The organism is Bradyrhizobium sp. 132, from assembly GCF_023074185.1.
GTDB lineage: Bacteria > Pseudomonadota > Alphaproteobacteria > Rhizobiales > Xanthobacteraceae > Bradyrhizobium.
This window is the reverse complement of sequence record NZ_JADPKY010000109.1, coordinates 1-42,309: the sequence shown is the minus strand read 5'-3', so window position 1 is coordinate 42,309 and position 42,309 is coordinate 1. Positions and strand designations below refer to the sequence as shown.

At 63.7% G+C, this 42,309-nt stretch carries 37 protein-coding genes and 4 pseudogenes; 17 read left to right on the top strand and 24 right to left on the bottom strand.

Annotated elements, in window-relative coordinates:
* Positions 1-620: 620 nt before the first annotated feature.
* The 4 genes from IVA74_RS23000 (at position 621) to uraD (ending at position 3,247) form a co-directional block, all read left to right on the top strand.
* Positions 621-899 carry a hypothetical protein gene (locus IVA74_RS23000; RefSeq protein WP_247348371.1) on the top strand — a complete coding sequence of 93 codons (279 nt, stop codon included), beginning with the start codon at positions 621-623 and terminating at the stop codon, positions 897-899.
* Between the two features lie 102 nt (positions 900-1,001).
* On the top strand, positions 1,002-1,415 hold the full coding sequence (locus IVA74_RS22995; protein ID WP_247348369.1) for a DUF3830 family protein: 414 nt from the start codon (positions 1,002-1,004) through the stop codon (positions 1,413-1,415).
* Positions 1,416-2,351, top strand: a complete 936-nt coding sequence (gene puuE / locus IVA74_RS22990) for an allantoinase PuuE (protein WP_247348367.1) — start codon at positions 1,416-1,418, stop codon at positions 2,349-2,351. It begins immediately after the preceding gene.
* Between the two features lie 8 nt (positions 2,352-2,359).
* A complete protein-coding gene (gene uraD, locus IVA74_RS22985) occupies positions 2,360-3,247 on the top strand; it encodes a 2-oxo-4-hydroxy-4-carboxy-5-ureidoimidazoline decarboxylase (protein WP_247348365.1) in 888 nt (295 codons plus the stop codon).
* On the opposite strand, the gene IVA74_RS22980 is transcribed toward uraD, so the two are convergent.
* Positions 3,244-5,970 (bottom strand): molybdopterin-dependent oxidoreductase, encoded by a 2,727-nt coding sequence (locus tag IVA74_RS22980; RefSeq protein WP_247348364.1) that lies wholly within the window; start codon positions 5,968-5,970, stop codon positions 3,244-3,246. The two genes, uraD and IVA74_RS22980, sit on opposite strands and share 4 nt — an antisense overlap.
* Entirely contained in the window at positions 5,967-6,794 is an 828-nt protein-coding gene (locus tag IVA74_RS22975; RefSeq protein WP_247348362.1) for an FAD binding domain-containing protein, read from the bottom strand. The genes IVA74_RS22980 and IVA74_RS22975 overlap by 4 nt, the downstream gene beginning before the upstream one ends.
* A 150-nt stretch (positions 6,795-6,944) precedes the next feature.
* Here IVA74_RS22975 and IVA74_RS22970 point away from each other — a divergent pair, with 150 nt between their 5' ends.
* Positions 6,945-8,294, top strand: coding sequence for an 8-oxoguanine deaminase (locus IVA74_RS22970; protein WP_247348361.1), 1,350 nt, complete (start codon positions 6,945-6,947; stop codon positions 8,292-8,294).
* 112 nt (positions 8,295-8,406) lie between these two features.
* On the opposite strand, the gene IVA74_RS22965 is transcribed toward IVA74_RS22970, so the two are convergent.
* From IVA74_RS22965 to IVA74_RS22950, 4 genes are all read right to left on the bottom strand, one after another.
* Positions 8,407-9,483, bottom strand: a complete 1,077-nt coding sequence (locus IVA74_RS22965; RefSeq protein WP_247348359.1) for a BMP family ABC transporter substrate-binding protein — start codon at positions 9,481-9,483, stop codon at positions 8,407-8,409.
* 78 nt (positions 9,484-9,561) lie between these two features.
* Positions 9,562-10,479: an ABC transporter permease gene (locus tag IVA74_RS22960; protein ID WP_247348357.1), complete on the bottom strand. Its 918-nt coding sequence runs from the start codon at positions 10,477-10,479 to the stop codon at positions 9,562-9,564.
* Positions 10,466-11,557 carry an ABC transporter permease gene (locus IVA74_RS22955; RefSeq protein WP_247348354.1) on the bottom strand — a complete coding sequence of 364 codons (1,092 nt, stop codon included), beginning with the start codon at positions 11,555-11,557 and terminating at the stop codon, positions 10,466-10,468. The genes IVA74_RS22960 and IVA74_RS22955 overlap by 14 nt, the downstream gene beginning before the upstream one ends.
* Entirely contained in the window at positions 11,541-13,112 is a 1,572-nt protein-coding gene (locus tag IVA74_RS22950; RefSeq protein WP_247348352.1) for an ABC transporter ATP-binding protein, read from the bottom strand. Before IVA74_RS22950 ends, IVA74_RS22955 begins: the two co-directional genes overlap by 17 nt.
* A 572-nt stretch (positions 13,113-13,684) precedes the next feature.
* Here IVA74_RS22950 and IVA74_RS22945 point away from each other — a divergent pair.
* A pseudogene (locus IVA74_RS22945) lies at positions 13,685-14,795 on the top strand (hypothetical protein).
* Between the two features lie 135 nt (positions 14,796-14,930).
* Here the strand turns inward: IVA74_RS22945 and IVA74_RS22940 are convergent.
* Genes IVA74_RS22940 through IVA74_RS22915 form a run of 6 tightly spaced genes read right to left on the bottom strand, consistent with a single transcriptional unit; the run spans position 14,931 to position 20,803 of the window.
* Complete coding sequence (locus IVA74_RS22940) at positions 14,931-15,416, bottom strand: nucleoside deaminase (RefSeq protein ID WP_247348349.1); 486 nt, start codon at positions 15,414-15,416, stop codon at positions 14,931-14,933.
* A gap of 13 nt (positions 15,417-15,429) precedes the next feature.
* The gene (locus tag IVA74_RS22935; protein ID WP_247348347.1) at positions 15,430-16,962 is read right to left on the bottom strand and encodes an ABC transporter ATP-binding protein; all 1,533 of its coding nucleotides are present in this window, start codon (positions 16,960-16,962) and stop codon (positions 15,430-15,432) included.
* Positions 16,959-17,642, bottom strand: coding sequence for an isochorismatase family cysteine hydrolase (locus IVA74_RS22930; protein WP_247348345.1), 684 nt, complete (start codon positions 17,640-17,642; stop codon positions 16,959-16,961). Before IVA74_RS22930 ends, IVA74_RS22935 begins: the two co-directional genes overlap by 4 nt.
* A gap of 11 nt (positions 17,643-17,653) precedes the next feature.
* Positions 17,654-18,580, bottom strand: coding sequence for an ABC transporter permease (locus IVA74_RS22925; RefSeq protein ID WP_247348342.1), 927 nt, complete (start codon positions 18,578-18,580; stop codon positions 17,654-17,656).
* 1 nt (position 18,581) lies between these two features.
* Complete coding sequence (locus IVA74_RS22920; protein ID WP_247348339.1) at positions 18,582-19,694, bottom strand: ABC transporter permease; 1,113 nt, start codon at positions 19,692-19,694, stop codon at positions 18,582-18,584.
* Positions 19,691-20,803 carry a BMP family ABC transporter substrate-binding protein gene (locus tag IVA74_RS22915; RefSeq protein ID WP_247348336.1) on the bottom strand — a complete coding sequence of 371 codons (1,113 nt, stop codon included), beginning with the start codon at positions 20,801-20,803 and terminating at the stop codon, positions 19,691-19,693. The genes IVA74_RS22920 and IVA74_RS22915 overlap by 4 nt, the downstream gene beginning before the upstream one ends.
* A gap of 401 nt (positions 20,804-21,204) precedes the next feature.
* On the opposite strand from IVA74_RS22915, the gene IVA74_RS22910 reads away from it, so the two are divergent.
* Both IVA74_RS22910 and IVA74_RS22905 read left to right on the top strand, forming a co-directional pair.
* Positions 21,205-22,464, top strand: a complete 1,260-nt coding sequence (locus IVA74_RS22910) for an allantoate amidohydrolase (protein WP_247348334.1) — start codon at positions 21,205-21,207, stop codon at positions 22,462-22,464.
* A gap of 98 nt (positions 22,465-22,562) precedes the next feature.
* Positions 22,563-23,935, top strand: a pseudogene (locus IVA74_RS22905) (hypothetical protein).
* 6 nt (positions 23,936-23,941) lie between these two features.
* Here the strand turns inward: IVA74_RS22905 and IVA74_RS22900 are convergent.
* From IVA74_RS22900 to IVA74_RS22890, 3 genes are all read right to left on the bottom strand, one after another.
* A complete protein-coding gene (locus IVA74_RS22900; RefSeq protein WP_247348330.1) occupies positions 23,942-25,261 on the bottom strand; it encodes a dicarboxylate/amino acid:cation symporter in 1,320 nt (439 codons plus the stop codon).
* Between the two features lie 86 nt (positions 25,262-25,347).
* Positions 25,348-25,512, bottom strand: coding sequence for a hypothetical protein (locus IVA74_RS22895; RefSeq protein ID WP_247348328.1), 165 nt, complete (start codon positions 25,510-25,512; stop codon positions 25,348-25,350).
* 8 nt (positions 25,513-25,520) lie between these two features.
* Positions 25,521-25,742: a hypothetical protein gene (locus tag IVA74_RS22890; RefSeq protein WP_247348325.1), complete on the bottom strand. Its 222-nt coding sequence runs from the start codon at positions 25,740-25,742 to the stop codon at positions 25,521-25,523.
* A 349-nt stretch (positions 25,743-26,091) separates the two neighbouring features.
* Between IVA74_RS22890 and IVA74_RS22885 the strand changes: the two genes are divergently transcribed.
* On the top strand, positions 26,092-26,274 hold the full coding sequence (locus tag IVA74_RS22885) for a hypothetical protein (RefSeq protein WP_247348323.1): 183 nt from the start codon (positions 26,092-26,094) through the stop codon (positions 26,272-26,274).
* A 20-nt stretch (positions 26,275-26,294) separates the two neighbouring features.
* Here IVA74_RS22885 and IVA74_RS22880 read toward each other — a convergent pair whose 3' ends face one another.
* The 3 genes from IVA74_RS22880 to IVA74_RS22870 all read right to left on the bottom strand — a co-directional run bounded on the left by IVA74_RS22880 (position 26,295) and on the right by IVA74_RS22870 (position 28,972).
* Positions 26,295-27,671 carry a VWA domain-containing protein gene (locus tag IVA74_RS22880; protein ID WP_247348321.1) on the bottom strand — a complete coding sequence of 459 codons (1,377 nt, stop codon included), beginning with the start codon at positions 27,669-27,671 and terminating at the stop codon, positions 26,295-26,297.
* A 5-nt stretch (positions 27,672-27,676) separates the two neighbouring features.
* The gene (locus IVA74_RS22875; protein WP_247348318.1) at positions 27,677-28,624 is read right to left on the bottom strand and encodes a MoxR family ATPase; all 948 of its coding nucleotides are present in this window, start codon (positions 28,622-28,624) and stop codon (positions 27,677-27,679) included.
* 147 nt (positions 28,625-28,771) lie between these two features.
* Complete coding sequence (locus IVA74_RS22870) at positions 28,772-28,972, bottom strand: hypothetical protein (protein ID WP_247348317.1); 201 nt, start codon at positions 28,970-28,972, stop codon at positions 28,772-28,774.
* A gap of 222 nt (positions 28,973-29,194) precedes the next feature.
* On the opposite strand from IVA74_RS22870, the gene IVA74_RS22865 reads away from it, so the two are divergent.
* A complete protein-coding gene (locus IVA74_RS22865) occupies positions 29,195-30,169 on the top strand; it encodes a quinone oxidoreductase (protein ID WP_247348316.1) in 975 nt (324 codons plus the stop codon).
* 138 nt (positions 30,170-30,307) lie between these two features.
* On the opposite strand, the gene IVA74_RS22860 is transcribed toward IVA74_RS22865, so the two are convergent.
* Together IVA74_RS22860 and IVA74_RS22855 are read right to left on the bottom strand one after the other, a co-directional pair.
* A complete protein-coding gene (locus IVA74_RS22860; RefSeq protein ID WP_247348315.1) occupies positions 30,308-30,583 on the bottom strand; it encodes a hypothetical protein in 276 nt (91 codons plus the stop codon).
* 99 nt (positions 30,584-30,682) lie between these two features.
* A complete protein-coding gene (locus IVA74_RS22855) occupies positions 30,683-31,291 on the bottom strand; it encodes a S24 family peptidase (protein WP_247348314.1) in 609 nt (202 codons plus the stop codon).
* Positions 31,292-31,457: 166 nt separating this feature from the next.
* Between IVA74_RS22855 and IVA74_RS22850 the strand changes: the two genes are divergently transcribed.
* The gene (locus IVA74_RS22850) at positions 31,458-31,985 is read left to right on the top strand and encodes a GcrA family cell cycle regulator (RefSeq protein WP_247348313.1); all 528 of its coding nucleotides are present in this window, start codon (positions 31,458-31,460) and stop codon (positions 31,983-31,985) included.
* Between the two features lie 47 nt (positions 31,986-32,032).
* Positions 32,033-32,608, top strand: a complete 576-nt coding sequence (locus tag IVA74_RS22845; RefSeq protein ID WP_247348312.1) for a hypothetical protein — start codon at positions 32,033-32,035, stop codon at positions 32,606-32,608.
* A gap of 46 nt (positions 32,609-32,654) precedes the next feature.
* On the opposite strand, the gene IVA74_RS22840 is transcribed toward IVA74_RS22845, so the two are convergent.
* Complete coding sequence (locus tag IVA74_RS22840) at positions 32,655-33,011, bottom strand: hypothetical protein (protein WP_247348311.1); 357 nt, start codon at positions 33,009-33,011, stop codon at positions 32,655-32,657.
* Between the two features lie 187 nt (positions 33,012-33,198).
* Between IVA74_RS22840 and IVA74_RS22835 the strand changes: the two genes are divergently transcribed.
* From IVA74_RS22835 to IVA74_RS22825, 3 genes are all read left to right on the top strand, one after another.
* Positions 33,199-33,495 carry a hypothetical protein gene (locus IVA74_RS22835; protein ID WP_247348310.1) on the top strand — a complete coding sequence of 99 codons (297 nt, stop codon included), beginning with the start codon at positions 33,199-33,201 and terminating at the stop codon, positions 33,493-33,495.
* A 290-nt stretch (positions 33,496-33,785) separates the two neighbouring features.
* Positions 33,786-33,971 (top strand): hypothetical protein, encoded by a 186-nt coding sequence (locus IVA74_RS22830; protein WP_247348309.1) that lies wholly within the window; start codon positions 33,786-33,788, stop codon positions 33,969-33,971.
* A 141-nt stretch (positions 33,972-34,112) separates the two neighbouring features.
* Positions 34,113-34,454, top strand: a complete 342-nt coding sequence (locus IVA74_RS22825; RefSeq protein WP_247348308.1) for a phasin — start codon at positions 34,113-34,115, stop codon at positions 34,452-34,454.
* 348 nt (positions 34,455-34,802) lie between these two features.
* On the opposite strand, the gene IVA74_RS22820 is transcribed toward IVA74_RS22825, so the two are convergent.
* Together IVA74_RS22820 and IVA74_RS22815 are read right to left on the bottom strand one after the other, a co-directional pair.
* On the bottom strand, positions 34,803-35,633 hold the full coding sequence (locus IVA74_RS22820) for an alpha/beta hydrolase (protein ID WP_247348306.1): 831 nt from the start codon (positions 35,631-35,633) through the stop codon (positions 34,803-34,805).
* A 152-nt stretch (positions 35,634-35,785) separates the two neighbouring features.
* Positions 35,786-37,581 (bottom strand): annotated as a pseudogene (locus tag IVA74_RS22815) (POTRA domain-containing protein).
* A gap of 130 nt (positions 37,582-37,711) precedes the next feature.
* Here IVA74_RS22815 and IVA74_RS22810 point away from each other — a divergent pair.
* Positions 37,712-38,891, top strand: a pseudogene (locus IVA74_RS22810) (FecR family protein).
* 58 nt (positions 38,892-38,949) lie between these two features.
* Positions 38,950-41,691: an EAL domain-containing protein gene (locus IVA74_RS22805; protein ID WP_247348304.1), complete on the top strand. Its 2,742-nt coding sequence runs from the start codon at positions 38,950-38,952 to the stop codon at positions 41,689-41,691.
* A gap of 137 nt (positions 41,692-41,828) precedes the next feature.
* On the opposite strand, the gene IVA74_RS22800 is transcribed toward IVA74_RS22805, so the two are convergent.
* Positions 41,829-42,309: transposase (locus tag IVA74_RS22800; protein ID WP_247340803.1), on the bottom strand; the 481-nt coding region annotated here is incomplete at its 5' end.

The window sequence follows — 42,309 nt, the reverse complement described above, 5'->3', positions numbered from 1 at the left end:
TCCCGGGAGAGCACGGCATAAGCCGTAAAGCCACTGCGCAGGGAAGGCCGAGTGATTTGGCTACACCTGTATGCTGCTGTGCGGTTTCCTTGCGCTACACTTTCGCGCAGCGGACCGCGGGTGCCAGCCGGCACCCGGCCTTCCCTGCGCCCTCCTGGACAAGAGGGTGGAGCGACGAAGCAAAGCTCGGGCGAAATGCGCCGCGAGGATGCGAAGGTGTGTCTGCAATTGAAATGGATGTTGGAGAATTGCGGCGCGGCCCCTTGCTCCGTCATTCCGAGCGCAGCGAAGCGACGCAATCTTTCCGCCGAGGGATTCTGGATTGCTTCGCTGCGCTCGGAATGACGAGAGAGAGCTGGCGGCACCCTTCGCTCTCGTGCCCCGGACGCCGCGCAGCGCCTTGCGGTGCGCTGCAGAGCCGGGGCCCATGCTGCAGAGAATTCGCGGCTTCTGGGTCCCGGCTCCGCGCCGCAACGCAACGCTAAGAGGCGTTGCAGCTTGTCCGGGACATGAGAGTGAGCACCGGGTCCCGACTAAATATTCGGCAATCGTGCTCGCGGCGCCGATGGACTTGCCCGCAGCAATCCGGTTCAATGCGGCCAATTGGTTTTTAGGCGACAATGATGTCGAGATATCTGCTGGTCCTTCTCCTGATCGCCTCGCCGGCCGTGGCGCAGGTCAAGCTGACCCCAAAAACCTCAGCGGCGCATCCGGACCCCTGCGCGCCGATCGGGCGTACCGCGGACGGCAAACTGGTCTACTCGATGAAATGCGAGAATCTGCCGGTGCCGCCCCCGCCACCGCAGGCGGAACTGAGGGAGGCGCCGCAGCCTGCCGCCGAGCCGGAGCCGGAGACGCGGCGGAGCGGCGTTTTCGGCTGGTCCTACGACCGCAGGTGATGCGTCCTCGCCCCTTGCGCGAAGCGCGATGGAATGCTTTTTGCCCAAGAGTTCCCCGTGAGAGTATCCCGGGGGGCCACCGCCCCGATCCAGAGAGATGAGATGAGCAAACTCGTTATCCGCGCCGGCGACTTCACCTTCGATGCCCGTTTCGAGGAGCAGCTGGCGCCCAAAACTGTCGCCGCGTTCCGCAAGGCGCTGCCGTTCGAAAGCCACATCATCCATGTGCGCTGGAGCGGCGAGGGCGTGTGGATGCCGCTCGGCGACCTCGATTTCGGGGTCGGCTACGAGAACCACACCAGCTATCCCGCGCCCGGCCAGATCATCCTCTATCCCGGCGGCATCAGCGAGACCGAGATCCTGATGGCCTATGGCGGCGTGAGCTTCGCAAGCAAGATGGGCCAGCTCGCCGGCAATCATTTCATCACGCTGACCTCTGGCCTGGAGAATCTGGCAACGCTTGGCAAGAGCGTGCTGTGGAAGGGCGCTCTGCCGATCCGCTTCGAGGAAGTCTGAGTGACTGACGCCCGCTACCCGCGCGATCTCCGCGGTTACGGCCGCAACCCGCCGCACCCGCAATGGCCTGGCAATGCGCGGGTCGCGGTGCAGTTCGTCGTCAATTTCGAAGAGGGCGGCGAGAACAGCATCCTGCACGGCGACCGCGCTTCGGAAGCCTTTTTGTCCGACGTGCTCGGCGCGCAGCCTTGGCCCGGCCAGCGCCACGCCAATATCGAATCGATGTTCGAATATGGCTCGCGCGCCGGCTTCTGGCGGCTGTGGCGGATGTTCAGTGAGCGCAAATGGCCGACCACCGTGTTCGGAGTCGCTACCGCGCTGAAGCGTAATCCGGAAATCGTAGCTGCCATGAAGGAGGCGGGCTGGGACATCGCCAGCCACAGCCTGAAGTGGATCGAGCACAAGGACATGACCGAGGCGCAGGAGCGCGCGGAGATTGCGGAAGCGATCCGCGTCCACACCGAGGCGACTGGATCGCGGCCGCTCGGCTGGTACACCGGGCGCTCCTCGAACAACACCAACCGTCTGTTGATGGAGGAGGGCGGCTTCCTCTATCTCTGCGACTCCTACGCCGACGATCTGCCCTATTGGGTCAAGGGCGCGAGCGGCAAGCAACTCGTCATTCCCTATACGCTTGACGCCAACGATATGCGGTTCATCAACCCGCAGGGCTTTGCCGAAGGCGTGCAGTTCTTCACCTATCTGAAGGATGCCTTCGACGTACTCTATGCCGAAGGCGAGAGCGCGCCGAAGATGATGTCGGTCGGCCTGCACTGTCGACTCGCCGGCCGACCCGGCCGTGCCGCGGGGCTGATCCGCTTCCTCGACTACATCGGCAAGCACGAGCGCGTCTGGGTGCCGACGCGGTTGCAGATCGCACAGCATTGGCACGACAAGCACGCGCATCTTGCGGCCGACGCATTTGAGATCGGGTGAGGGGGGCGATGTCGCAGATCTCGCTGTCTGATCTCAATGCGGCCGATGAAGCCAGTTTCGTTGCCGCACTTGCCAACGTCGTCGAATATTCGCCGTGGATCGCCGGGCAACTCGCCGCGAAGCGGCCGTTCGCCGGCATCAACCAGCTGCACGCCACGCTGATGGCGGCGATCCAGAGTGCCGAGCCCGACGTGCAATTGGCGCTGATCCGGGCGCATCCGGACCTCGCCAACAAGACCCAGCGCGCGGCGGGGCTCACGGAGGAATCGACCGACGAGCAGAACAGCGCCGGGCTCGACCGGCTGTCAGAGGCCGAATACGCAGCGTTCGAGCGTGTCAACAACGCCTATCGTGACAAGTTCGGCATTCCCTATATCGTCTGCGTGCGTCGTCACACCAAAGATTCCGTGCTGGCCGACTTCGAGACGCGGTTGCGCAATATCGCCAAGACCGAGACGCGACGTGCGATCGAGGAGATTGGCCGTATCTCGGCGTTGCGGCTCGATCAACTCGTCGCAGCCAATGACAAGCTTAGGGTCCATGGCCGGCTGTCGACCCATGTATTGGACAATCACGTCGGCAAGCCCGCGCCGGGCATCCCGGTGGAGCTCGTTGAACTCTCCGCGCTCGGCGAGAGCCGCGTGATCGCGCGCACCGTCACCAATGCGGACGGCCGCACCGACCAGCCGCTGATCGGCGGTCGTCCGTTGCCGATCGGCCGCTATGAACTCCGATTCAGCGTGGCCAAATATTACGCCGAGCGCAACGTGCAGCTCGCCGATCCGCCGTTCCTCGACGAGATTCCGCTGCGCTTCGCGATCAGCGAGCCGGAGGGGCACTACCACGTGCCGCTATTGGTCACGCCGTGGAGCTATTCGACCTATCGCGGCAGCTAATTACCGAACTTGTCGCGCAGCGCCGGAAACAGCCGGTCCGGCTTGAAGGGCGGCGCGGTGAAGCGGATGCCGGTGGCATCGGCAATCGCGTTGCCGAGCGCGGCGGCGACCGGATTGTACGGGCTCTCGCTCATCGACTTCGCCCCCAACGGTCCGACCGTGTCGGATGTCTCGGCGAAGAAAACCTCGGTGCGCGGCACGTCGGCAAAGGAGGGCAGGTGGTAGTCGCGGAATTTCGGGTTGGTGACGCGGCCGTCCGCGTCGATCACCATCTCCTCGTAGAGCGCGGCACCGAGCGCCTGCGCGACCCCGCCCTCGACCTGACCGCGGCACTGCATGGGATTGGCGACGACACCGGCATCCGCCGCATGCACGCTCCTGAGAATTTTGAGCTCGCCGGTGCCCTTGTTCACGGCGACGCGAAACCCCTGCACGTTGAAGCCGACCGAACGCGGCGTGCCGCTGGAATTGCCGGTGCCGGCGAAAGGCTGGCCGCGTTCGCGCGCGAGCTTTGCCAATTCCACAAAGGCCATGCGCCGCACGCCCCTGACAACGGCCTCGCTTTCGAGCGTACAGCTCCCGACGTCGCAGAGCCATGCGCCGGCGGCGGCCGTCTTCAGCTCGGTCGCAAGCTGCATGGCTGCCGCATGCGTCGCCTTGCCGGCGACGAACATGCCGGCGCTGCCATAGGCGCCGGTATCGTGGCCACCGTGGGCGGTGTCGGACTGGCGCAGGCGAATCCGGTCGACGGTGGTCGCAAGCGTTGTCGCCGCGATCTGCCGGTGCACGGTGCTGGTGCCGTTGCCGAACTCGGCGGTGCCGACCGTGAGGTCGAAGCCGGCCTCGTCGTTGAGCGCGACCATGGCATCCGCGAGATGGCCGGCCGGGGGCGCCGTGTCGATCATGGTCAGCGCGAGGCCGTCGCCGATCAGCCACTCCGGCGACAGGTCCGGTTGGGGACCATCGGCCCGCATCGCACGCTCGACGAGATCGAGGCACTGGTCGAGCCCGTAGGAGCCATAGAGCACGTCGTGAAATTCCGACGGTGGCGGCGACAGCATGGGATCGCCGGACCTGACGACGTTGCGTCGGCGCATCTCGTAGGGGCTGATGCCGAGCTGCCTTGCCAGTTCGTCGATCGCGGCTTCGGTCGCGATCAGTGTTTGCGGCAAGCCATAACCGCGGAACGCGCCTGCCGGCACCGTATTGGTGTAGACCGCGTAGCCGTCGACCTTCTTGTTCGGGCAATTGTAGACGGCGATGGACTCGGACAGCGAGTGGAACATCACGGGGCCGGCGTGATTGCCGTAGGCGCCGGTGTTGGAGAGCACGTTGAGCTGGAGCGCGGTGAGCCTGCCGTCCGCGTCCGCACCGGCCTTGATGTGGACCCGCATCGGATGTCGCGTCGAGGTCGCGATGAACTGCTCCTCGCGGGTGAGCTCCAGCTTCACCGGCCGCTCGGTCTTGAGCACGGCGAGCGCCAGAATGTCCTCGACGAACATCTCCTGCTTGCCGCCAAAGCCGCCGCCGACGCGCTCGCAGAACACGCGGACCTTGTCGATGGGAAGCTCGAAGATATCGGACAGCGCGCGCCGGGTCAGGAACGGCACCTGCGTCGAGGTGCGAACATTGAGCACGCCCGAAGCATCGAGCCAGGCCAGGCCGCCATGGGTCTCCAATGCGGCATGCTGCACACGGTGACTGTGGAAGGTAGCCTCGTAAGTGACGGCGGACGTCGCGAGCGCAGCTGCGACATCGCCGAATTCGCCATGCGTCTCCGCGGCGAGGTTGCGCCGGGCGTCGGCGACCCGGTTCGCGGTGGTGCGGTCAGGATGAATGACAGGTGCACCCGGCGCCATCGCCTTTTCAGGATCGATCAGCGCAGGCAGAAGCTCGTAATCGACCTTCAGTCGGCGGCAAGCATCCTCGGCGGCGGCTTCGCTGTCTGCGACGACGGCGGCGACCTTCTGGCCGATGAAGCGGACAACATCGTCGAGGATCCGGGTGTCCTCGGGATCCATCCAGTCCCTCTCGTGCCGCGCGGTCGAGATCAGCACCGTAGGCGCATCCTCATGCGTCAGCACCGCGTGCACCCCGGGAATGCTCAGCGCCGCAGACTTGTCGATCGCGACGATCTTCGCGTGGGCGTGCGGTGAACGGAGCAGCTTGATATGCAGCAGGCCGTCAATCTGCGTGTCGAACGTGTAGCGCGCCTTGCCGCGCACGACGTCAGGCCCAGCTGGCGCCGGCAGGCTGCGGCCGAATGCGGCGCCGGGGTCGATGTTCTCATCGACATTGGACTTGCCGAGCAGCGCATCCTCAATCGAACGATAGCCGGTGCAGCGGCAGATATTGCCCTTCAGCGCCACGCCGAGATCGGTGCGCTGCGCCTGGTTGAGCGAGACACAGGTCAGGATCATGCCGGCGGTGCAGAAGCCGCATTGAAAGCCTTGCGCATCGAGGAAGGCCTGCTGCATCGGATGTGCGCCGCTGTCCCCGCCGAGACCTTCGATCGTGGTGACGGCGCGCCCCTCGGCGCGGAAGGCCGGGATCAGGCAGCTATGCACCGGCTCGCCGTCGAGCAGCACGGTGCAGGCGCCGCAATCGCCGGCGTCGCAGCCCTTCTTCACGCCGAAATGGCCGAGCTCGCGCAGGAACGTGCGCAGGCACTGGCCGGCGCGCGGTGCTTGCGAGAACGGTTTGCCGTTGACGTCCAAGCTCATGATGGTGCCGCTCCCAGGAGTTCGTCACGGATCTCTTCGGCAAGCCGTAGTGTCATGTGCTTGCGCCAGAGCGGCTTGCCGTGGATGTCGGTGTGGTAAAGCTCGTCGGCGATGTGTTGCTCGATCGCATCGCGGAGCGCGCTCGCGTTGGGCAGCTTGGGAAAGGACAGCTGGATCGGTCGGACCGTCGATGCGGTGACCGTGAGCTTCAGCGTGCCGTCGGTATCCAGGCTGCCGATCAGAAGCGCCGCCGAGCGGCCGACCGGCGCCAGCGAGATCTGGCGAAAGGCCGCGCGACGCTTCAACGCGGCAATCGGGATATCGATCTGCCGGAGCAGGTCCCCTGTCGCGAGACGATTGCGCTGGTTGCCGGTGACGAATTCGATGACTTGTATCTTCTGTTCGCCTCCGTCTGCCTTCCAGATGGTGCAGACCCCGTCGAGCGCGGCGGTGAGCGAGATCATCGGTCCCGCCGGAAGCGACATGCAGAGATTTCCGCCGACGGTTGCAGTCTTCCAGATTTTGAACGATGCAAGGAAGGCGCGGCAGCACTGGTTGATCAGCGGCGCCGCGAACCAGCCGGGTGGGCAGACGAGTCCATCGAGCTGCGCAACGGTGCACGTGGCGGCGATGCCGAGATGGCTCTCGGTGACGGTCAGTGCCGGCCATTTCAGGTCGGCCAGATCGATGAGCCGAGTGAGGTGGACCTGCGGCTCGGAGAACAGCCAGGTGCCGCCTGCGAGCCAAGCATCACCTGCCGTCCAAATCGGCAGCTGGGCGCGCGTTTGCGGATGGGCCACTGTCGTGATGGTATTCAAATCCATGGCTGCGCCAACGCTTCCGCCCCGTGAATCATGCAACAGAGTCTTGCAAGACCGGAGCCAAGTCGCAACAACAAGTAGCTAGCTGGAAGGCGTTCGGGCGGCTTCCGCATGGGGCGGCCGCCGTCTACGGATGTGAGGAGGAGCGGGATCATGAGCGATGCAAAGCCGATCTGGATCAGGGATCCCCTGGCTATCCTGGCCGACGGGGCCGAGCGCGGGGTCGTGGTGAAGGACGGTCGGATCGTCGAACTCGTGCCGGCCGGCGGTGTACCCGCAACCGCGGATGTTGCGGCGTTCGATGCTGGCGACCACGTCGTGCTGCCGGGACTCATCAACGCCCATCACCATTTTTACCAGACGCTGACACGGGCGCTGCCGGCGGCGATGGACCGCGAGCTGTTTCCCTGGCTCCAGGCGCTCTATCCGGTATGGGCGAAGCTGACGCCGGATGCGCTCGAGCTCGCTGTCACGGTGGCGATGTCGGAGCTTCTGCTCTCCGGCTGCACCACCACGACGGATCATCACTACGTGTTTCCGGCGGGACTCGAAGACGCCGTCGATATCGAAGTCGGAGTCGCAAGACGGCTCGGCGTGCGGGTGCTGCTCACGCGCGGCTCGATGAACCTGTCGCAGCGCGACGGCGGCCTGCCGCCCGATAGCGTCGTGCAGGATGAGGACACCATCCTCGCGGACAGCGCGCGCGTGGTCGCCAGGCACCATCAGCGCGGCGCGGATGCGATGGTGCAGATCGCGCTCGCACCTTGCTCGCCCTTCTCGGTGACGACGTCCCTGATGCGCGCCACCGCCGATCTCGCCGGCAAGCTCGACGTGCGCCTGCACACCCATCTCGCCGAGACCGAGGACGAGAACAAATTCTGCCAGGAGATGTATGGTTGCCGTCCGCTCGATTATCTCGAGCAATGCGGCTGGCTCAATGCGCGGACGTGGCTCGCCCATGGCATCTTCTTCAACGCCGAGGAGATGAAGCGGCTCGGCAAGGCAAAGACGACCATCAGCCATTGCGCGTGCAGCAACCAGATTCTGGCCTCCGGCTGCTGCCCTGTCTGCGAGATGGAGGAGGCCGGCGTCGGCATCGGCATAGGTGTCGACGGCTCGGCCTCGAACGATGGATCGAACCTGATGCAGGAGGTACGGACCGCCTTCCTGCTGCAACGGGCGCGCTACGGGGTGACGAAGGTCAGCCACAAGGATGCGCTCCGCTGGGCTACCAAGGGGTCGGCGGCGTGTGTGGGCCGGCCGGAACTCGGCGAGATCGCGGTCGGCAAGGCTGCCGATCTCGCGTTGTTCAGGCTCGACGAATTGCGCTTCTCCGGCCACGGCGATCCGCTGGCCGCACTGGTGCTGTGCGGGGCGCATCGGACCGACCGGGTGATGGTGGCGGGAAAATGGGCCGTGATCGACGGCGCGATCCCGGGGCTGGACGTCCCTGACCTCATCCGCCGCCACAGTTCGGCGGCGCGGACGATGCAGGCGGGATAATATCCCGGCGAAAATAAAAAGAGGGGGCGACCACAAGTGCCGGGTGCTTCTGGCCACCCCCTCCGAACCTCCTCCGGGAGGAGCAGGTGATTTAGGCAATGCAAGAAGCGTGCTACCTGCCCGGCAGCTTGTCGTCGATGCCCTTGACGTAGAAATTCATGCCGAGGATCTGGCCGTCGTCGAGATTTGCGCCGCCCTTGCACTCGACCGGCTTGCCGTCCTGCCCAACGACCGGGCATTTGAACGGATGCAGCTTGCCCGCGGTGATCGCGGCCTGGGCATCCTCGGCGATCTTCTTCACGTCGTCGGGCATGTTGGTGTAGGGCGCCATCGCGAACATGTGGCTGTCGAGGCCGCCCCAGGTGTCCTCGGATTTCCAGGTGCCGTCGAGTTCTGCCTTGACGCGGGCGATGTAGTAGGGACCCCAGGTGTCGAGGATCGAGGTCAGCTGGGTCTTCGGCCCGAACTTGATCATCTCGGAATCCTGGCCGAAGGCGAGCTTGCCGCGTTCGCTGGCGATCTGCATCGCCGCCGGCGAATCCGTGTGCTGCATGATGACATCGGCGCCCTGGTCGATCAGCGCCTTGGCAGCGTCCGCCTCCTTGCCCGGATCGAACCAGGTGTTGGCCCAGATGATCTTCACCTTGATGTTCGAGTTGATGGTCTGCGCCGCCAGGATCGTCGCATTGATGCCGGAGACGACCTCCGGAATCGGGAACGAGCCGATATAGCCGAGCACGCCGGACTTCGACATCTTGGCCGCGATCAGGCCCTGGATATAGCGGCCCTGGTACCATTTGGCCGAGTAGGTCGACATGTTCGGATTGCGCTTGTATCCGGTAGAGTGCTCGAAATGCACGTTCGGGTATTTCTTCGCGACCTTCAGCGTCGGATCCATATAGCCGAACGACGTCGTGAAGATCAGCTTGTTGCCGGCGCGGACGAGCTGCTCGATGGCCCGCTCGGCGTCGGGACCTTCAGGCACGTTTTCCAGAAAGGTGGTCTCGATCTTGTCGCCGAGCTCCTTCACCAGCGCCTGGCGTGCCAGCTCATGCTGATAGGTCCAGCCGAGGTCTCCGATCGGACCCAAATAGATAAAGCCGACTTTCAGCTTATCGGCGGCGGAGGCTGCACTGACGCTTCCGGCGAGCAAAAGCCCGGCAGCCAGCGCAAGAAGTGATTTCCTCATCATCAATCTCCAAACATCAGGGGAAAGCCACGATCCGCAACGTGCGCGCCCCATCGCGCACGCGGCAGAAATGAAACGCTAGCGGTCAGGCACGAACACGGTGCCGAGTGCGGCCGGCGCGGTCGATCCGCCGGTGCGCGCGCGGGAGAGCAGGACCAGCACGATGACGGTCGCAAGGTAAGGCAGCGCCGACATGAACTGCGAGGGAATGCCGACGCCCCAACCCTGCGCGTGCAGTTGCAGGATCGTCACCGCGCCGAACAGGTAGGCGCCGACCACGAGTCGGCCGGGCCGCCAGGACGAGAACACCACCAGCGCCAGCGCGATCCAGCCGCGGCCTGCAGTCATGCCCGGAATGAAGAAGGGCGTATAGGCGAGCGGCAGATAAGCGCCGGCAAGTCCGGCGCAGGCGCCGCCGAACATCACGGCCAAGGTACGAATGCGCAGCACGGGATAGCCGAGCGCATGCGCGGAGACGTGGTTGTCGCCGCAGGCGCGCAGGATCAAGCCCGGTCGCGTGCGGTACAGGAACCACCAGACGCCGACGACCAGCGCCAGCGAGAAATAGATGAAGGCGTCCTCGCCGAACAGCACGCGGCCGATCAGCGGGATGTCGGTCAAACCGGGGACGTAGAGATGCACTGCCGGCGTGATGCGCTCGCCGACGAAGCCAGCGCCGATCAGGCCGGACAGACCGACGCCGAGGATGGTCAGTGCGAGACCCGTCGCAACCTGGTTGACCGCAAGCCCGAGCGCCATCAGCGCGAAGACCAGCGACATCATCGTGCCGGCGACGATGCCGAACAGCGCGCCAATAAAGATCGAACCGGTCAGCCAGGCGCCGGCAAAGCCGCAGGCGGCGCCGACGATCATCATGCCCTCGACCCCGAGATTGAGCACGCCGGATCGTTCAGTCACGAGCTCGCCGGTCGCCGCGATCAGAAGCGGCGTCGAGGCGGCGAGCACCGCGAGGATGATGGCTTCAACCAGTTCCACGAGCCACCTGTCGGTTCGGGAAAACCAGCTTGAAGCGGTAGAGGATGAGGGAATCGCAGGCGAGCACGTAGAACAGCAGGATGCCCTGGAAAACCTTGGTGACGTCCAACGGAATCTTCATTGTGATCTGTGCCTGCTCGCCGCCGATAAAGGTCAACGCGAGAAAAAGGCCTGCAATTAATATTCCAAGCGGGTTCAATCGGCCGAGGAAGGCAACGATGATCGCGGTAAAACCGTAGCCCGGCGAGATACCGGGCTGGAGATGGCCGACCGGTCCAGCGACCTCGATGATACCGGCGAGGCCCGCGAGCGCGCCGGAGACCGCGAAGGTCAGGATGACCGACTGATTGGAATTGAAGCCGCCGAACCGCGCGGCGCGGGGCGCTGCACCGACCACGCGAATCTCGAATCCCTTGATGGTGCGTCCGAGCAATATGGCCGCCGCCGCGACGACCAACAGCGCGACGATGGAGCCGAGATGCAGCCGGCCGCCTTCGATCAGCAGCGGCACCGTTGCGACCGGATCGAACTCGGCCGTAGTCGGGAAGTTGAAACCGTGCGGATCGCGCCATGGCCCGCGCACGAGATAGTCGAGGACGAGGTCGGCGACATAGACCAGCATCAGGCTGGTCAGGATTTCGCTGGCGCCGAACTTCACCTTGCAGATCGCCGGGATCAGCGCGTAGAGCGCGCCCGCTGCGGCGGCGAGCACAAGCATGACCGGCAGCACCCAGACGCCGGCGTCGGTGCCTTGCGTCTTCACTGCAATCCAGCTTCCGGCGACCGCGCCGATCAGGAATTGCCCTTCGGCGCCGATGTTCCAGGCATTGGCGAGATAGCAGAGCGACAGCCCGATCGCGATCATCACCAGCGGCGTCGCCTTCACCGCGATTTCCTCGAGCGAATAGCTGTCGGTCAAAGGCGCGATGAAATAGGCGTGCAGGGCGAGCAGCGGATTCTTGCCGAGAATCGCGAACAGGATGACCATCGTCACGATCGTGAGGCCGATCGCGATCAGCGGAGAGATCAGTGCGATCGTGTTGGAGCGTTCCGCGCGCTTCTCAAGCACCAACTGCATGCACGGCCTCCTCCGGCTCCAGCGTGCTGCCGCCCATCAACAGCCCGAGTTTTTCGCGGGTCGCCTCGCTGATGGCGAGCGGGGCGGACAGATGGCCGTGGAACATCACGGCGATGCGGTCGGCGATTTCCGCGAGCTCGTCGAGGTCCTGACTGGTGACGAGCACGGCGGCGCCGGCGGTTGCAAGATCAAGCAACGCCTGGCGAATGACGGCGGCAGCGCCGGCGTCGACGCCCCAGGTCGGCTGGCTCACCACCAGCACCGCGGGGTTGCGCAGGATCTCGCGTCCCACGATGAACTTTTGCAGATTGCCGCCGGAGAGGCTCGCGGCTTCCGGATCGCGTTTGGCCTTGCGGACGTCGAACGTCTCGGTCGTGCGATCGACGGTCTTCAGCGTCGCGGCGGTGTCGATGAAGCCGTGATGGACCATACCGCTGGCGGCGTGCCCGGTGAGCAGCGCGTTCTCCGAAAGCTTCATGCGCGGCGCAGTGCCGTGGCCGAGCCGCTCTTCGGGAACGAAAGCCGCGCCGAGCTTGCGGCGCTGCGTGATCGAGAGGTGGCCGGCAGCAAGGCCTTCGATCACGATCGTGCCGGGGTCCCTCGACAAGCGCTCGCCGGACAGTGCAGCGAACAATTCGTCCTGGCCGTTGCCCGCGACTCCGGCAATGCCGAGGATTTCGCCACCCTTCAGCTCGAACGAGATATGCTCGAGCCGCACGCCATGCGCCTCGCCAGGAGCGAGCGTGAGGTCGTTGACGACGAGGCGCGGCACGGTGGTCTGCCGGCCGGCGGCCGCTTTCACTTGCTTGACCTCGCCGCCGACCATCATGCGCGCGAGCGAAGCGGCGGTCTCAAGCCTGGGATTGCACGTCTCGACCTTCTTGCCGCCGCGCAGGATCGTCGCGGTGTCGCACAGGCGCTTCACCTCTTCGAGCTTGTGGCTGATGTAGAGGATGGCGCGGCCTTCGGCCTTGAGCCGCTCCAGCACGATGAAGAGCTGGTCGGCTTCCTGCGGGGTCAGCACCGCGGTGGGTTCGTCCAGGATCAGGAATTGCGGATCCTGCATCAGCGCGCGGACAATCTCGATGCGCTGGCGTTCGCCGACCGACAATTGCCAGACCTCGCGTTTGGGATCGAGCGGCAGACCATAAGTCTTCGACACCTGCTCAAGCCGTGCCGAGATGTCCTTGAAAGACTCTCTCCCATCGAGGCCGAGCGCGACGTTCTCGGCGACGGTGAGATTGTCGAACAGCGAGAAATGCTGGAACACCATGCCGATGCCGCGACTGCGAGCTTCCGAGGGACCGGTCAGCGCGACCGGCTTGCCGTTCCAGAAAATATCGCCGGCGCTGGGCTGGATCAGCCCGTAGATCGCCTTGACCAGCGTCGACTTGCCGGCGCCGTTCTCGCCCAGCAGCGCGTGGATCTCTTTCGGCCAGATATCGATGTCGATGGCATCGTTGGCGAGGAAATCCCCATAGCGCTTGGTAAGCCCGATCGTCCTGAGGAGCGGGGTTTCGCCGGAATGCAGGCCGTTAGTCGTTGGATCCAACATTCGCTGATGCGCTTGCACGGGGTGAAGTGCCTCAATAGTGGGCTAGTTTGAACCGTCGCGTAAGGTGTGAAAAAGCGTCATCCCTTGCTCAACGCTTCGGCAGGCAGGTGGTGTCGGCGAGCCGCTGCTTTCGCCGGGCGACGATCGACCTCAAATGCTTCCCGAACCGCCTTTGCAGTGCCGGCTCGCGTGTGACGCCTGTTGCAAATTTGTGACGGATCAAACCAAATCGGAACCCGCTATGCAGGCTTGACGTGAACCTGAGCAGAGACGCGCCATCACGCGTATGCATTTGCGAACACCGCGACAGTAGCTCCCGGCCATCGTGTCTGCCTTGTCCGCTCGACATGAAAGGCAAGCGAAATCAAATGGGAATATCCGGCAATGGCCGCTCTCGCCTGACCGCGTGTCGGTGAGATTGGCTCTCCAAATCCGCCGGTGAAACGCAGCCTCCTGTGCAAACAAGCGGCATGCCTTGAAACAAGTTGAGGCTTCTCACTCCGGGAGATCGGCGCAAGTGTCGCACCAAGGGACGCTCATTTTTACGTGTCCAAGATTTGGGGGTATTCAGGATGTCGTTTCGTTTCAAGGCAATTGCAGCAGGGGCGCTGTCACTTGCCACGCTCGCTACCGGTGGCCTGGCTCAGGCAGCGGATCTGCCGGTCAAGGCTGCCAAGAAGGCGGCGGACCTCCCGTTCTTCCTGGTGATCGACGACCGCGTCACCTTCTCCTACATTTTCAACGCCTCGCAGCCCGGTGCGTTCACCAACACCAACGGCGTGATCAACGCCAAGACGACGAAGCAGGTCTACTCCTTCACCCACTTCGATGCCTGGGCTTACGGCACCAACTTCTTCACCATCTCGATGTTCAAGTCGGACCACAACGATCCGGCGGCCCCCTGCACCGCCACAGGCGTGATCGTTTCGCCGGCTGCGGGCTTCGCAGCGACGCCGGCGAGCTGTGCCAGCGCGACCGAAATCTATGGCCTTTTCCGCTCGACCTTCGGTTGGAACGAGATCTTCAACACCAAGGCCTTCACGCAAGGACCGCTGCACAACATCTCGTTCGAGGTTGGCATGGATGCCAATACGGAGAACCGGTATTTCGGCGCCGCCAAGCGCGACGTCGTCGCCGGTCTGCAGTTCGCCTTCGACCTTCCCTACAAGGGCTATTTCAACGTCGCGCCGCTGGTGTACTGGGAGTTTGCCAACCACAACTCCTTCTCGCAGTGCGGCGCCGGTTGGTCCGCGCCCTGTATTGTCGACGGCAACACCTCCTTCAAGCCAACCTGGGCGATCGAGACCAATTAACTATATGGACCTCGGCTTCCTGCCGCCGAACATGCAGTATTTCTCGATCAGCGGCCGCGCCGGCTGGTACGGCAAGAAGGGAACGGACACCGAGCCGCTTCCCGCCAGCGTCGCCAACGGCGTCTATCCCACCAAGGTCGAGTTCAACTCCGAGCCGATCCGCCTGACCCTCGATGCCTCGAAGGCAGTCTGGGGTGAGAAGTATTCGCATTTCGTGGACGTCTGGGTCGCCTACCGCTACTGGCAGAACAAGTTCGGCCTCGATCACAACAACGCCGTGGCCTGCACCACCCTGGCCGGCGGGGCAAAGGTGAGCACCGGGTCCTGCACCGAGTCCTCGCTCTACTCCGGTGTCACTGTGAAGTTCTAGCCACCTGACACTCTTCGGCTGAACGACGATGACGCCGCGTCAAACCTCAGCGGCGTCATCTTCGTTTGTGGGATGGACCGGTGGCCGTCAGGCGGCCCTTCGCGAGCGCGGGGCGAGGTCCGCTCCGGGCGCCGCCTACTTCGTCCACACGCCGTCGTGCAGCGCTTCGGCCTCGTCTTCGAGCAGTGGCCCCACAACCTCCGTCGGCCGCTGACCGCTGGCAAAGACCTCGCGGCAGGGCAGGTCGAGTGTCGGGTTCTCCGGATGGTCGCCGGTGATGCCGCGCAGGCGGTGCTCGCTGAGGCCATAGACCACACGGCTGATGCCGACCCAGTAGATCGCGCCGGCGCACATCGCACAGGGCTCTGCGGAGGAGTAGAGCGTGGCCTTCGCCAGCACCTCGCGGCCGAGCGTACGGCAGGCCTGCGTCGCCGCGAGACGCTCGGCATGCGCGGTGCCATCGTGATCCGGCATGTAGCCGTTCTCGGCCTCTATCAGCACCTTGCCGTCGGCATCGACGACGATGCAACCGAAGGGATGGTTGCCATGGGTGAGGGAACGGCGGGCGACCGCAAACGAAAGGCGGAGGAAGTGTTCGTCGCGCTCGGATGCGCCGCTCATCGCTCTTCCCTGGTCAATGCCCCGCCATGTGTCGGCCGACTACGGTGAGATCGGCCTCGCTGGTCCGTGCTTCATACACGAATTCGCCGTGGAACATCACCACCAGCCGGTCGGAGAGTTCCAGCAGTTCGTCGAGATCCTCGCTGACCAGCAGCACAGCGGCGCCGCGATTGCGCGCGGCCATGATCTCGGCATGGATCTGCGCCACCGCGGCGAAGTCGAGCCCGAAACAGGGATTGGCCGCTATCAGTACTTCGACCTTGCTGCCGAGCTCGCGGGCCAGCACGGCGCGCTGGACGTTGCCGCCCGACAGCGCCGAGATCGGCGTCTCCGGCGTGCGGGTCTTGATCTTGTATTGGGCTATCTTCTTCCTGGCGTCGTCGCTAAAGGCGCCGCGGTTAAGCCACCAGCCGCCGCTGGCGAACGGCGCGTGGTCGAACTCGCGAAAAGCGATGTTGTCGGCGACGCTCATGCCGCCAACGCAGGCGTTCTTCAGCGGCTCCTCCGGGAGGAGCGACATCTTGTGGCGGCGCATCTCCTCGCGGCTGGCGCGATAGGGATCGCCGGCGACGCGGATCTCGCCACTCTCGGCTTCGCGCTGCCCGGCCAGCACCTCGACCAGCTGGCGCTGGCCGTTGCCGGAGACGCCGGCGATGCCGACGATCTCGCCGGCACGGACCGTGAGCGAGACGTCGTGCACAGCGATGGCGCCGGCGTCGTCGAGCGCGCGCAGCTCCGCCAGCTCCAGCCTCGCCTTGCCGGCCTCACCGGTGCGCGGCGGCTGTATCGTCAGCTCCTCGGCGCCGATCATGGTGCGCGCCATCGCGTCCGGCGTCAGCTCGGAAAGCTTGCCCGCTCCGGCGAGCTTGCCGCGGCGCAGGATCGTGACGTCGTCGGCGAAGGCCATGACCTCGCGGAACTTGTGCGTGATCATCAGGATGGTCAGCTCGCCCTTGACGACCATGCCGCGGAGCATGCCGAGCACCTCGTCCGCCTCCGCGGGCGTCAGCACTGAGGTCGGCTCGTCCAGGATCAGGAAGCGGCGCTTCAGGTAGAGCTGCTTGAGGATCTCGCATTTTTGGCGCTCGCCGGCAGAGATGGCGGAGACTTTTGCGCCGAGCGGTACCTTGAACGGCATGCGGGCCAGAAAGGCCTCGAGCTCCTTCATTTCCTTCGGCCAGTTTACCACGGTCGGTACGTCGTCGCGCGCCAGCACCAGATTTTCGGCGACCGTCATCGCCGGCACCAGCGTAAAATGCTGGTAGACCATGCCGAGGCCGAGCGCGTGGGCGTCCTTCGGATTGCCGATCGCCTGCTCGCGCCCGCCGACGAGGATGTCGCCCTCGGTGGCGTGATAGTAACCCATGATGCATTTGACCAGGGTCGACTTGCCGGCGCCGTTCTCGCCCAGCAGCGCATGGAACGAACCCGGCCGGACCTTCAGCGCGACATTGTCCAGCGCCAGGAAATCACCGAAGCGCATGGTCATGGCGATCGCGTCGACACCGAAGGCGCCTGACGGCGGTGGCGTTTCGCCGATGATCACGAAATCGCCCCGATGAAGGCGTCTGACGTCGAGACCGCGCCAAACACGCCGCCCTGCATCTTGATCATCTTCAGCGCGTGCTCGTGGTTGCTCCTGTCGGTCGCACCGCAGCAATCGTGCAGCAGCACGCATTCGAAGCCGCGGTCGTTGGCCTCGCGCATGGTGGTGTGAACGCAGACGTCGGTGGTAATCCCTGTCAGCACGATATTCTCGATGCCGCGCACGCGCAGGATCAGCTCCAGGTCGGTGGCGCAGAACGAGCCCTTGCCGGGCTTGTCGATGATGGGTTCTCCGGGGAGGGGCGCGAGCTCCGGGATGATGTCCCAGCCGGGCTCACCGCGTACCAGGATGCGGCCGCACGGGCCGGAATCGCCGATGCCGGCGCCGATCTGGCGCGAGCGCCAGCGCTTGTTGGCGGGAAGATCAGAGAGATCGGGACGATGGCCTTCGCGGGTATGGATGATATGAAAGCCTTGGGCACGCATCGCCGCGAGCAGCTTCTTGATCGGCTCGATCGGCGCCCGCGTCAGTGAGAGATCATAGCCCATCTTGTCGACATAACCGCCGATGCCGCAGAAATCGGTCTGCATGTCGATGATGATGAGCGCGGTGTTCTCGGGGCGAAGATCCCCGTTATAGGGCCAGGCATAGGGCTCGGACTTGATGGTGCGCTCGGGCATGATTTCGCTCTCTAGCGGGTGATCGACAATTCGGCCGGGGCTCCGGTCAACGTGCGTTTGGGCGAGCAGGTGATGATCATGATCGCCAGTGTCAGGATGTAGGGCGCGGCGTTGAAGAGGTGGTAGCCGGAGGTAACGCCGACCGATTGCAACGCCGGTCCCAGCGCCGCGGCGCCGCCGAAGGCGAGCGAGGCCCAGAGACACAGCAAGGGGTCCCACCGCGCGAAGATCACGAGCGCCACGGCCGTGATGCCCTGGCCCGAGGACAGGCCCTCGTTCCAGCTTCCGGGATAGAACAGCGACAGGAACGAACCGCCGATGCCGGCGAGAAAGCCGCCGACCATCGTCGCGCGCAGGCGGATCAGCAGCACCGAATAGCCCATGGCACGTGCGGCATCCGAGCTTTCGCCGGCGGTGCGGATCAACAGACCCCAGCGCGTGGTGCGGAACGCCCAGTATAGGATCGGGGCCAGCGCCACGCCGATCAGGAACATCACATTGATGCGGAGCACGGCGCGAAGCTGCGGGATATCGCTCCACCAGCCGAAATCGATCGCTGGCAGCCGCGGCGCGGTCGGTTCGATCAGCGGCTTGCCGAGATAGAAGGCGAGCCCGGTGCCGAACAGCATCAAGGCGATGCCGACGGCAATGTCGTTGACGCGCGGCAGCGAACAGATGCCGGCATGCAATGCTCCCAGCAATGCGCCGGTGATGCCGGCGGCGAGCACGCCCAACCACGGCGATCCCGTGAGATAGGAGATGCCGTAGGCGCTCATCGCGCCCATCACCAGCGTGCCTTCAAGGCCGAGATTGATGCGGCCGGAGCGCTCGGTGATGCATTCCCCGAGGCTCACGAACAGGAACGGCGTCGAGACGCGAATGGCGCCGCCGAGCACGGCGAGCGGGACGGTCCAGAGTCCGATCGAGCCGTCTGCCATTTCACGACTTTCCCTTCAGAAATCCGATGCGGCCGTAGAGCGCATCGCTGCCCAGCACGAAGACGAAGATGATGCCTTGCAGCACCAGCACGGATGCATCCGGCAATCCGAGGCGACGCTGGAGCAGGCCGCCGCTGGCGCTGATGCCGCCGAGCAGGATTGCGACGGGGATGATGGCGAGCGGGTTTTGCCGCGCCAGAAATGCGACGAGAATTCCGGTGAAGCCGTAGCCCGCGGCCAGATTGGCGTTGGCGCGTCCCTGCACGGCGGCAACCTCGACCATGCCGGCAAGGCCCGCAGCACCGCCGGCGAGGAAGCAGATGGTCAAAATGAGCTTGCTGACGCCGAGGCCGACGATCCTCGCGGCGCGGATGTTGCCGCCGGCAACCCGCGCGGCGAAGCCGAACACGGTGTGATAGATCAGGATGTAGGCGGCGACCGCGGCGATCAGGCCGAACACGAGGCCCCAATGCACATCGGTGCCGGGAATGGAGCCGATCATGTTGGCCGCGCCGATCTCGCGGGTCGAGGGCTTGTTGAGGCTGGCGGGGTCGCGCATCGCGCCTTCGACGAGATGGTTGAGAACCGCGAGCGCGATGTAAACGAGCAGCAGGCTCGAGATGGTCTCGTTGACGCCGCGGTACTGCCGTAGCGCGCCCGCCAGCATGATCCACAAGCCACCGCCGATGACGCCGCCGATGACCATGGCGATCTGCACGATGAGCGGCGGCAGGCCCTGGAGCGCGAGCGCGGCGCTGGTTGCCGACAGTGCGCCAATCAGCAGCGCGCCTTCGCCGCCGATGATGACCATGCCGAGCTGCGCGGGAAGCGCCGTGCAGAGCGCGGTGAGGATCAGCGGCGCCGCGCGCGTCAGCGTGTTCTGCCATGAGAACCAGGTACCGAACGCGCCGTAGTACATGTAGAAATAGAGGTCGAGCGGGTTCTTGCCGAACATCGCGACGAAGATGCCGAAGACCGCGAGCGCGCCGGCCAGCGCCGCGCCCGGGATCAGGACATATTCGATCGCTCCGCCGTGACGTTGGAGGATTCCCGGATCGGCGGCCGGGGCAACAGTCCCGACCGCTTCAGCAGGATCCGCCGCCTCCGCTGTCACGAAGTCGCTCCGATTACGCCCTCCACGAGATAGTCCATCTTCTCGAGCTCGGGATCCTTTTGGCCGCGATCGGTGCCGGCCGCGATCACCGTCTTGCCCTTGTTGTCGACCAACCCTCCCTTGAAGATGGCGTAGCCGTCGCCGGACAAGAACTTGGCCTTGACCTCGTCGGCGTGCTTGCGCGCTTCGGCGGAGACCGCTTCGCCATAGGGCGAGGTCTTGACGATCTCTTCCTTGAGGCCGCCACGATAGAAGTTTGGGATGCTCTCGCCGGCGGCGATCATCTTGACGAACTTCGGATAGAGCGCCTCCCAGTTCCACTCGGCGCCGGTCAGGTAGGCCTTCGGCGCGAGCGGCGACTGGTTGACGTGGTAGCCGCAGACCATGGCGCCGCGGCGCGCGGCGTTCTCGACCATGGTCTTGGGACCGTCGACGTGGCAGGTCAGCACGTCGACGCCCTGGTCGATCAGGCTGTTGGTGGCTTCGGCTTCCTTGACCGGCATCGACCAGTCGCCGGTAAAGATCACTTGCGTCGTCGCCTTTGGGTTGGCGAGCCTGGCGCCGAGTGCGAAGGCGTTGATGTTGCGCAGCACCTGCGGGATCGGTTTTGCGGCGACGAAGCCGAGCTTTCCACTCTTGGAGCTATAGCCGGCGATGATGCCCGAGATGTACTGGGCTTCGTCGATATAGCCGAAATAGCTGCCGGCGTTCTTCGGGTCCTTGTCGCTCCAGAGGCCGCCGCAGTGCTCGAAGCGAAGCTTCGGGAACTTGTTGGCCATCTTGACCGTGTGCGGATTGTAATAGCCGAACGAGGTCGGGAAGAGCAGGGTGGCGCCATCGAGATTGATCATGGACTCGATCGTCTTCTCGACCGCGTCGGTCTCCGGCACCTTCTCTTCTTCGACGACCTTGAGGCCGGGAATCTTCTTCAGCGCCGCCGCACCCTGCGCATGCGCCTGATTGTAGCCGTAGTCGTCGCGCGAGCCGACATAGATGAAGCCGATGGTCGTCTCGGCCGCAAAGGACGGGCGGGCGCCGGTCGCCGCGCCGAGGGTGAGGGCCGCACCGCCCTGCAACAAATGACGTCGTGAGATCCTGCCAAATTCCATTGCCTGCTCCCCTTGGCGGATTGACCGCCTCGATCTCGCGGCTGCGCCGGTTTGGCGGAGCCCGGAACAAGATGTCGCAAGCTTCATGCCAGAGGTCGGGAAGCGGGCGAAGTAATCGTAAGCTATGGAAAAATATAACATTTTTTGGTTTTAAGGATCTTGCCGAGGAAATCGGCAGATTATTTTATAGGCAGTATCCGTCTGTTGTATGCAATGGAGTTAAGCAGCCTGACCAGCTCGCGCGTGTGCACGACGGGAGCTAGCTCTGCCGGCTACCCTCATTCATGCTACCCCACGCGCGGATCGGGACTGCGCTCGTGATTTCGCCGGCGCCGAACTTGTATCGATTGCGGCCAGGACGGCCGCTGCCGCGGGTCCCAAGAGATGGAAAGCTCGCCGAGATGGCTGCTGGTAACGCCGTTCAGAATGCATCGCTCGGCGAAGCGATCGTGCGAGGGATCAACGAGCTCGCCGCGATCTCGGAAGAAGGCGACAAACTTACTCGCATCTATCTGACCAGCGAGCTGCGCAAGGCCGCGGATCTGATCCTAAGCTGGATGCGCGAGGCCGGCATGAGTGCGCGTCTCGACGCGATTGGCAATGTCTGCGGGCGCTACGAAGGGGAGCGGCCGGGCGCGCCCTGCCTGATGCTTGGCTCGCACTACGACACCGTGCGCGATGCCGGCAAATGGGACGGGCCGCTGGGCGTAATCACTGCGATCGCCTGCGTCGCCGATCTCAACCGCCGCGGCAGGCGCCTGCCGTTCGCGATCGAAATCGTCGGTTTCGCGGATGAGGAGGGGGTGCGCTTCGCTTCGACCTTGCTCGGCAGCCGCGCGCTCGCTGGCACTTTTGATGAGAGCGTCCTGAACACACGCGACCGCGATGGCGTGGCGATGCGCGACGCGCTCGTTTCGTTCGGGCTCGACCCCAATCATATCGGCGCGGCTGCGCGGGCGCGGCGCGAACTGCTTGCCTATCTCGAGCTGCACATCGAGCAGGGGCCCGTGCTGGAAGCGCAAAACCTGCCCGTCGGTGCCGTCACCGCGATTGCGGGCGCGACACGGCTTGCCGCGCGCCTCACTGGCATGGCGGGGCACGCCGGCACCGTGCCGATGGCGCTGCGCCGTGACGCGCTCACTGGTGCTGCCGAATGCATCGGCGCGATCGAGCATTTCTGCCGGACCGAGGCGAGCGGGCTGGTCGGCACCGTCGGCTACATCCAGGCGAGGCCCGGCGCGACCAACGTCATTCCGGGCGAGGTGTCCTTCACCATCGACATGCGGGCGCCGACTGACATGCATCGCAAGCGCGCGGTCGCCGACATCGTCCGTCAGATCGAAGCGATCGCAAAGCGCCGCCAATTGACGCTTCAGCTCGACGTCACCCACGAGAACCGCACCGCGCCTTGCGCGCCCTGGCTCAAGGACCAGATCGCGCAGGCGATCCATGCGGAAGGCTTTTCCGTGTTCGAGCTGCCGAGCGGGGCGGGGCACGACGGCATGGCCATGATCGACATTGCCGATGTCGGCATGATCTTCGTCCGCTGCCGCGGCGGTATCAGCCATCACCCGGACGAGCATGTCGAGCCCGCCGATGCCGACGCCGGCGCGCGGGTGTTGCTGCGGGTGATCGAGAATTTTCGGCCGCCGGAAGGGTAAGTTGAGGCCGCAAGTCACGGGATAGAGACACGAATCAGGCAGGTCGGGAAGAGTGACGGCCTACCGCCGCCACCACGAGACACCATTCCACGCCGCATATGAACAGCGACATCTCTTTTTCATCTCATCGCGAGAACCGGTTTTATCAGGGTCGGGCGGCGAGCTTCGCCGCCAACGCGCTTCAGGCCGTGAATTTTCTCGGCGATCGATTCCTGCGAAAGTCACCTCATCCGTTCACGGCCATCGAGGACCTTTACCGGCACTCGATGGACAGCGCCTTTGCGGTGACCGAAGCATTCCTCGTCACGGGCGCGCCGCACGCCTCCGCGTACTATCCGCGCGACTTCGCCTGGTTCTATCCCGACATTCTCGACGCCGAAACCATCATGGATTCGCAGGACGCGGTACGGCGGGCACGTCTGCTCGAAAGGAGCGTGCGCCTGCTACTGGAGGCGGTTCGCGCTAACGTCGTCACGACCACCATCGTCCCGGCAGGGCGCGCCCGGTATCTCGGCGTGAATTATTTCTCGCACCCCTCGGACACGCTGCTCGGCATTTTGGCCGGCCTGCAGCAGATGATCAGTGCCGACGAGAGAGCGTCATCCTATCTGGCGATGTCACAATGCGCGCACGCCGGCCACCTGCTGCTGGAGGAATATTGCGGCGATTTGAAGCGCGCGCTCCTCCAGCTCGCAAGCGAGCTCGAGCCGTTCAATGATGGCGGCACCAGCTATTTGCTGTGCGACGCCAGCGCTCCTCGTTCCGCCGCGACGGACACGCGCGCCGAGCGCAGGCGTTTTGTCACCAATGCCTGCGTCTACACGACGTCGTATGGGGCGTGCAGCTCGGAATCGTCGACGAGAACGAGCTGAAGCGGCTGCTCGGGCGCGACTTGGCGCAGTACAAGAGGGACCTGCTCCGCCTGTTCGGCAAGGGCGGCTATATCAGGCATTCCCTGGATGGCCCGACGGGCTCACCGGTGGCTTCGGTCGCGCTGAATTTCGTCAGTGTCCATCGCGGCTTCTGGGATATGAGCGAGCCGGGCGAGCGCGCGCTGTTCGCGGCCACGGCGGATCTGATCATTGCGGAGCCGCGCTTTCGCATCCCCAGCACGTTCCATTTCCTGGTGTCCGCGGATAATCCGCGGAACAAGATGATCCACAAGATTGCGGCTCCCGCCTACCAGGGACGGTCCTTCTGGCCGACGTTCAACGTCGAGTTCGCGGATCGCATGTTGGACTCCGATGAATTCTCCGGCGACGAGATCTACCGTTCCTGCGCCCAGCAAATTCTAAAGGACATTCGCACTGCGACCGAAATCCACGGCGGCTATCAGGAACTGATCTCGGAGCCGGGCCTGAAATATCGCACCTGGGCCTACAAGGGTGCGGTGGCCCACTCCTGGTTTCCGCGGTTCCTGTCGGTCTGGAGGAGGGCGTATGGAACGCCGCTCCTCCATTGGAATGATTGATCCGCGCTATCCCGCCGTCACGTCCACCAGCTCGCTGCCGTCCAGCACCTTGGCCGCCTTGGCGCGATCGAGGTCGCCTTCCCAGGCGGCCATCACCACGGTGGCGACGCAGTTGCCGGTGAGGTTGCCTACCGCGCGGGCCATGCCGATGAACCAGTCGACTGACAACACCAGCACAAGGCCAATCGCCGGAATGCTCGGCACCGCGTTGAGCGTCGCCGCCAGAATCACGATCGCCGAGCCCGGCACGCCGTGCGCGCCTTTCGACGTGATCAGGGAGACGCCGAGCACGAGCAGGAGGTCGCCGAAGGACAGCGGCGTGTTGGTCGCCTGCGCGATGAAGACGACCGCGAGCGTCAGGTAGATCGAGAACGCGTCGAGATTGAAGGAATATCCGGTCGGGATGACGAGGCCGACGACGGAATCCTTCACGCCCATCCGCTCCAGCTTTTTCATGATCTGGGGCAGCACGGCGTCGGACGAAGCGGTCGCCAGCACAATGGTCAACTCCTCGCGCAGATAGACGAGGAATTTGAGGATATTGATTCCGGCGAGCGCCATGACGCCGCCGAGCACGCCCAGCACGAAGATGCCGACCGAGACGTAGAACAGCGCCACCAGTGAGACGAGCTGCTTGAGCGAGCCGATTCCATATTTGCCGACGGTGTAGGCGACCGCGCCGAGCACGCCAAGTGGAGCAACCCGAACAATAAGTCCCATGACACGGAACAGCACGGTCGAGGCGGCATCGATGATGGAGGTCACGAGCTTGCCCTTCTCGCCGCCGACCAGCGCGAGGCCGACACCAAACAGCACGGCGAAGAAGAGGACCTGGAGCACGTCGTTGCGCGACAAGGCGTCGAACGAGGTGCTCGGGATCACGTTGAGCAGGAAGGACCCGATGCCGCCGCCCTGCAGCTTGTGGGCGTTGTCGGCGTAGGTGTTGAGCGCCTTGGCATCGAGCGTCGAAGGGTCGATGTTCATGCCATGGCCGGGGCCGAAGAGGTAAGCGAGCAGCAGGCCGACGACGAGTGCGACGGTCGTCATCACCTCGAAATAGAGCAGCGCCTTGACGCCGACCCGGCCGACCTTCTTGAGGTCGCCGGCGCCGGCAATTCCGTGCACGACGACGCAGAACACGATCGGCGCCACGATCATCGAAATCAGCTTCAGGAAAGCGTCGCTGAGGATCTTGAGGCTGATAGCGAAGTCGGGAACGGCCACGCCGAGGATGATGCCAAGGATCAAGGCCGCCAGGACCTGGACGAATAACGATGTGTAGAGCGGCTTCGGCTCGGCGGCGGATGCTGCGGTGATGGTCGACATGCTGGATTCCCCGGTTTGACGCGTCTTCGACGTCAAAGGGAGCAACAACCGTGCCAGATTGTCGCGCGTCTCGCTGAGGAGGAGGACTATCCGGCCGCTTTCGCGGAGCTACCGAACAGCCGCATCGGCAGCGTGAAACCGTTCGAGGCGCCGTCGGTGTCGTTGACAGGCGATTTGTTCAGCCCGCCAAACCCGTTCCTGATCAGCTCCCGCATCGGCTTGCTTGCCGTCCTCGCGCCGCGTCGTTGCACGCGCGATATCACGCCACGAGATCCAGCAGGCGGCATGATCCGCGCACCAGTACCTTTCGTCCTGTCAATGTCATCTCGGGAACGCCGTCCCTGATCGCGACAAGGCCGAGCTTGATAAGGCCTTCGACGACATAGGTCTTCGTGAGGCGACCGCGCGACGGCGGATTGCGGAGCGCTTTCAGAACCTCCCATTGGTCCGGCGAAAGATCGAAGTCGATGTCGTTGCTCATGTTGCCTCAAGCGATAGTACCGTTCGCTCACCCTGTTAGCGGCGCTGCGTGAAGACCGTGCGACGACAATGAGTCGGGAATTCGGTGAGGTGTTTAGAACTCCTCTTCACAAATTGCCGCATCTCGTTGCGCCATAAGAATTAAGATCGCTCGATCACGAACATCTTCCCGGGGCCTCGATCACATATTGATGAAGCGGGTTTGGTGTGGCGCGGAGATGCCGCGCTGCACGGGAAGCGCTGCTGTCCCATTCCGCGTCGCAATATGCATGGAAATCATGAGACGAAACGCTCGAGATGCTGCTACGCTGATTCGCGGGGAACGGCTTCACACGGCAGGAGTGGAGTGCATGATCAGGCTGGTCGAAATTCGCAGTCAAGAATCCCTGTGCCGGGAGCGCGCCGCGCTTGATTTCGAGCGCCGGGTTTTCTGGCTTGCGCAAGCCCAGGAATGGGAGCAGCGCGCGCTTGACGAAATCGCCTATCATTTCCGGGAGTGCAATTTGGCTCCGACGGAGTTTGCGCGAAACTGACGTCGGCCGTGGCGTAAAGCCTACTGATAAGTCGCCACGATATCGGACACCGCCCGCTCGAGTTGCTGTGCGGTGGCGCACTGGCGCACCACACTGCAGAAGGTCGCGTAGCGCGGCATCTCGGAATCACCAAAGCCCCAGGCGAGACGTCCTTCGGGATTGAGCCACACCAGGCGCTTGGATCGTTCGGAGATGCGGCGCAGGATGTCGGCGCGTGGGTCGAGATTATTGCTGCGGGCATCGCCGAGCACGATCACCGTGGTCTGCGGTGTCAACGTGCTCATGAACTCCTTCTCGAAATCGACCAGCGACGAGCCGTAGTCGGAGGAGCCGAAGCCCACCTTGGACATGATCTCGGCCATTGCCTTTTCCGGCGATTTCGATTCCAGAATGTCGCTGACTTCGATCAGATGCGAAGAGAAGGCGAAGGAATGGACGTCGTCGACCACCTCGTGCAGCGAGTGGATCAGGAGCAGGAAGAAATCGGAGACTTGCGCGACCGAGCCGGAGACGTCGCAGAGCGCCACGATCTTCGGCCGGTCGCGATGCTTGCGCTTCCACGCCGTGAGGAAGGGGATGCCGCCCCAGGCGGCGTTGCGGCGCAGTGTGCGGCGGACGTCGAGATGACCGCGGCGCTGGCGCTTGCGCGGTTTCGAATAGCGCTCGCGCAGACGCCGCGCGATCTGGCGGATGAGAGCGCGCATCTCCGCGACATGGCGCCGCTCAATGCGGGCAAGCGGCGCGTTGCGCAGAATCTCGTTGCGGAGGTTTTCAGCCTCCTCGCGGGCATAGAGCGCAAGCCCCTGCGCGACGGTGTCGCGGACGGCTTCGCGCAAGGCATCGAGCGCGGAGCGAAGTCGCTCTGCCAGCGCCGGGTTGGTCGCGGTCAGCTCGTCGAGATCGTCGCGCAGCCGCTGGAGCCCCATGGCGTCGAGGATGCGGCTGGAGAAGATGCCGCGCTGGGTGGAGTAGCGGATCTCGGACAGAGAGGCCGCGCCTGAGGCGCTGGCGATCGCGGCTGCGATCGCGTTGCGATCCTGCGACAGCAGCATCTGCGCGAGCGGTCCCAATCCCTCGGAAGGCTGACCTTCGCCCGCTTCGCTGGCCGAGCTGGAGGAGGGCGATTGATCCGTGTCCTCCGAAGCGTCCTCGCTGTCGGCCTCGGGCTGATTCTGCCGCGGCTCCGGCTGGCTGAAGAACAGATCAAAACAGTCGCCGAGCGCGAGCTTTTCGTCCTGCGATTTGGCAAGCGTCAGGAGCAGCGCGTCGCGCAGGATGGTCCGGTCTGAAACGCCGACCTGCGTCACCGCACGCATCGCATCGATGCTTTCGGCGGGCGAGACATGGACGCCGACGCCGCGTGCCGCACGGAAGAAACGATGGAGGTTCTCGCGCATCGGCGTCAACCGAAGACGTTAGATCGTGCTGCCTTGGCAATGAAGGTCGTTATCTGAGGCTGAGCCGCCTCGATGTCGGCCTCGTATTTCAGGAGCACGTTGAGCGTGTCCTTGACTATGTCGGTGTCGAGCTCGGAAGCCTGGAGCAGAACCAGCACGCGCGCCCAGTCGATGGTCTCACTGACCGAGGGCAGCTTCTTGAGGTCGAGCGAGCGAATCTCGTGGATGAAGCCGACCATCTGCCGCCGCAGCGTCTGCGAGATGCCGGGGACGCGGCTCTCGACGATGCGCTCCTCGAGCCGCTGCTCGGGGAAGCCGATATGCAGATGCAGGCAGCGCCGCTTGAGAGCGTCGCCGAGATCCCGCTCGCTGTTCGAGGTGAGGATCACCGTCGGCGGCGTGATCGCAGAGACGGTGCCGAGCTCAGGGATCGTGACCTGGAAGTCGGAGAGGATCTCCAGCAGCAGCGATTCGAATTCCGCATCCGACTTGTCGATCTCGTCGATCAGGAGCACGCAGCCGCCGGGCTGCTCCAGCGCTTGCAGCAGCGGCCGCGGTTCGACGAATTCCTTGGAGAAGAACACGTCGCCGAAATCGTGAAGCTGGGCGAGCGCGTCGTGCAGCGTCTGCGCGCCGCCGAGGACTTCGCCGAGCTTGTCCTTCAGGATCTGTGTGTAAAGAAGCTGCTTGGCGTATTTCCACTCGTAGAGCGCCTTGGCCTCGTCGAGGCCTTCATAGCATTGCAAGCGGATCATCTTCAGGCCGCGCCAGGCCGCGATCGCCTTGGCCAGCTCGGTCTTGCCGACGCCTGCAGGGCCTTCGACCAGAATCGGCTTTTCGATCTGTTGCGACAAATAGACGGCGGTCGCGATCTGCCGGCTCGCGATGTAGCCTTGCGCGGCGAGGCCGCTCTCCACTGCCTCGATCGCGGTCGAGGCCTTCTGTTCAGCCACGAAAGGCGCTCCCAAAGGTCTTGCTTGAGGCTTGTTCTGCCTGTGTTCCCGGCAAAGAACAAGCCTCGTTTGGGAGGGACCAGACCCGCGCGTACGGACGTATTTTCCGCTCAACGCAAATAGTTGAACGGCCCACCGGCCGCGCGATCAGTGCCGCAGCAACTCCGGCTTGCGGATGGTCTGTCTGACCTCGGCGCCGCAATCGGCGCATTCATAGACGAAGTCGATCTTGGCAAGGCTCCAATGCGGTTCAACCTCGCGCACATACATCGGCAGGAACCCCATGCAAGCAGGGCAGATCACAGGCGCGATTTCCATATCCTGATGACGCTGTACATAAGCTGGCATCTCGGCTCTCCTTCGCAGGCGACCACCAAACCCGCGCAAAGGCTACTGCCGGTCGGCGCGAGGCCGACATCAACTCTTTCGAACAGAGACGGAACGGCGGAGGTTTGTCGTTCGCTGTGACATTCTTGTTACGTCTCGGTACTGTGACGGGCGGACTAAATGCCTATTTCATAAGGCCGATCCGGTATTCGGACTTTACTCAACGATAAGGGAGCAACGCCCATGACACATGCCATTCGCTTTCACCAGACTGGTGGTCCGGAAGTCCTGGTCTGGGAGGAGGTCAGCGTCGGCAAGCCCGGACCTGGCGAAGCACGCATCCGCCACACTGCGGTCGGTCTCAATTTTGTCGACATCTACAACCGCTCCGGTGTGTACCCCGTGCAATTGCCGAGCGGTCTCGGCAGCGAGGGGGCCGGTGTCGTCGAGGAAGTGGGCTCGGGTGTCACCGATCTGAAGCCGGGCGATCGCGTCGCCTATGGCGCCTCGCCGCTCGGGGCTTATTCGGAGGCGCGGCTGATTCCCGCCGACCGGCTGCTGAAGCTGCCCGACGGCGTCGACGACAAGACCGCCGCGGCGATGATGCTGAAGGGGCTCACCACGCAATATCTGATCCGGCAGACCTATCGCGTGAAGGCCGGCGACACCATCCTGCTCCATGCGGCTGCCGGCGGCGTCGGCCTGATCCTGAGCCAGTGGGCCAAGCATCTCGGCGCGACTGTGATCGGCACCGTCAGCAACGACGAGAAGGCCAAGCTCGCCAAGGCGCATGGCTGCGATCATGTCATCATCTACACGCGCGAGGATTTCGTGAAGCGCGTGGATGAGATCACTGGCGGCAAGAAGGTGCCGGTGGTTTACGACTCCGTCGGCAAGGATACGTTCCTGAAGTCACTCGACTGCCTCGCGCCGCTCGGCGTCGCCGCGCTGTTCGGTGCATCCTCCGGCGCTGTCGAGCCGCTCAATCTCGGTTTGCTCGCACAGAAGGGCTCGCTCTACGTCACCCGGCCGACGTTGTTCACCTACGCCGCCAAGCGTGAAAGCCTGGTCGCGATGGCAGGCGAGCTGTTCGACGTCGTCAAGTCCGGCGCGGTCAAGATCGAGGTGCGCCAGACCTATCCACTGAAGGACGCCGCCAAAGCGCATGCCGATCTCGCCGCGCGCAAGACCACGGGCTCGACCGTCCTGACGGTGTAGTCTCCGACCGGGCTGTGGCGCACGCCGGCAGAGCGTTATCGAGCGAAGTGGATTCCGGTTCGCGCAAAGAAAACGCGTCAAAATAAGAATCTGGGGCCCGTCCGCTTCGATCGGAACGGAAACGGCCCTAGGCCTGCGTCACGTCCGCTCGTGCTTGCGCAGATCGCGGGCGTGATCGAGCCGGATCGCCTGGAGGTCGATATCTTGGGGAGGGATCCGGGGCAGGACAGCCTCGGCGAGGATCGCCTCGGTCACGTCCTCGACCGAACTCTCCACGATCTCGTGGATGAACGAGATGTTCTGATATTCGCCTGACGCGACGCGGGAAATGACCTCGCGCCTGGTGATTTCAGGATCAACCACCGCCTCGCGGCCGCGCCGCCCATAGTCGATCATCACGACGAAATACTGCATGAAACGATCCTGTCGTGCCCGACGGCCGGGGCACGGCAGAGTATTTCCGAAAAACGGAATCAAGTCAAGCTAGATTTCGAAAAATCGGAAGTCGGCCGCCTACCTGCTCTTCTTGCGAGGGCGCGCCGACTTGGCGCGCAACCGCTCGAGCTGGCCCTTGGGCATGGACAGGCAGATCTCGCCGACCCACTCCAGTTTCACGCCGACGATCTGCTTGGCATTGAAGCTGCTGAGATTGACGACGGAGGGGGATTTGCCCCGCTCGATGGTCTTCAGATAGCGCTCGCCGGACTTGAGCCGGACTACGGCCTCTTCGCCGTAGAAGCTCGACAGCGGATGGCGCTGGTCCTTGTAGACCACGATCACGTCGCCGCTCTCGTATTTGGGCAGCATCGAATCGCCCACGATCTCGAACGCGATGGTCTCCTCCATGATCGGGAAGGGCAGCGCGATGTCGCCGAGTCCCTCCGGGGGAACCTGCTCATAATCCGGCTCGATCACGGCACCGGCGCCGACGCGACCCATGATCGGCGCGAGATTGAGCTCGAGATACTCCATGATCGGAACGATTTCCGAGGCCTTCACCAGGCGTTCGCCGCCGAGGATCTCCGAGACCGCGCCGGGCCGAACGCCCATGGCTGCCGCCAGGCCGCCCTTGCTCTTGCCTGTCTTTTCCAGGCCCCGCTCGATCATTGCAGCGTCCAACATGGTGATTCCCTCGATTGTCCATCGTCCCGCCTCTTGTAATCCGAAATTCGGAATTGATGCAATTATGAATATCAGAAATATTGCTTGACACTTACTTCGGAATAACGGAATGTACGCTCCGCCTCGCGATCGTGCGATCGGAGGAGGCGCATCACAGGACAACAGCATGGAACCGGGCCATTGGCCGTCGGAGCACTCCGACGCGCTTCGCGAATATTTTCTCAAGGGAATGTCTTATGCGGAGATCGGAAGGGAGATTAACGCAAGGTTTGGAACGGCTTACACGCGCAATGCGGTGGTCGGCCGCGCCAAGCGGCTCGGGCTGGTCGTGAAGGTACCGATGAGGAGTCCGTCGATCGTGCCGGTTTTGCCGTCTGGAGCCTGTCTTATCCTCCCGCACCGTCCCACGTTACTGAACCTGCCGCCGAAATCCGCGATGAAGCCCGCCGCGCCGGTCAAGCTGCGCTGCGTCGGCGTCCAGCCGCGTCTGGTCCAGTTGGCCGAACTCGATCGCGACGACTGTCGCTATCCCTACGGCGGCGACAGAGACGGGGAGGAGATTACCTTCTGCGGCCATTCGCGCCAGCCGGGCTCGAGCTATTGCGCGCCGCACGCGCGCCTGACCCGCCGCTCTGGAGCCGGGTCCGGCCGCGCCGCCGGTCCGGTCGTGCTGAGGCTGGTCTCCGCAGCCTGACCTGGCGACCGCCCGTTCAATCGTCAATTTCGCAAAGGAGTATCCGAGTGGCACGTGTCCGACGCAACAGGTCCTACAAATTGGCCAAGATCTACGACCGGCGCTCGCGCGAGGTACCGTTCAATGCGGAGGTGGCGGACGTCGAGGTCGATAATCCGCTGGCGCTCGACCCCGGAGAGAAGATCATGGCCGTGCGGTCGATTCGCAGCGATCCGCTCGGCAGGCTGCACGCGCACCATCAGATTGACGAGGCGCAATTTCGCGGCGGGCGTGCCTTCCAGAACGATTGGGAGAGGGCCGAGCGAGGTCTTCAGGCGATGGACCCGACCCGCGAATATGTCGATGGCGCGCGCACGCGCGAGCCCGTCACCGAGAGCCAGCGTCAGGCGGTGCTGCGTCTGAACGGGGTCGAGCGCGAACTCGGCACCGACGGCGCCGCGCTGGTGCACGATGTGTTGGTACTGGGCCTGACCATGGACGAGATCGGCCAGCGTCGCGCCGTCCGTACCCAGCGCTGGAACGACTATTTTTCGCGGCGCTTTCGGGAATGCCTGGACCGGCTGGCGCTGATCTATGGCTTTGCGACGGAAACGGGGAGACAGCGTGCAGGGCAGCGCGGATGACAACGGCACGCCTGCGGCCTCGGCCGCCGGCGTGCCAGTCTGCTGCTTAGGGATGCGGCAGGATCTGGTAGGGCGTGGTATAGGGTTCGACGCGGAGCGAGGCGTTGGCCAAAAGCCCGATCTTGGCGGTCGGCGCCTGCTGCAATTCTCCGCTCGGACCGCGATGCACATTGTATTGCCAGACGGTGAGATCGCCCTTCTGCGCAAGAGCATGCGCAATCGCGCTGGCATCATTGCCGCCGAGCGCTTGAAGCTCCTGCGCCGACAATCCGACGACGATTTCGTCCTTGATGGTGACGACCTTGAACAGGTTCATCCTGGTCTCCTGCGCCCATGCGCCTTGTATCGAGAGGGTGAGAAGCGCGACCGCGGCGCCTTTGATGAGATCGCAGCGAGAAAGCATGCCGTCGTCCTTAGGTGCTGGGGCGCGCCCGAATCGATCAGTCCGTCGGCCATGGCGCCCGTGATCTGCGTGACTGTTTCGCATCCGCTTTGTCGTTCGCTCCTCAAGAACGGTTCATGGCCAGCAACCAAATGCGGCCCGAATGAAGAGCCGCGTCCGAGTCTGACAGCTCGAGGCGGCGGATAAGATGAAATTCTCCGGCGCAGTTTGCCTTCTTATGTCGCTTGGGGCAGCAGACATCGCTGTGGCTGCCGATCCGTTCTACATCGGCAACTGGACATTGACGGCCGTCGCCGTCGCGCCATGGGCCGATCCGCAACGCAAGCCTGACAGCACCGGGCAGGCGCGGCTGATGGGAAAAGAGGCTGCCTTCAAGGCGAGAGATATCAGGACCCCGTCCCTTTGCCTGCGCAAAGCCGCAGTAGAAGGTCAGCGATCGAGACGGTATGCCGAATTGATGCCGCTTCTTGACGCAGGTGGGTGACGGGGGCCATATTCCTGTTATCCGGAATTGCTGTAGTGCGATGCAGACGAAGCATTGCTACGCCAGCTGTTGGGCTTGCCGGAGGAGTTGTTCCTTGGCATAAGTGCAACCTGCTCGGTTGAGCCCGAACGTTCGGACATGTAGCTCAGCGTGCTAACACGCGAGGGTCCGCTCCGGCCGAAAGCTCGCCGTCGCCATGGTATCCGGTTATGCGTTCGGTTATGGCGTTCGGTTCTCAGTTAGGACCTCGATGTCGGGTCACGAAAGCCGATGCTTGTTATAGGTGCGAGATGAAAAACCTCAATTTCGCCGCTGAACTGCACCTCAAGCTCGGCGCGCCTGCAGGCGGCACCGTCGAAAGCCTGCGTCTGCTCCGCGCGTTTCTGAAGCTGGCGCCCCGGCAGCGTTTCGAGGTCATCAAGCTCGTCGAAGACCTCGCCACCGAAGAAACTGTTTCCGAACACCCCCTGTCCTAAGCCGGGCTGCGCGCCGGCCTTCCGCCTTGCCCTTCGTTTTCCTGCCAGAACCGGTCGCCGGGCGAGGTTTGCCCCGGGCTGGACGCTGGAAGGCGATCCGGCAAATGTGGTATTCAGTTTGAAAAAGGGAGGAGTGCGACCATGATCGAACCGAAGATCGAAGTTCCGGCCGAACTGCGCGACCTGGCGGAGAAGACGATTGACCAGGCGGAAAAGGCATTCGGCATGTTTTTCGAAGCCGCCACCAAATCGATGACGACCGTTCCGGGCGCGGGGGCGGAGGTGTCGAAGCAGGCGCTCGCTTTCACCGAGCAGAACATGAAGTCGGCGTTCGAGCATGCTCGCAAGCTCGTTCATGCCACCGACCTTCAGGAGGCGATGCGAATCCAATCGGATTTCCTGCGCAGCCAGTTCACCAGCGCCGGAGATCACATGCGCCAGATGACCGGCAGTCTCATGCAACCGGGAAAGGACAAGTCCTGATCTCGGTGTGTGACTCCATCATCCTCTGCTGATCCCTGCCGGTCCTCCGGCAGCGATTTGCATTTTAGGGCACGCGTTAGTTTGCGACGCCGTGCTCATCCGCAACACGAACCCGGAAATTGCGAGAGGCCGATGCGGGCAATGATCGACCGCAGCAGCCTGCGGGCCGAACGATAGAGATGCCGCGCGAATCTCGGCGTCCTTGCCACGGGCAGGCCAAAGCTTGTCGTATCGAGATTTTTCGTGTCAAGGCTTTGATGGAGTGCGACGCGTGCCTCTCCGAGATGGCGAGGCCCTTTCTATCGTGCCCGGCCCGGGGCAGCCTTGACCTGCCGCAAAGGTGCCAGGCTAATAGTCGCCGGGGTTCATGATCATCGGACTTTTCGTATCGGCTGGCGCGAGCGCACTGCTGGCGCTGTCGCGCAGGAAGCGGTCGAGCGTCGCCTGGATTTTCTCCTTGACCGCATCGGGACCGCGGTCGCTCATCTCGGTATGCTGTGCGCCGGTGTGGATAATGTCGATGCCGAGCGCCTTGGCCTCTTCGGGCGTCGGCAGCACGCCCGGGTCGGTCTGGAAATGCGGATCCTTCGAGCGGAACGACAGGATCTTCATGTTGTCGCTGAGCACGAAAGGCACCCGCAGATTGTCCAGCGTGATCACTTTCGACACCAACTCCGGGTGCTGATGAGCGACATACATCGAAACGTCGCCACCGTTCGAATGTCCGACGAGGGTGATGTGGTCGAAGTCGGCGTTCTCCTGCCGCCTCTTCAACTCAGCCAAGGTGAAGAGGATGTTGGTCTCGCAGCGGATATAGACCTCGCGCCGGCCGACATATTCCTGGCCGACCCGGGTCATCAGCGGCGGATCGCTCGGTAGGTCCTGCTGGATGCTGGCGACAAGATAACCGCGAGCGGCGAGCACGTTGGCGAGAAAGGAATACTCGGTGGCCTTGACGGTGTTGCCGTTGCTGATGATGGCGAGCGGCAGCTTCCAGAGACCGAGATTGGCCTTGGTCTCGTAATCGCGCCGCACCGCGATTTCAACCGCGATCGGCCGCTGGCGGGCGGCGTCGAACAGGGCCAAAACCTCGTGGCGGATCGCGAACCGGCTGATGACGAAATACTGGCCGACGCCGAGGACACAGAGAAACGCCAGAACTGCAAACACCCTTTTCATGGTTCCGTCTCAAATCACTTTTCACTGAAGATGGCCATTGTGAACTGCCGGATCGAGCGATCGTGAGCAGGTTACGGGATTAAATTTAGGACAGTCTGTGAGGAACGCCGCAAAAGGGCCGCATCAAGGCAGCGGCAACAAGGGTCGTGCGGCTAGAGGTAGCCGTCCCTGCTGCGTTCGGGGCAGAGCCGGAACGCGCTCGACAGGGTGAACAGGAAGCGCGCGCTGCGGCGCTCGTTGTCTAGCGCCCGGTAGCTCAAGGGGACCGCCACGCCGAGATCGGCCTGGAAATCGTCCGGCAGGAAGAACCGCACGCCAGCTCCGGCCGAGGTCAACGACAGGCCGTCGCTCAAGCGGTAACCGTCGTTCCAGACTGCGCCAGCATCGCCAAAAGCATAGAGCTGATAACCGGTCCAGTAGCGGAAATTGAGCTTCTGGTCGAAGCGCAGTTCGAGTGAACCGGCAAGACCGTTGTCGCCGCTGATCTCGGCTGCGCCATAGCCGCGGCCGAAGGCAGCGCCGCCGAGATAGAATTGCTGCGAGGTGAACAGCGGCCGCGACGCTGTCTGGTTCGCAGCGGAGAGCTTGAGCGACCAGGCGTCGTTGAGCGTCTGGTAGCGCGTGAACCAGAGGTTCAGGACCGAGAAGTTCGATGTCGCGCCATCGCGCGACAACAGATCGTCGTCGAAATGCGAGGCACCGAAGATGTCGCGGCCCTGGCGATAGGTCAGCGTCGCGAAATTGGTGCCGCCGAAATGATCCTGGAGCCGGTAATCGGCGGTCAGGCTCGCGGTCCTGATGTGGTCGTTGTACCAGGGCCCGTAAAGGTCATGCTCGGATACGTTGCTGAATGTCCCGGCCACGGTAAGCGTCAGCCCCGACGATTGCGACATGAGGGGCACAGTGCTTGCCCGCACCTCGAAAGCTTCGGTCGTGGTGATGTCGCTGTCGAGGCGGCGGGCATCGCCCGGCCGCACCGCGCTGTACAGGACGGAGGCGCCGAGACGCACACCGTCGACGCCGACGGGCGCGTCATAGGACAGCCGTGCGAAACCGAGCTCACGGGGATCGTTGGCAATGGTCGACAGGTTGACCGCCAGCGTGTCGCGGGCGTGAGGTAGGAGTTGAACGCGCCGGTCGCGTAGGTCTGCCACGGGCCCACTGACGACGAGCCGAGATTGTCCAGACCGAGCGACGAGAAGACGTGCCAGGTCTTCAAATAGACGGTGAGGCGGAAGCGGCCGGTCGAACCGCCGATCTCCTCCAGCGCGGTATCGGTGATGCGGACGCCCGGCCTGCCGTTGACGAGGAAGAGTTGGCGTTCGAGCGTTGCCAGGCGCGAGGGCTGCTCGGCCAGGATTGGCCCGAGCATCGGCCTCACGCCGAACTGCTCGGCGCCATCGCCTTTCAGCTCGGCCTGCACGATGGCGCCTTCGACCACCTCGATCCGGACGCGTCCGTCGGCAATGTCCTGCGGCGGCACGATCGCCCGGCTCAGGTGAAATCCATCGGCGCGGTAGAGATCGCTGATCGCGCCGGCGATCGCGGCGAGGTCCGCCTGCGAAACCTTCTTGCCGACATAGGGCTGGTAGACCGCGGCGATGCGATCGGGGAAAACGGCCTGGGCTCCGCTGACGTTCACGCCGCGCAGCACGAACTGAAGCTTGGTATCGCCGCCCGTGTTGAGCTTGCCGACTGTTGGTAGTCTGACCGGAGGACGGTTCAGCGATTCCCGCTCGGTTTGGTTTTCAAAGTATTTCTCAGGTTGGCGCGGATCGAAACCCGGCTGGCTCGCCTGTTGTGCGAAAGCCTGAGCAACTCCCGCAAAAATCGGTACCAACAGCACCAGCGCGGTAAGGAGATGCTGCTTCTCAACGCGCGCAACAAGCCTGTTCCCGTAGTTTGACGGAGAAGTGCCCCTAAGGCGGTAAGAGGTCGTTAGCCACATGATTTTTCATAGTTTTTTATGGTCAATGAATCGTTAACGCGACCGCTCCGCTCGCCGCTTCCCGCTAATTCTATTTTGAGTGATTTCGGATACCCCCCAGGACTGGCTGTAACGCGGACTGAGGATCGTCATGCTGGTCAAAATTGGAATGCGGTGCGCCTTGGTGGGTGGCTGCGCTGATCCTGGGAACGGCCTCCGGCGCCTCCGCCGCGGACGATGGCGTCTGGTCGGTCGGCAAGGCCACCGGCGACGTCTGGGTCGCCACCAACGGCGCTCAGCAGGCTTCGTTGAACCAGCAGGAGGCGCTCAAGCCCGGCGACACCATTCGCACCGGACGTAACGGGCGCGTACTGCTCGTCCGCGGCGAGGAAACAATACTGATCTCTCCCAACTCGGTGGTCGGCTTGCCCACGGAGAAAAAGGAGGGTCTCTCGACCACCATCATCCAGCAGGCAGGTTCGATCCTGCTCGAGGTCGAGAAGCGCAACGTCAAGCATTTCGAGGTCGAGACGCCCTATCTCGCCGCCGTGGTCAAGGGAACGCAGTTCAGCGTCACCGTGAATGCGGGCAGCACCAAGGTCGGCGTGCTTCGCGGCCAAGTCGAGGTCTCCGACTTCAAGACAGGACAGATCGCTCAGGTCATGCCGGGACAAGCGGCTACCGCCTTCGAGCACGGCAAGCCCGGTATCTGCCTGAGCGGTGCCGGCATCTTCAATCCGATCGAGCACGGCAAGCCGCGCGCCTCGACGATCGAGCGCGTCCCCGTGCCGAAATCGGGCCTGTCGGCCCCGCGCAGCGCAGCGAATGGCCGTGCGATTCATGCGCTCGGTCCGGTCGACAAGGGCACCAAGGCGGCCGGCGCAGCTAAGCAATCGCATCAGGCGGCCGGAGTTCACGCGCCCAAGGCTGGCGTCGTGCGCATCTCGACTTCGCTCGGCGAGGTCAAGCTGAACGTCCACAAGGTCACGCACGGACTCGCCCACGGCGCTGTTGCTCCCGGGCAGGTGCGCAACGCGAACGCCAGCGCCGGTACCGAGACGGTCTGGAGCGATACGAAGGCGAGCACGACGACCGCAGCCGCCAATAGCTCCAACACAACGGCAGTCAGCGTGAGCAGCAGTTCATCCGCAGCCAGTGCCACATCGGCGTCGGCAAGCGCGACGACCGTTGCGACCACCGCTGGGCCGCCGGGGAATGTGTCCGGTGGAAGTCCAGGAAACGAAAGCAACGGCAACGGCAACGACGGCGCCACCGGTAACGGCAATGGCCGCAATGGTCACGGCAATGCCTACGGCCATAACAAGCACTGAGGCGATTTCCTAGGGGATGAGGGGCGCACCCGCCGACGCGGGTGTGTAGGAGGATCGGGTGAAACGCTATCGGCCGCTTATTCTTGTCGTGACCGCACTCGCGGTGGTGCTGTCCACGGGGTGGCACGGTGCGCTTCGCAACGCGCTGACCGATCCGCGGTTCGCATGGCAATCGCGTGCTGCCAGCGGCAACGTCGTCGTGGTCGCCATCGACGCGCCCTCGATCGACCAGATCGGGGTATGGCCTTGGCCGCGCCGGCTGCACGCGGAACTGTTGCACAGGCTCGAGGCGGCGGGGCCGCAGGACGTCGCCTTCGACATCGATTTCAGCACGCCATCTGATCCGGCCTCTGACGAGGCGTTGGTCACTGCGCTTCGTGAAGTCGGCGGCTCGACGATCCTGCCGTCCTTCAAGCAGCCGACGCCGAATGGCGGCGGGGCTCACATCAATCGGCCTCTGAAGCCGTTCAGCAACCAGTCGTGGCCCGCCGTCGTCAATGTGGCGGTCGAATCCGACGGGCTCGTGCGCCGTTATCCGTTCGGCGAGAAGCTCGGCGATGCCTTGATGTCGTCGATGGCCGTCGTGCTGGCCGGGCAGGACGCCAATCGGCGGCCGCCTTTCCTGATCGATTTCGGTATTCGAAGCGCTTCCATTCCGACTGTCTCCTATGTCGACGTGCTCCGCGGCGATACCGCCACTCTCGACAAGCTGAGAGATAAAAAAATCATCGTTGGTGCGACGGCGCTCGAACTCGGCGATCGGTTCAGCGTTCCTAACGGGCGCATCGTCTCGGGACCCGTCCTCCAGGCGCTGGCAGCAGAATCGATCCTCCAGAACCGGATGCTGCGCCGGACCTCCGATATCGGCATGATCCTGGGCCTCAGTGCGATCTGCCTGCTGATGATGTATTCGTGGCGCCGCTTCGCACCGGGAGCTCGCGTCGCAATCTTGATCTCAGCCGGAGCGGCCTTCGAGCTGGTCGCTATCCTCGTGCAGGCAAGATGGCCCTTCATCATCGACACATCGCTGTGCCACATCGCGATTGTCGCTTATCTGGCGGCGATCGCACTGGACGAAATCGACTTCCGTCGTCTCCTGGGACGCATCGCCGAAAGCCGCTTTCATCGGATCGCGATGTCGCTCGGCGATGGCCTCGTCTGCACGGACGAAGATCAACTGATCACGGTGTGGAATCCCGGCGCCAGTGCGATCTTCGGCTATATGCCCGCCGAGATCATCGGCCGCCCGTTTGAAACGCTCTGCGCCGTGCCGGTGGACGATGACGCGAGGCCGTCCATGCGCAACGCCGCACGCCAAGCGCTCCTCGTGCCCGGCGGGGCGGTCGTCGTCGAGTTCGAAGGGCGGCGCAAGAACGGTGACACTTTCCCGGTCGAGGCGAGCTTCTCGGGCTGGCAGGGAACGGACGGTTTCCAGTACGGAGCCATCCTGCGCGACATCTCGGTCCGCAAGCGCGAGGCCGACCGCGTCAGATATCTCGCCGAATACGACGCGCTGACCGGTCTTGCCAACCGCAACACGCTGCATGCCGGACTGGTCGACATGATCGCGGACGCGGGGCAGCGCTCTTGCGAGGTCGCGTTGCTCGTGATCGGGCTCGACGGTTTCCAGAGCATCAATGACATGCTGGGTCATTCCGCCGGAGATCTCGTGCTGCAGGCGGTCGCTATTCGCCTGAAGGGCCAGGCGGGGGATGGCGCGATCGTTGCCCGGCTTAGCGGAGACGAATTCGCCATTGTGCGTGAAGGCTCTGATGGCGGCGAGCCGATCGCAGAGTTCGCCGAGCGAATCGCGCTCGCCTTCGAAGCACCGCTTGCGACTGGCACACGGCAGCATCGCGTCAGGATCAGCATCGGCGTCGCCGTCTATCCGGAAGGCGGGCACAACGCGGACGATCTCCTGAGCAATGGCCATCTCGCGCTGAGCAAGGCAAAGCTGACGCGGCGGGGCGGCCATGTGATCTTCGAGAGCGCGATCAGGCAGGAGCTGGAGAACCGGCTGACGCTGGAGAGTGAATTGGCGCTTGCCGCGGATCGCGGCGAGTTCGAGCTGTTCTACCAGCCTCAGGTTCGCCTGATCGACGCCAGCCTGATCGGGGCCGAAGCGCTGATCCGTTGGCGGCATCCCGTGCGCGGCTACGTTTCGCCCGGGGAGTTCATGCCGGTGGTCAACACCTCGGAGTTATCCGAGCGGATCGCGAATTGGGTAATGGAGACCGCCTGCCGGCAGGCGCGCGTCTGGGAGCTGTCCGGCAATAGCGTGCGCGTCGCGATCAACCTGTCGCCCTCGCAGCTTCACTCCGGCGATCTCGCGCATTCGGTCGCGGCGCTTCTGGACGCAACGGGGCTCACGCCGTCGCTGCTCGAGATCGAGGTCACAGAGGACATCCTGCTCCACGACGAAAGCCGCGTGCTCGACATGTTCAAGCGCATCCAGCAGCTCGGCGTCCGCGTCCTGTTCGACGATTTCGGCACTGGCTATGCGAGCCTGAGCTATCTGAAGAAATTTCCGCTCGACGGGCTCAAGATCGACCGGTCGTTCGTGCTCGATCTGCTCGCGGATTCCGATGATGCCGCGATCGTGGGGTCGACCATCGGCCTCAGCAAGCAACTCGGACTCACGGTCGTGGCTGAAGGCATCGAGAATCGCGCTACGGCCGATTTTCTGGTGAGCATGGGATGCGAGGAAGGGCAGGGCTATTTCTTCGGCCGCCCGATGCCGGCGGAAGCATTCGAGCGGCAATTCCTCGCCTCCGAGTGCGCCGCCGTCAGTGCCGCCTGAACGGGCCCGCTCTAGCAGTCTGCTGAAAAACCTTGAAATGGAGAATTTTCATTTTTCCGCCGGTCGTTTTTGGAGCGGCGCGGTAGAGTTGGATGTAATTTCTAGCTTGTTATTGAGTGTGCCCCGGCGCGGGGTGGCTATGCGGCGAGCAGTTTGGGAATTCGGATCAGGTTATAGGCGATCAGATTAAGCAGGAAGTCGGCGGCGACGCGAGCGATGCCCCGATGTTTGGTCTTGCGCATGGTGCCATGCTGCTTGCCCCATCCGAAAATGCACTCGACCATCGCCCGGCGCGATTGCGACATGCCGTATCCCGGATGCCGCGTGGTTCGTTCGTCGATCGCGCTGTTACGGTTCTTGCCGGTTTTGGTGATGGCCTGGTTCTGTGTCACATGCGGCGTCACGCCGATGGCGCGAAGGTTGGCGACATGATCGGCCGTATCGTATGCCTTGTCCTCACCAGCCGTGATGCGGCGACCTGCGGCTTTGCGTCTCGCCTTCAGCATGACCTCCGCAGCCCGGCGTTCGGCGGTGCCATTGGCATGCGTGACCCTGCCGGCCACCGCCAGCCCATGCCGGTTCTCCATGGTGGCGTGGCCCATATAGCAAAGCTTGGCC

Coding starts and splice junctions, on each gene's coding strand:
- IVA74_RS23000 (WP_247348371.1), top strand. CDS start 621: ATGATGTCGAGATATCTGCTGGTCCTTCTCCTGATCGCCTCGCCGGCC.
- IVA74_RS22995 (WP_247348369.1), top strand. CDS start 1,002: ATGAGCAAACTCGTTATCCGCGCCGGCGACTTCACCTTCGATGCCCGT.
- uraD (WP_247348365.1), top strand. CDS start 2,360: ATGTCGCAGATCTCGCTGTCTGATCTCAATGCGGCCGATGAAGCCAGT.
- IVA74_RS22980 (WP_247348364.1), bottom strand. CDS start 5,970: ATGAGCTTGGACGTCAACGGCAAACCGTTCTCGCAAGCACCGCGCGCC.
- IVA74_RS22975 (WP_247348362.1), bottom strand. CDS start 6,794: ATGGATTTGAATACCATCACGACAGTGGCCCATCCGCAAACGCGCGCC.
- IVA74_RS22970 (WP_247348361.1), top strand. CDS start 6,945: ATGAGCGATGCAAAGCCGATCTGGATCAGGGATCCCCTGGCTATCCTG.
- IVA74_RS22965 (WP_247348359.1), bottom strand. CDS start 9,483: ATGAGGAAATCACTTCTTGCGCTGGCTGCCGGGCTTTTGCTCGCCGGA.
- IVA74_RS22955 (WP_247348354.1), bottom strand. CDS start 11,557: ATGCAGTTGGTGCTTGAGAAGCGCGCGGAACGCTCCAACACGATCGCA.
- IVA74_RS22950 (WP_247348352.1), bottom strand. CDS start 13,112: ATGTTGGATCCAACGACTAACGGCCTGCATTCCGGCGAAACCCCGCTC.
- IVA74_RS22940 (WP_247348349.1), bottom strand. CDS start 15,416: ATGAGCGGCGCATCCGAGCGCGACGAACACTTCCTCCGCCTTTCGTTT.
- IVA74_RS22930 (WP_247348345.1), bottom strand. CDS start 17,642: ATGCCCGAGCGCACCATCAAGTCCGAGCCCTATGCCTGGCCCTATAAC.
- IVA74_RS22925 (WP_247348342.1), bottom strand. CDS start 18,580: ATGGCAGACGGCTCGATCGGACTCTGGACCGTCCCGCTCGCCGTGCTC.
- IVA74_RS22915 (WP_247348336.1), bottom strand. CDS start 20,803: ATGGAATTTGGCAGGATCTCACGACGTCATTTGTTGCAGGGCGGTGCG.
- IVA74_RS22910 (WP_247348334.1), top strand. CDS start 21,205: ATGGCTGCTGGTAACGCCGTTCAGAATGCATCGCTCGGCGAAGCGATC.
- IVA74_RS22900 (WP_247348330.1), bottom strand. CDS start 25,261: ATGTCGACCATCACCGCAGCATCCGCCGCCGAGCCGAAGCCGCTCTAC.
- IVA74_RS22890 (WP_247348325.1), bottom strand. CDS start 25,742: ATGAGCAACGACATCGACTTCGATCTTTCGCCGGACCAATGGGAGGTT.
- IVA74_RS22885 (WP_247348323.1), top strand. CDS start 26,092: ATGATCAGGCTGGTCGAAATTCGCAGTCAAGAATCCCTGTGCCGGGAG.
- IVA74_RS22880 (WP_247348321.1), bottom strand. CDS start 27,671: ATGCGCGAGAACCTCCATCGTTTCTTCCGTGCGGCACGCGGCGTCGGC.
- IVA74_RS22870 (WP_247348317.1), bottom strand. CDS start 28,972: ATGCCAGCTTATGTACAGCGTCATCAGGATATGGAAATCGCGCCTGTG.
- IVA74_RS22865 (WP_247348316.1), top strand. CDS start 29,195: ATGACACATGCCATTCGCTTTCACCAGACTGGTGGTCCGGAAGTCCTG.
- IVA74_RS22860 (WP_247348315.1), bottom strand. CDS start 30,583: ATGCAGTATTTCGTCGTGATGATCGACTATGGGCGGCGCGGCCGCGAG.
- IVA74_RS22855 (WP_247348314.1), bottom strand. CDS start 31,291: ATGTTGGACGCTGCAATGATCGAGCGGGGCCTGGAAAAGACAGGCAAG.
- IVA74_RS22850 (WP_247348313.1), top strand. CDS start 31,458: ATGGAACCGGGCCATTGGCCGTCGGAGCACTCCGACGCGCTTCGCGAA.
- IVA74_RS22840 (WP_247348311.1), bottom strand. CDS start 33,011: ATGCTTTCTCGCTGCGATCTCATCAAAGGCGCCGCGGTCGCGCTTCTC.
- IVA74_RS22835 (WP_247348310.1), top strand. CDS start 33,199: ATGAAATTCTCCGGCGCAGTTTGCCTTCTTATGTCGCTTGGGGCAGCA.
- IVA74_RS22830 (WP_247348309.1), top strand. CDS start 33,786: ATGAAAAACCTCAATTTCGCCGCTGAACTGCACCTCAAGCTCGGCGCG.
- IVA74_RS22825 (WP_247348308.1), top strand. CDS start 34,113: ATGATCGAACCGAAGATCGAAGTTCCGGCCGAACTGCGCGACCTGGCG.
- IVA74_RS22820 (WP_247348306.1), bottom strand. CDS start 35,633: ATGAAAAGGGTGTTTGCAGTTCTGGCGTTTCTCTGTGTCCTCGGCGTC.